50 protein-coding genes (1 of these 50 running past the window's edge) are annotated in these 57,671 nt (G+C 44.2%); 23 read left to right on the top strand and 27 right to left on the bottom strand.

The window, feature by feature from the left end; all coding sequences use genetic code 11:
• From ABD036_RS03840 to ABD036_RS03830, 3 genes are all read right to left on the bottom strand, one after another.
• Positions 1-269 carry the 5' portion of a hypothetical protein gene (locus ABD036_RS03840; RefSeq protein WP_343856671.1) on the bottom strand. 106 nt of this gene lie to the left of the window's left edge, so the window shows 269 of its 375 coding nt (coding positions 1-269); its start codon is at positions 267-269; its stop codon lies beyond the left edge, outside the window.
• A 116-nt stretch (positions 270-385) separates the two neighbouring features.
• Positions 386-625 carry a hypothetical protein gene (locus ABD036_RS03835; protein WP_343856668.1) on the bottom strand — a complete coding sequence of 80 codons (240 nt, stop codon included), beginning with the start codon at positions 623-625 and terminating at the stop codon, positions 386-388.
• A gap of 123 nt (positions 626-748) precedes the next feature.
• A complete protein-coding gene (locus tag ABD036_RS03830; protein WP_343856665.1) occupies positions 749-1,030 on the bottom strand; it encodes a hypothetical protein in 282 nt (93 codons plus the stop codon).
• A 764-nt stretch (positions 1,031-1,794) separates the two neighbouring features.
• Here ABD036_RS03830 and ABD036_RS03825 point away from each other — a divergent pair.
• Complete coding sequence (locus ABD036_RS03825; RefSeq protein ID WP_343856663.1) at positions 1,795-2,748, top strand: integron integrase; 954 nt, start codon at positions 1,795-1,797, stop codon at positions 2,746-2,748.
• A 222-nt stretch (positions 2,749-2,970) separates the two neighbouring features.
• On the opposite strand, the gene ABD036_RS03820 is transcribed toward ABD036_RS03825, so the two are convergent.
• Positions 2,971-3,591 (bottom strand): TIGR02466 family protein, encoded by a 621-nt coding sequence (locus ABD036_RS03820; RefSeq protein ID WP_343856661.1) that lies wholly within the window; start codon positions 3,589-3,591, stop codon positions 2,971-2,973.
• Positions 3,592-3,794: 203 nt separating this feature from the next.
• The gene (locus ABD036_RS03815) at positions 3,795-4,367 is read right to left on the bottom strand and encodes a paraquat-inducible protein A (RefSeq protein ID WP_343856659.1); all 573 of its coding nucleotides are present in this window, start codon (positions 4,365-4,367) and stop codon (positions 3,795-3,797) included.
• A gap of 166 nt (positions 4,368-4,533) precedes the next feature.
• Between ABD036_RS03815 and ABD036_RS03810 the strand changes: the two genes are divergently transcribed.
• On the top strand, positions 4,534-5,064 hold the full coding sequence (locus ABD036_RS03810; protein ID WP_343856656.1) for a sigma-70 family RNA polymerase sigma factor: 531 nt from the start codon (positions 4,534-4,536) through the stop codon (positions 5,062-5,064).
• Positions 5,061-5,765, top strand: coding sequence for an anti-sigma factor (locus tag ABD036_RS03805; RefSeq protein WP_343856654.1), 705 nt, complete (start codon positions 5,061-5,063; stop codon positions 5,763-5,765). The genes ABD036_RS03810 and ABD036_RS03805 overlap by 4 nt, the downstream gene beginning before the upstream one ends.
• A 105-nt stretch (positions 5,766-5,870) precedes the next feature.
• Here the strand turns inward: ABD036_RS03805 and ABD036_RS03800 are convergent, their stop codons facing one another.
• The gene (locus ABD036_RS03800; RefSeq protein ID WP_343856652.1) at positions 5,871-6,269 is read right to left on the bottom strand and encodes an energy transducer TonB; all 399 of its coding nucleotides are present in this window, start codon (positions 6,267-6,269) and stop codon (positions 5,871-5,873) included.
• A 266-nt stretch (positions 6,270-6,535) separates the two neighbouring features.
• Between ABD036_RS03800 and ABD036_RS03795 the strand changes: the two genes are divergently transcribed.
• The 4 genes from ABD036_RS03795 (at position 6,536) to ABD036_RS03780 (ending at position 11,007) form a co-directional block, all read left to right on the top strand.
• Positions 6,536-8,128, top strand: coding sequence for a DUF4331 domain-containing protein (locus tag ABD036_RS03795; protein ID WP_343856650.1), 1,593 nt, complete (start codon positions 6,536-6,538; stop codon positions 8,126-8,128).
• A gap of 10 nt (positions 8,129-8,138) precedes the next feature.
• Positions 8,139-8,648, top strand: coding sequence for an Ig-like domain-containing protein (locus ABD036_RS03790; RefSeq protein WP_343856648.1), 510 nt, complete (start codon positions 8,139-8,141; stop codon positions 8,646-8,648).
• 194 nt (positions 8,649-8,842) lie between these two features.
• Positions 8,843-9,868: a hypothetical protein gene (locus ABD036_RS03785; protein ID WP_343856646.1), complete on the top strand. Its 1,026-nt coding sequence runs from the start codon at positions 8,843-8,845 to the stop codon at positions 9,866-9,868.
• Positions 9,869-9,870: 2 nt separating this feature from the next.
• The gene (locus ABD036_RS03780; protein ID WP_343856644.1) at positions 9,871-11,007 is read left to right on the top strand and encodes a HupE/UreJ family protein; all 1,137 of its coding nucleotides are present in this window, start codon (positions 9,871-9,873) and stop codon (positions 11,005-11,007) included.
• 89 nt (positions 11,008-11,096) lie between these two features.
• Here the strand turns inward: ABD036_RS03780 and ABD036_RS03775 are convergent, their stop codons facing one another.
• The 3 genes from ABD036_RS03775 to ABD036_RS03765 form a co-directional block, all read right to left on the bottom strand.
• On the bottom strand, positions 11,097-13,265 hold the full coding sequence (locus ABD036_RS03775; RefSeq protein WP_343856642.1) for a M3 family metallopeptidase: 2,169 nt from the start codon (positions 13,263-13,265) through the stop codon (positions 11,097-11,099).
• A gap of 210 nt (positions 13,266-13,475) precedes the next feature.
• On the bottom strand, positions 13,476-14,201 hold the full coding sequence (locus ABD036_RS03770; protein ID WP_343856640.1) for a sulfotransferase-like domain-containing protein: 726 nt from the start codon (positions 14,199-14,201) through the stop codon (positions 13,476-13,478).
• Positions 14,202-14,208: 7 nt separating this feature from the next.
• The gene (locus tag ABD036_RS03765; protein WP_343856639.1) at positions 14,209-15,105 is read right to left on the bottom strand and encodes an aminotransferase class IV; all 897 of its coding nucleotides are present in this window, start codon (positions 15,103-15,105) and stop codon (positions 14,209-14,211) included.
• 194 nt (positions 15,106-15,299) lie between these two features.
• On the opposite strand from ABD036_RS03765, the gene ABD036_RS03760 reads away from it, so the two are divergent.
• A complete protein-coding gene (locus ABD036_RS03760; RefSeq protein ID WP_343856637.1) occupies positions 15,300-16,115 on the top strand; it encodes a DUF6065 family protein in 816 nt (271 codons plus the stop codon).
• Between the two features lie 173 nt (positions 16,116-16,288).
• A complete protein-coding gene (locus ABD036_RS03755) occupies positions 16,289-16,858 on the top strand; it encodes a hypothetical protein (protein ID WP_343856635.1) in 570 nt (189 codons plus the stop codon).
• Positions 16,859-16,885: 27 nt separating this feature from the next.
• Here the strand turns inward: ABD036_RS03755 and ABD036_RS03750 are convergent, their stop codons facing one another.
• From ABD036_RS03750 to thpR, 3 genes are all read right to left on the bottom strand, one after another.
• A complete protein-coding gene (locus ABD036_RS03750) occupies positions 16,886-17,491 on the bottom strand; it encodes a histidine phosphatase family protein (RefSeq protein WP_343856633.1) in 606 nt (201 codons plus the stop codon).
• A gap of 51 nt (positions 17,492-17,542) precedes the next feature.
• Positions 17,543-18,397 carry a formyltetrahydrofolate deformylase gene (purU, locus tag ABD036_RS03745; protein ID WP_343856631.1) on the bottom strand — a complete coding sequence of 285 codons (855 nt, stop codon included), beginning with the start codon at positions 18,395-18,397 and terminating at the stop codon, positions 17,543-17,545.
• Positions 18,398-18,477: 80 nt separating this feature from the next.
• Entirely contained in the window at positions 18,478-19,017 is a 540-nt protein-coding gene (thpR, locus tag ABD036_RS03740) for an RNA 2',3'-cyclic phosphodiesterase (RefSeq protein WP_343856629.1), read from the bottom strand.
• A gap of 56 nt (positions 19,018-19,073) precedes the next feature.
• On the opposite strand from thpR, the gene hrpB reads away from it, so the two are divergent.
• The 3 genes from hrpB to mrcB all read left to right on the top strand — a co-directional run bounded on the left by hrpB (position 19,074) and on the right by mrcB (position 26,418).
• Positions 19,074-21,527: an ATP-dependent helicase HrpB gene (gene hrpB / locus ABD036_RS03735; RefSeq protein ID WP_343856627.1), complete on the top strand. Its 2,454-nt coding sequence runs from the start codon at positions 19,074-19,076 to the stop codon at positions 21,525-21,527.
• A gap of 154 nt (positions 21,528-21,681) precedes the next feature.
• Entirely contained in the window at positions 21,682-24,006 is a 2,325-nt protein-coding gene (locus ABD036_RS03730) for a M12 family metallo-peptidase (protein WP_343856624.1), read from the top strand.
• Between the two features lie 111 nt (positions 24,007-24,117).
• Positions 24,118-26,418: a penicillin-binding protein 1B gene (mrcB, locus tag ABD036_RS03725; protein WP_343856621.1), complete on the top strand. Its 2,301-nt coding sequence runs from the start codon at positions 24,118-24,120 to the stop codon at positions 26,416-26,418.
• Between the two features lie 72 nt (positions 26,419-26,490).
• On the opposite strand, the gene ABD036_RS03720 is transcribed toward mrcB, so the two are convergent.
• A complete protein-coding gene (locus tag ABD036_RS03720; RefSeq protein ID WP_343856619.1) occupies positions 26,491-27,222 on the bottom strand; it encodes a hypothetical protein in 732 nt (243 codons plus the stop codon).
• A gap of 286 nt (positions 27,223-27,508) precedes the next feature.
• Between ABD036_RS03720 and ABD036_RS03715 the strand changes: the two genes are divergently transcribed.
• From ABD036_RS03715 to ABD036_RS03700, 4 genes are all read left to right on the top strand, one after another.
• Positions 27,509-27,847, top strand: a complete 339-nt coding sequence (locus ABD036_RS03715; protein ID WP_286285229.1) for a P-II family nitrogen regulator — start codon at positions 27,509-27,511, stop codon at positions 27,845-27,847.
• An 18-nt stretch (positions 27,848-27,865) separates the two neighbouring features.
• Positions 27,866-29,128 carry an ammonium transporter gene (locus ABD036_RS03710; protein WP_343856616.1) on the top strand — a complete coding sequence of 421 codons (1,263 nt, stop codon included), beginning with the start codon at positions 27,866-27,868 and terminating at the stop codon, positions 29,126-29,128.
• 169 nt (positions 29,129-29,297) lie between these two features.
• Positions 29,298-30,983, top strand: coding sequence for a gamma-glutamyltransferase (gene ggt, locus ABD036_RS03705; RefSeq protein WP_343857971.1), 1,686 nt, complete (start codon positions 29,298-29,300; stop codon positions 30,981-30,983).
• Between the two features lie 39 nt (positions 30,984-31,022).
• On the top strand, positions 31,023-31,946 hold the full coding sequence (locus ABD036_RS03700; RefSeq protein ID WP_343856614.1) for a Dyp-type peroxidase: 924 nt from the start codon (positions 31,023-31,025) through the stop codon (positions 31,944-31,946).
• A 51-nt stretch (positions 31,947-31,997) separates the two neighbouring features.
• Here the strand turns inward: ABD036_RS03700 and ABD036_RS03695 are convergent, their stop codons facing one another.
• The 6 genes from ABD036_RS03695 to ABD036_RS03670 all read right to left on the bottom strand — a co-directional run bounded on the left by ABD036_RS03695 (position 31,998) and on the right by ABD036_RS03670 (position 39,573).
• Positions 31,998-33,089: an adenylate/guanylate cyclase domain-containing protein gene (locus ABD036_RS03695; RefSeq protein WP_343856611.1), complete on the bottom strand. Its 1,092-nt coding sequence runs from the start codon at positions 33,087-33,089 to the stop codon at positions 31,998-32,000.
• 110 nt (positions 33,090-33,199) lie between these two features.
• A complete protein-coding gene (hemL, locus tag ABD036_RS03690) occupies positions 33,200-34,486 on the bottom strand; it encodes a glutamate-1-semialdehyde 2,1-aminomutase (RefSeq protein ID WP_343856608.1) in 1,287 nt (428 codons plus the stop codon).
• 8 nt (positions 34,487-34,494) lie between these two features.
• Positions 34,495-35,502 (bottom strand): aspartate carbamoyltransferase, encoded by a 1,008-nt coding sequence (locus ABD036_RS03685; protein ID WP_343856607.1) that lies wholly within the window; start codon positions 35,500-35,502, stop codon positions 34,495-34,497.
• A 118-nt stretch (positions 35,503-35,620) separates the two neighbouring features.
• Positions 35,621-36,076: a hypothetical protein gene (locus ABD036_RS03680; RefSeq protein WP_343856605.1), complete on the bottom strand. Its 456-nt coding sequence runs from the start codon at positions 36,074-36,076 to the stop codon at positions 35,621-35,623.
• Positions 36,073-38,724: a reprolysin-like metallopeptidase gene (locus tag ABD036_RS03675; RefSeq protein ID WP_343856603.1), complete on the bottom strand. Its 2,652-nt coding sequence runs from the start codon at positions 38,722-38,724 to the stop codon at positions 36,073-36,075. Before ABD036_RS03675 ends, ABD036_RS03680 begins: the two co-directional genes overlap by 4 nt.
• A gap of 192 nt (positions 38,725-38,916) precedes the next feature.
• Positions 38,917-39,573: a TetR/AcrR family transcriptional regulator gene (locus tag ABD036_RS03670; RefSeq protein WP_343856600.1), complete on the bottom strand. Its 657-nt coding sequence runs from the start codon at positions 39,571-39,573 to the stop codon at positions 38,917-38,919.
• A gap of 147 nt (positions 39,574-39,720) precedes the next feature.
• Here ABD036_RS03670 and ABD036_RS03665 point away from each other — a divergent pair, with 147 nt between their 5' ends.
• From ABD036_RS03665 to ABD036_RS03655, 3 genes are all read left to right on the top strand, one after another.
• A complete protein-coding gene (locus ABD036_RS03665) occupies positions 39,721-40,884 on the top strand; it encodes an efflux RND transporter periplasmic adaptor subunit (protein WP_343856597.1) in 1,164 nt (387 codons plus the stop codon).
• Positions 40,884-44,039: an efflux RND transporter permease subunit gene (locus ABD036_RS03660; RefSeq protein ID WP_343856595.1), complete on the top strand. Its 3,156-nt coding sequence runs from the start codon at positions 40,884-40,886 to the stop codon at positions 44,037-44,039. Before ABD036_RS03665 ends, ABD036_RS03660 begins: the two co-directional genes overlap by 1 nt.
• 160 nt (positions 44,040-44,199) lie before the next feature.
• Complete coding sequence (locus tag ABD036_RS03655) at positions 44,200-44,916, top strand: DUF2982 domain-containing protein (RefSeq protein ID WP_343856593.1); 717 nt, start codon at positions 44,200-44,202, stop codon at positions 44,914-44,916.
• A gap of 43 nt (positions 44,917-44,959) precedes the next feature.
• Here ABD036_RS03655 and ABD036_RS03650 read toward each other — a convergent pair whose 3' ends face one another.
• Positions 44,960-48,073 (bottom strand): hybrid sensor histidine kinase/response regulator, encoded by a 3,114-nt coding sequence (locus ABD036_RS03650; protein ID WP_343856591.1) that lies wholly within the window; start codon positions 48,071-48,073, stop codon positions 44,960-44,962.
• Positions 48,074-48,344: 271 nt separating this feature from the next.
• On the opposite strand from ABD036_RS03650, the gene ABD036_RS03645 reads away from it, so the two are divergent.
• Both ABD036_RS03645 and parC read left to right on the top strand, forming a co-directional pair.
• Positions 48,345-49,466, top strand: a complete 1,122-nt coding sequence (locus ABD036_RS03645) for a PQQ-dependent sugar dehydrogenase (RefSeq protein ID WP_343856588.1) — start codon at positions 48,345-48,347, stop codon at positions 49,464-49,466.
• A gap of 81 nt (positions 49,467-49,547) precedes the next feature.
• Positions 49,548-51,866 carry a DNA topoisomerase IV subunit A gene (parC, locus tag ABD036_RS03640; RefSeq protein ID WP_343856587.1) on the top strand — a complete coding sequence of 773 codons (2,319 nt, stop codon included), beginning with the start codon at positions 49,548-49,550 and terminating at the stop codon, positions 51,864-51,866.
• Between the two features lie 204 nt (positions 51,867-52,070).
• Here the strand turns inward: parC and ABD036_RS03635 are convergent, their stop codons facing one another.
• Both ABD036_RS03635 and ABD036_RS03630 read right to left on the bottom strand, forming a co-directional pair.
• Positions 52,071-53,624, bottom strand: a complete 1,554-nt coding sequence (locus ABD036_RS03635; RefSeq protein ID WP_343856586.1) for an amidohydrolase family protein — start codon at positions 53,622-53,624, stop codon at positions 52,071-52,073.
• 303 nt (positions 53,625-53,927) lie between these two features.
• Positions 53,928-54,404, bottom strand: coding sequence for a hypothetical protein (locus ABD036_RS03630; protein WP_343856585.1), 477 nt, complete (start codon positions 54,402-54,404; stop codon positions 53,928-53,930).
• 176 nt (positions 54,405-54,580) lie between these two features.
• Between ABD036_RS03630 and ABD036_RS03625 the strand changes: the two genes are divergently transcribed.
• Complete coding sequence (locus tag ABD036_RS03625) at positions 54,581-54,853, top strand: type II toxin-antitoxin system RelB/DinJ family antitoxin (protein ID WP_343856584.1); 273 nt, start codon at positions 54,581-54,583, stop codon at positions 54,851-54,853.
• Complete coding sequence (locus tag ABD036_RS03620) at positions 54,853-55,125, top strand: type II toxin-antitoxin system YafQ family toxin (RefSeq protein WP_343856582.1); 273 nt, start codon at positions 54,853-54,855, stop codon at positions 55,123-55,125. Before ABD036_RS03625 ends, ABD036_RS03620 begins: the two co-directional genes overlap by 1 nt.
• Before the next feature lie 76 nt (positions 55,126-55,201).
• Here ABD036_RS03620 and ABD036_RS03615 read toward each other — a convergent pair whose 3' ends face one another.
• From ABD036_RS03615 to ABD036_RS03595, 5 genes are all read right to left on the bottom strand, one after another.
• On the bottom strand, positions 55,202-55,465 hold the full coding sequence (locus ABD036_RS03615; RefSeq protein ID WP_343856581.1) for a hypothetical protein: 264 nt from the start codon (positions 55,463-55,465) through the stop codon (positions 55,202-55,204).
• 35 nt (positions 55,466-55,500) lie between these two features.
• The gene (locus tag ABD036_RS03610; RefSeq protein ID WP_343856579.1) at positions 55,501-56,079 is read right to left on the bottom strand and encodes a hypothetical protein; all 579 of its coding nucleotides are present in this window, start codon (positions 56,077-56,079) and stop codon (positions 55,501-55,503) included.
• Between the two features lie 64 nt (positions 56,080-56,143).
• Positions 56,144-56,512: a hypothetical protein gene (locus ABD036_RS03605; protein WP_343856577.1), complete on the bottom strand. Its 369-nt coding sequence runs from the start codon at positions 56,510-56,512 to the stop codon at positions 56,144-56,146.
• A 116-nt stretch (positions 56,513-56,628) separates the two neighbouring features.
• Positions 56,629-57,015: a hypothetical protein gene (locus ABD036_RS03600; protein WP_343856576.1), complete on the bottom strand. Its 387-nt coding sequence runs from the start codon at positions 57,013-57,015 to the stop codon at positions 56,629-56,631.
• 38 nt (positions 57,016-57,053) lie between these two features.
• The gene (locus ABD036_RS03595; protein WP_343856574.1) at positions 57,054-57,488 is read right to left on the bottom strand and encodes a hypothetical protein; all 435 of its coding nucleotides are present in this window, start codon (positions 57,486-57,488) and stop codon (positions 57,054-57,056) included.
• Between the last annotated feature and the right edge of the window lie 183 nt (positions 57,489-57,671).

Genomic DNA, 57,671 nt, shown 5'->3' with positions numbered 1-57,671 from the left:
TCTGGAAGATACTGCATTCGAAGCTCGCCATTACCAAAGCTAAGAAACGGATACCAACTACCGTTAACAAGAACCTCAGTTGCCCCTTCAGGAGCTGACATTTCTATTGTTTCACCAGTTGCTGGATTTTTTAAGACAATTGGCTCTGAATTAAAACGCAAATTATCCTGTGACTCGACAAACTCGTCCCACTCATCTTCGTGAATTTCCTCACCAGTTTCATTGAAATTCTCATCGTAGCTTTGCGTGACTATTAGAGTGATGCTCATTTTTCTTCCTTCGTATAACGCCTTACTAATAGGCGCATAAATGCTTGGCTAAAATTAGCGACGAAGGAGCGCAAGCCAAGCGTTTTGCGTCCTTTTGAGTAACTTGTTAGGTAACCTTATTCACCAAGCTCTTTTAAGATAACCTCAAAATGACCAGATTTAATAAGTGCTTCTACTTGCTCTTTTGCAGAAGGTGCAATCTTTGGGTACTCAGTCTCAAGGTAAACGACAATTTCTTCGGCAGTCCAAGGTCCAAGTGAAGTAACGTAATCAAAGAAGTCGTTTTGAATTTCCCGAAACGATTGGTATTCCTGTTTAGTAAGAACCACTTCCTTCTCAGTTATGACAATATGCACCTGTATTTCCTTGGTTACCTAACGCCCCACTAAGAGGCAAATGATAGTTGGTTAAAATAAGCGACGAAGGAGCAAAAGCCAACTGTTATTTGTCCTACTTGAGTGACTTGTTATATGCCCAAACTACACTGTGAACTTTGTAAATATTGATTTCGCAACCCAAAGTAAAATGGAATAAATAAGCACTAAAGCAACAAGTATTCCCAAGAAACCTATAATGACAATATGAGTAGGAATTTCCCGCAATGGTTTATTAACATCGATGGCCAATGCATCTCCCGTATAGTGAACTAAATATACGAATGAAAAAGTGGCTAAAACAACTAAAAACGTATAAACGAAATAGCGAATTATTTTAGTTTTTCCATTGGGTGCCGCATCAAATTTATAGTCAAACTTATTCAAGTTTTCCGAACCCCTCTAGGGCATATAACGCCTCATTAAGAGGCTAAAAATAGTTGGTTAAAATAAGCGACGAAGGAGCAAAAGCCAACTGTTTTTTGTCCTGCTTTAATGACTTGTTAGTTTACTTTACCTGAACTTGGAACCACATTTATGACAGGATTTAGGTCTGATTTCTACGCCTTCGCTGCCTAATGCAAATGGAACCGAATTACATTTTGGACACCTGTAATACAACCAGATACCAACATTAAAGATTAACACTCCGATTAATGCACCATAAAAAGGATTTAGAAACTCAATGCCAAAATATTGAAGGATAAAACCACTCGAAAAGAACACAGCGGTTAATAACAATATGACATAAAACCGCTTCTGGATTGGTTTAAATTGCTCAGACACATCATCCATAATTGAGTGTTACTCCAAGTAAACTAACAGTGTATTACTACGAATTCGCGGTATGCCCAAAATCGAAACACTGTGAACCCACATGTTATTAATTATTTTTTTCAATAATAGCAATGGCTTAAGTGCTTTTACCAGCATTTAAATGATTATGACTCATGGGGAAAGTACGAATTTCAGTTTATAGGGGTCCCTGTAAACTTTTTCGAATAAAACGATCTATTTTAAAATTAATGACTTAGCCCACTCTTATCCGTCGAAAGTGAGAATTTCATTGCGTAAAAGTGAGAACTTTATTGGCAGATTCTGAATATCTCAATTATAACTGTATATTAATACAGTTATAATTGGGGGGCTTTATGTCAGAATTTATTGAGTCAGTTCGTATTGAAATTAGAACCAGACAATATAGTTTGCAAACCGAAAAGTCGTACCTTAATTGGATCCGAAGCTTTATACGGTTCAATAATTTTAAACATCCATTGGATTTAGGTAATTTGGACATTGAGCGCTTTTTAAATCACTTGGCAATGAACCGTCAAGTCAGCGCCGCAACTCAAAATCAAGCACTATGTGCATTAATCTTCATGTATCGACATGTTATCAAACGTGACATTGTAGGTTTGAGTTACTCGTTCACTAAAAAGCCTCGCAGAATGCCGACAGTGTTAGATGCCGATGAAGTCTCTACTGTGGTATCAAAGATGAGCGGCAAGTATAAGCTCATCACTGCGTTACTGTATGGAGCAGGGTTGAGGATCCACGAAGCGCTGGGGTTACGCATTAAAGACGTTGATTTTTCCAATCAGACAATCTTTGTATTTCGTGGTAAAGGTGGAAAAGATCGATATACGTTACTGCCTAAAAAGCTTATTGAGCCGATACGAAACCAGATTAGTTTATCCAAGGAAATGCACCTGAGAGACCTTAGCGCTGGCTATGGTTTAACCTCTCTACCCGCTAGTCTTATACGCAAATACGGTAACGCTGCAAAAGATGCCGCCTGGCAATACATTTTCACGTCCTCGACAAGGTGTGTGCATCCTCATGATGGCTATGTGTGCAGACATCACCTCCATCATTCTACCTATCGGAAACAACTGCGCGCTGCTGTAATGAAAAGTAATATAGTTAAACGAGTAACTGCGCATACATTCAGACACTCTTTTGCCACTCAATTATTATTGAATGGAGCAGACATCAGGACGGTTCAAGATTTGTTGGGTCATAGTGATGTGCGCACAACTGAAATTTATACGCATGTCATAGGCTCGCGATTTTGCAATACAACGAGTCCTGCAGATAGAATTTAATACTAATTATTGAGTGACAGCTTTCACTGCTGGAGCAGACCTTCAACTCAGACAACCCAAGATCCGCTTTTCGCGCTTTGCAGTTAGTCAGATTTGATGAAGCCCAGCTCAATCCAATTGTCAGATTGAAGCCCTTGGTAATCACATTAATTCAATTCAAGTTTGCTCATTAGGGTCGCTAGAGCTCATCAGTTGATAAGCTCAGTAGATTGTAGAGTCTGCCTACAATGTCAATTGCGAGACATCGCGAAGATCGCCTAATTTCCCTTTAACAAAACAGTTGAATGCGATCGAGTATCTTGGTTTGTCAGAAAGGTTAGGTTCCACTTGATGAGTTAGTTCAGAAGGGAATAACAAAATATCATGGGTTTGAGGTGTCACTACGTTAATTGGCGTGTTGTATATATTTTGTTTGTCGTTAGATGGATTGATCACAAGCTGGCGATAAGTAGTGTGTTTATCAAACACCATTCGTGAAACTGGCGCGGGTAATTCAGCGTAATACAGTGAACCAGAAACAATGGAATTGGAGTGTGAGTGGGTGTGCATACCGATGTTTGGATTATTGATCAAAGACCAGGATTGGGTTACGTAAAGCTTCTGCTCGATGCCCATCACTTCTTTGGCGTATATATCGAGTGCCTCTTGAACCGCTTTTTTAATACTGGCTAGCTTGGGATCTTCGAATATCGATAGGTTTTCAGAAATCATATTCTGCTGATTGGGCAGCATTTTGAATGATTTAATATATTCAATCTGCTCTTTGCTTATCGCATGACTTAAATTAGCTCGAAAATAGGGGATAGCAAACAATGGTTGCACGTCGAAATTTTGAATAGTCATTATAAATGTCCTAATTATTGTTATTTTTATGTAACATTTAGTAACAAATATATAGAAACATCGCCCCGCCTTCAACGCCAAGTGACCAGTTCGACGTGAATATTATTAGCTCACCTTAAGTAATCAAATAACTAAAGAGCAACAGGGTAAGAATTTATGGCTATTATCTGTTTTTTATTCATTGTAGATAACCTGAGTCAAGGTTAGCTAGTTGGAGGGTTTCGATGCCCCCAAAGCGCCAGTTGAGTGCCCAACAGTGACACCACACAATAAGCCGCAAAAAAGTAAAACCCAGTGCCAACATTGGAAAGAGTTTGAGTGCTAATATCTAAGCCCATTTTAAACCCAAAAACACTGAATTGGTGAGACTCTGTTGTCTCAGCATGGTTGGTCGATAATATGGCCAGAAAAATCGCTATAACAAACACATCTGCCATTGACCACTTGCCAATCTGCGCGACAAATTCATACAGTTTAGAAGCCAGCCTGGTACCCGGTTGAAAATAAGCAAGCGTCACAAGCGCGGTTTTAACCAGCGGAATGATCACTGAAAACAAAAAGATTAAAAAGGCCACGAGTAAACGTTGGTCATGCCACAGCTCATCGATGGTTGCCATGATCGAAAGCTCTTTGTCCACCAGAGCTGAACTGAGAGTTGAACCGCCAACCGACGCCGCCATTTCCATATTTAACGAAAACATCGGTAATAGAATTCCAGGAAAAAATAAGCCCAATGCGAGAACATTAAAGGCAAACCCCAAATGCCGTTTTATCAAGGTAACTCCTACTGATTACTTTATAACAGAAAACCAAGTCAACTAATTTAACTGTTTACAAAGACTTAGTTTTAATTTTATTTGCAATTAATTGCATCTAATTGTGACTGTCGAACGTTATGTTATATAGGGTATCAAGATTTGTGGCTAGTTACTTGGGTGAACAATGGAACACGAACAACATTTTAAGCTACTCAAAAAAGTAGCTGTAGGCGATAGAAAGGCGTTTGAACAGCTGTATCAAGCCACCTGTAATCAGCTTTATGCAGTGAGTTTAAAAATATTGCAAAACAAAGAACAGGCGGATGATGCTTTGCAAGATGCGTTTATTCGTATCTGGCACAACGCCGGTGACTATTCCGCTTCAAAAGGTAAGGTTCTGACTTGGATGGTGAGTATTGTGCGTTATCGAGCATTTGATGCAATACGCTTTCGTAAAGTACGCCAAGGCAACGGCTTGGAAGAAAACTACGAGGTTGTGGTGGAAGATAGCATTCCGCTGTCTGCACACGAAAAGCAACAATTGGATTATTGCTTGGAAGAGCTCGAAGAAACACAGCGGCAGGCAATACATTTGGCTTATTTTGGTGGTCTTACTCATCAAGAAGTGTCGGACCATATCAAACGTCCGCTAGGCTCAAGCAAAAGTTTAATCAGGCGCGGTATGCAGTCATTGAAAAGGTGTTTAGGATTATGAATTACGTTAATCAGCAAACCACACATGCGCTTGCCGCAGAATATGTATTGGGCACACTTCGCGGCGGCGCAAGAAAAAGATTTAAACAATTACTGCTTGAGCACGACAGTATTAATGATGCGGTAGTGCAATGGGAGTCCTATTTCAACGGGCTGGCCCTTAAACTTGAACCCGTTGTTCCCGATCCGATTGTGTGGCAAAAAATACAGGCCCGCTTAGACAATGCAGACGATAACCAATCTGTTGGTGACAATGTGGTCAGTTTATCTTCGACCAAAACACGATTCTGGCAAGGGCTTTCGGGTTTGGCAACTGCCGCCGCTATTGTTTTGGCCGTGCTATTAATACAACCTAAGGTCATTGAACCTCAGCAAGTACAACAGTTTACCGTAGTGCAAAATGAACAAGCACAACCCTTGTGGTTAGTCGAAGTATTGCAGCAAACCATTGAGGCGCAAGCCACTCAAAATGTTGAACAACGAGCATCTAATGATTATGAGTTGTGGATGGTACCAGAAGACGGCACGGCACCTGTTTCATTAGGGCTACTACCAAAACGAGATAAAGTTGTGTTGGCGAAAAACGAACTATTTGAGCAAATCGATATTGCTGCATTGGCCGTAAGCCTAGAGCCGCTTGGTGGTTCGCCTACCGGCTCTCCAACTGAAGTATTGTTTATTGCCAAATTGGCCGTTTTGTAACGAGGCGAACATTCCTCAGGTTCATACCTTCGACATCGCTGAGGCAGCATATGAGAGTGCTGCTTCAGCAATTCAATGACTAATTTCGATACAAAAGCATTCGGTTTATTCGATTTTAAACTCTATGGATACTTGATGACATGGACTACGAACCGGCTTGCTGTCTTTTTCGGCCGGTTTATAGATCCACTGTGATAGAGAGCGTTTTGCTTCGTTCTCAAAAATATCTGATGGATAGGATTCAATCACCTCAATATTATCCGTTTTGCCTTGCTCGGTAATATCATACACCATGACCACATAACCCTCTATTCGCTTTCTAGAAGCCTCTGCGGGATATTGTGGTGCAACTCTATGTACATTATTGTCAAAATCTTCAAATCCAGCTAGGGGGGATGTCTCGCGCTCAAAGTTTTCACATCTATTGTTGTAATTAAGCACTTCAGAATCCGTATTTGCACAACCTATTAACGCCAAGCTAGCCAATATCAAAATGTTTTTCATTGTTTTTTCCCTGTTGTATGTATTTATCTTCCAACGGCACTTTATCACCTAAATTAAACAGATAACCTTGGTAATTAATTTGTTTTTCAATGCCTTACGATTCATTCGTTTGAATTTACTCTAATTAAAGTATCCCATGGTTGCGCTCATTTCAATCTCGCCTCAAGAGCTATCTCAAAAATAGTGACATTTTTTTGCATCCAATACTCATGGTGAGTCGTTAGTTCTAATGCGAGTTAAATAAATCAATTAAAAGAAGGTAAATTATGCAACATTCTAACGTATCCAAATTGGCATCTGTGATTTGCGGAGTGCTTGTCGCTGGCGCAGCGACTGCCTCTAGCCACAGAGAAGCGCCAAATATTACGCGACTTCCTACTGTCGACTCGACAGATTTTTACGCTTTCAATAGCTACGAAGAAGGGCGAGAAGATTACGTCACTTTGATTGCGAACTATATTCCTTTGCAAGACGCTTATGGCGGACCAAATTATTTTGCGATGGATCCTGCGGCGGTTTACAGCATTCATGTAGACAATGACGGTGATGCAGTGGAAGACATGACTTTCCAATTTCGCTTTACCTCGTCATTACTTAACGACAATCAAGGTGCAGCGCTGATGGTAGGTCCTGAGGGCGCACAAAAATCCGTTGGCGTGCCACTTAAAAATATCGGCCCCATTACTGCTACCAACCAAGCTTCAGCGAATTTTAGTGAAACTTATAGCTTAACTATGGTGTCGGGCTCTCAGCGCACGGGTACGTCTGTTGCAATTCAAAATAGTGCTGAAGGTACGGCTAATTTTTCCAAGCCCCTTGATTACATTGGTAATAAAACCTTTAGCGATGGTGCCACTTACGCACAATATGCCAATAGCTTTATCTACGATGCCAGTATTCCGGGTTGTGAACAAATGGCTCGCGTCTTTGTAGGTCAACGAAAAGACCCGTTTGTGGTAAACCTAGGCAAGACGTTTGACTTAGTAAACTATGTACCAGTAGAAGGGGACAGTGCACCTGGTGCTGACGACGGCCAAGGGTTTCCCGGTGGTATCACTCAAGATGCGACCAACGATGATTTGAATGACAAAAATGTAACCTCGATTGCTTTAGAAGTCCCTAAGTCCTGTTTAACGGGAAGTGGAAATGGCACCATCGGTGCTTGGACAACCGCTAGCTTGCCTCAAGCGAGAATTCTCAACCCTGATGCTGACTTTGCCAACACTGAAGTGAATGGCGGGGCATTGACGCAAGTTTCACGCTTAGGTAATCCGTTGGTAAATGAGCTCGTCATTGGATTGGGCGATAAAGATAAATTTTCTTCTGCACATCCAATGAATGATGGTCAGTTTATTGATTATGTCACTCATCCAACGTTGCCAGAATTGCTCAATATTTTATTTAAAGATGCGGTCAATACGACTTTAGGTACCAACCTTGAAACTCTGGCACCTACTAACTTCCCTCGAAACGATCTGGTTACTGCATTTCTAACTGGATTTGTAGGCGTAAACCAAATGGCCACAGTAACCCCATCTGAAATGCTTAGGCTAAACACGGGGATTGCAGCAACAGCCGCTGCTGATCAATCTGCATTTGGCGTGGCAGGTAACGACTTAGCCGGTTTTCCAAATGGCCGCCGTCCAGGTGATGACGTGGTAGATATTGCCTTGCGCGTGGTGATGGGACGTTTATGTCATCCGATACCTGTCGCTGGTGTTGATACCGATCTAGGTTTATGTGCTCCAGAAGATGCAAACGTGGGTACGGTTCCTTTCACTGACGGTGCACCGGTGAATGCACAAATGATGATGAATTCATTCCCTTACTTAGCAATGCCAATTCCTGGTTCAGAATAAGGAGGACATTATGAAATATCAATTTATCAACCTTGCCGTGATTATGTCCTTGGGCATGTTAGTTAGTGGCTGTAACTGGGGAGACGATGATGACGAAACGCCAATCCCCAACCGCGCACCCAACGCATTGTCAGAAGATCTGACGACTCAAGCTGATGTGGTCATCGTGGGGCAGGTTACTGCCACCGACGAAGACGGTGATATGTTGACTTACTCACTGACCTCCGAACCTCAATTGGGCTCGATTACATTGGCGGCTGACGGTGCTTTTACCTATACACCTAACTCCACGGTAACTGGTCAAGATAGCTTTGCCTTTACGGCTTCAGATGGTTCATTGGTCAGTAATGCCGGCACTATTGGCATCACAATAGAAAACCAAGTAGTCAGTTTTGCAAGCTATAGTCGAGACGCGTTTTCACAAGATGAGCAAGACACGCCATTACCAATAAACGGTAGAGAGTTTACTCAGGATGTGTCCGATCCTAACGCGTACGATGATTTGATAATTAACCCTTAACAGCTAAACAAGGATGTCATTAACTTCCATTTAAAAAATGACCATGGCTAAGGACGGCCTTTTTATCGCAAGCCGGAGACAATATGAAAGGTAAATTTTTTACACTATTGCGCCAAGATGTGTCAAATATTGCTGCTCGGTGGGCTCTGTTACGGGCTTTATTTTGCTATTTATTTCTTGTGACTGGTGTCAGCATGGCAAAACCAGTTACGCCAACACCTAATACGGTCGTAGCCAATTGGCCTGCACAATTAAATGATGCGAATTCAACCGCAAGTCTGAGCAACGTCATGTGGCATATCAAACAAGGCCAATATCCTGGCAATGCCAATTTGCACTACTCTTTAGCCCAAAGCATGATGGCGCGCGTTCCTCAGGAGCAGCTCGACCCCATGTTGAGCCACTACTTGCAAGCGCGCTTGTTACAATATCAACATCGCTTTGCAGAAGCACAAGATCACCTAGATCGCCTATTATCAATCTCGCCTAGGCACATCAATGGCTTGCTACTAAAAGCCAATTTGCACTTGGTGAAAAATCAAATCGAACAGGCTTTAGATACCTGCAAACAATTGGTTGGGGTTGCCGACCTGATGTTAGCGACGGCATGTAATTTAGAGGCAGCCAGTTATCAACCTCAAAAACTGCAAGCCAGTTACCAAGTGCTCAGTAGTTTACTGAAAACGCGGGGTTTAGCCTCCAATGGTAAAAGTTCAAACGACGATATCGAAACCCAAGCATGGCTAAAACAAATTGCTGCTGATATGGCAATTCGACTAGATAGGATTGACGAAGCCGAAACGTGGATAAGCGCTGAAAATTTAGCACAGCAACCACTTAGCTACGTGGTGTTATGGGCCGATATTCAACAGCGACTTGGTAACTATAACGCCATCCTTGAGCAGCTCGGTAGCATAGTTGAACAATCTGAATTTAAAGACGACAGCTTATTGATCCGCTTGGCGATGGCTGAAAAAGCCCATTATAAACCTCAATCTTCTGGTAAATGGCAGTCATTAGCGCAGCAAAGAATCCAATTACGAGTTGCACGCAATGATGACTTTCACGCAGCCGACATTGCCAGATACTACTTGTATGTTGATTTACAACCAGAGCAAGCACTGTTTTGGGCCAGAAATAACTTTGCCCACGCCAAATTATTTGATGATAAGCAATTACTTGAATACGCCCAATCGTTTCTAGTGCAGCAGGAGATCTAGTCATGCATAAAGGTTACGCATTGTTGGTTGTATTATATTGTTGTGTCTTTTCAGCACCCAGCGTTGCTCATCAGTTGAGTACCGCCTATCTTCAGTTATCAAGCCAAACAAATCACTCTAATTCCTTTGATGGCCAATTACAGTTGCGCCTATACGACTTGGAACGCAGTGTTGGCTTAGACACAAGCGGAGATGGTGAATTGCGTTGGCATGAGGTGCTTGAGAGGCAAAGCGCTATTGTCAGTTATATTGATCAACATCTAAAGATTGACTCACAGGCGACACCTTGTGAGATACAGCCCCAGTACCCGTTGCAGTTTGATAGCCATTTTGACCAAGGATTCTTGGTAATCAATTTTAGTGCTATCTGTGTGGGTGACATCAAAGAACAGAGCCTGACGGTGACATACCAAGGTATTTTTCCGCAAGACCCAGACCATAAACTGCTACTGAATATTGACGGCTATAGCCAACACAGTGCACAGAACCTGAGTGCAGTGATTGACCAACAACAGCAGAGTAAAACCTTTGATCCTCAGCAATCCTATGTATGGCAAACCTTTAGCACTTATCTATATCAAGGTGTGGTACATATCTTAATCGGTACCGACCACATCTTGTTTCTAGTGGTTTTGTTGATGAGCTGTGTGCTGTACCGAGAAGGGGGCACATGGTATGCCCAGCACAGATTAGTACCAGTACTAAAATCGGCAGCTTGGATAGTCACCGCGTTTACGTTTGCTCACTCTATCACCTTGACCGCGACTGCACTGAATTGGATTTCATTTAATACCCGTTGGGTTGAAGTGGGTATTGCCCTATCCGTATTGTTAACCGCGTTGAATAACCTGTGGCCGGTTTTACTGCGATTGGGATGGATTACCTTTGCTTTTGGCTTATTACATGGAATGGGCTTTGCTAGCGTTTTAGGAGAGCTGGGCTTGTCATCGCAGCACCAAATAGTGTCTATCTTAGCTTTCAATCTAGGGGTGGAGTTGGGTCAGCTATTAATACTACTTGTTGCTTTACCGCTCTTTTATCTATGTCGAAATTTTCATTTCTATCGCTGGTTGATACTCAAAATGGGATCTTTGGTTATTGGTCTTATTGCATTAAATTGGGCCATTCAGCGCCTATAAAAAAAGCGCCAACGGTATTGGCGCTTTCATCGTATTAATCACATAACAGGAGCAACAAAGTCACTTTGCTCCTGTTAACCATGATTTACCTATTCTACTGGGAAGCCACGGTCACGCATTAAGGCTTCTACCTTAGCGTCACGACCACGGAACAAGCGGTAAGCTTCTGCTGGGTCCATTGCATTACGAATTGCAAACAAGTGCTTGACTAGCTTAGCGCCCACTTCTTTGTCGTAAAAGCCACCCGGTGCTTCGGCAAAGGCTTCTGCCGCATCAGAGGTGAGTACTTCAGCCCACATGTATCCGTAGTAGCTTGAAGCATAGCCTTCGCTGCTAAAGATATGACCAAAGTGGGTGCTGCGATGGCGCATCACCACTTCCGCTGGCATGCCTAACTTAGCAAGTTGTTCTTTCTCGAAGTTTTGCGGATCAATCTTGGCAGGATCTGTGGTGTGGTAAAGCAGATCCATGATCGCAGACGCCATGTACTCAGTGGTTTTGAAGCCTTCGTTAAAGGTTGCCGCTTCTTTGATTTTAGCCACTAGCTCTTGCGGAATAGGCTCGCCCGTTTTGTAATGGACCAAGTAATTGTTGATCACTTCATCAGTAGTCAACCATCTTTCTAAAAGTTGTGATTGGAATTCAGTGTAGTCTCTTACGCCTGAATGCGAAGTGGGGTACGCCACATCGGCAGCAAGGAAGTGCAATGCATGACCAAACTCGTGGAAGTAGGTCTCGGCATCATCAAAAGAAATCAAGGTGGGCTCACCTTCAGGCCCTTTGACAAAGTTAGAGTTATTCGATGACAGCACAGTTTTCTTACCATCGAAGGTGGTGTAACTGCGGTAAGTCGTCGCCCAAGCGCCAGAACGTTTACCTTGACGCGCAAACGGATCTAAATACCACAAACCGATGTGTTCACCACTGGTTAGATCGGTTACTTCCCAGACTTTTACGTCTTCATGGAAAACCGGCACTTTGCCTTCTTCGACAGGAGTAAACTTAAAGTTAAACAAACGACCGGCTACATAAAACATGGCTTCACGTAACTTATCTAACTGTAAGTATTGTTTTACTTCATCTGAATCTAAGTCGTATTTTTGTTTACGTACTTTTTCCGCGTAAAAACGGTAATCCCACGGCATGATTTTGATATCCGCGCCTTCAGCATCGGCAACCGCTTGCATATCAGCAACTTCTTCCTCAACCCGCGCAATGGCTGCTGGCCAGACTTTTTGCATTAAATCCATGGCGTTTTCCGGATTTTTCGCCATGCGATCTTCTAAACGCCATTGTGAATAATTGTCATACCCTAATAATTTGATGCGCTCGTGACGCAACGTCAAGATTTGCTTGATGAGCTCATTATTATCAAATTGGTCGCCATTGTTACCGCGACTGTAGTAGGTTTCCCATACTTCTTTGCGCAGCTCACGTTCGGTCGAATAGGTTAAGAATGGGTCCATCGAAGAGCGTGTGTTGGTGATGGCATACTTGCCTTCTTGACCACGCTGAGCAGCCGCAGATGCCGCCGCTGTGACAAACGACTCTGGTAAGCCAGAGAGTTGGTCTTTTTCAATGAACAAGACGTAATTTTCTTCGTCGGCCAATACATTGTTGGCAAACTGTGTTTGCAAGCTAGCCACTTCTTGATTGATATCAGCGTAGCGCTTTTTGGCTTCACCTTTGAGCGTTGCACCATTACGAGCAAACCCATTGTAATTTAACCATGTGACGCGCTGTTGCTCAGAGGTTAACGTTTTATACTCGTCGCTTTCGTAAACCGCGCTTACTCTGGCAAATAATTTTTCGTTTTGGTTTATCTTTGAGCTAAATGCCGAAATCTTTGGCACCATTTCTTTTTGAATTTCACGAAACTCTGGACTGTTTTTATTCGCGCTCCAAATGCCCCAGTAGGTGAATACGCGACCTAATTCTGCGCCCGCTTTCTCTAACGGTACTATAGTATTATCAAATGTTGGCGCTTCTGGGTTATTAATAATAGCTTCGATTTCAGCCAAATTAAGCTCCATGCCTTTCTCAAGAGCTGGCTTAAGATCCGCAAGTTTCATCTTATCGAAAGCAGGAACACCGCCATATGGACCACTATATTCAGCAAGTAATGGGTTGGTAATGGTTTCACTCTTTTCAGTGTGGGCCTTTTCAGACATCGTCTGCTGAGTAGTATTACTTTCTGAGCATCCAGCAAGTGCAGTGACCAGCATGGCGCTAGTAAGCGTCAGGGCAAATTTTTTCATAGGTTTCCTAATTATGTAGGCAGATTTGTGCTGTTGTATTTTTATTTTTCATTTTTCATGCCTTGTGACGGCACGTTCCCCCACATACTAAAGAATAGGTAGAAAACTACAAGTGAGGACGGTTACAAAGTTGTTAGTAAGCGTTGCTTAAATTTTACATTTCAGCAAAGCTTGGTCGCACTTTTTCAAAGAGTCTGTTGTTTTTGACCATTAAAGTGAAATTGAATGGGCTTTGAGGTGAGTGTAATAAGGCATCACCTGATCAACGACTCGCTGTTGTGCCGAGTTCAGAGTAAAGGTTTTTTTAGCCACGGTGGCAAAGCCGGTTGACGCTTCGACTGAGTGGTACCAATGTTTCGCCCATACACCGTCACTGCATCGTCTGCCAGATGGCCAACTGAGCATGTTAGCGCTAAATTCAACCTGCAAGGCATCACATAATTTGGGGATCAACCGATCAGCATGCTGAAGGACATCGTTAGAATTGATCACTGGAATATTTTGACCAGTCACTTGGCTGATTTCATCGAATAGTTGGGATTGGCGTATAATCCCGATATCTTCGGCACTGCAAACGCCGCGACTCTGAGTGTAAGAATTAACGATCTCACTTGGCTCTCGGATCAAAAAACAGTGTCTTATATTCTTTGTCCAGCTAAGGTCAACATTGGCCAACATGTGGTGCGTCATGTGCTTTTGATATTGTATTTTAGCGTTGACGGGACCTTGCGATAATTGTGTTGCTACCGTGTCATAGTTGCTGCTTTGCGCTTGTATTACTTCATCAAAGTACGGGTGGGGACTTTGGGTCTGCTGCAAGTAAAAAGCATAGAAAGGCTCATCGACCACGTCGCAATCTGGTCGATTTTCCCAACTGCGCATCATTGCAGTGGAGATATTGCGTGGCCCAGACCACATGGCGATTCTGATTGTCATTTATTGGCTATCCCTGCTGTTCGATCAGGTTTATATAATGCTGCTGCAAGATCTTGGTTTTAGAATTGTCCCCAGTGCCTATTTTCCTTCCGTCAATTTCAGATACGGGTGTTAGACCGGCGAACGTGCCGGTAATAAAGGCCTCATCTGCAGCGTATACATCAGATAACGTAAAGTTTTTCTCGCGGACCACTATGCCATGCTGTTTACATAGATTGATCACATTGCGGCGCGTAATGCCATCTAAACAATAGTCACCACTGGACGTCCAAACCTCATCTTGAGTAACAATAAAAAAGTGAGTCGAATTACAGGTGGCAACAAATCCGTGTGGATCTAACATCAGCGCTTCATCCACGCCGGCTTTTGCCGCTTGGATACAAGCAAAGATACAGTTTAATTTAGAGTGGGTATTGAGCTTGGGGTCCTGCACATCGGGATAGCCGCGCCTCACATGCGTGGTGAACAAGGTAACCCCTGCCTCTGACGGAGCCAATGGCGTTTTAAACTCTGCAATGATCACAATGGTTGCCGCTGAAATTGTCACACGAGGATCTTGATACGGCGTTGCTTTCACACCGCGAGTGACCATCAGTCGAATATGTACGCCATCATGCATCTGGTTTGCCTGACAGGTTGCCATTATGCGCTCGATTAATTCAGTTTTGGCTAAGCCAATATCTAAATCCAGTGCCTTAGCCCCGTCATACAAGCGTTTCATGTGTTGCTCAACAAAGGCGAGTTTACCGTGATGCAATCGTAGTCCTTCCCAGACTCCGTCACCGAGAATAAAACCGCTGTCAAATACCGAAATCTTGGCTTCGTTACGAGGGAATAATTCGCCGTTGATATTGATCAATATACTGTCATTGCGCGGATCTTGCTGGTACACGTGCGTAGCCATTGGATCGATTACTCTTTAAAAACAGGAGCATAGAACATAAACAAAAACCAAAGCGATGAAAACCTTAATTAGGTTCAAAATTATCAATTAAATTGCAATTGTGTGTTAAGGCGTTGGTAACATGAGGTTTTTTTTTGCATTTAGGTCATAGATACCGCGATAATTGTGTGAATGAGTTTAGTTTGGAAATTAGCATGAACCACAACAGCGAAACCGCATCTCCCTTGTCGATACCTGAGAATCGTATTCACGCCTATGTTATTCCTGGGGTAAAACGCGATGTCTCAAAGATGATCCGGCCTTGCACTGCAACCCGCGATTGGATGGACGCCACACCGGCACGTTATGCTTATCGTTGTATTCCGCTTACCGCAGCTAATACCATGGGCTGGGAGTTGCTAAATCCGGTTGATGTCGAAATAAGTTGGAGTGGATTGGAAAACGGCGACCGCTTGAATATTAAGCCTGCCAAACATGATCCCTTCGCGCCCGTACCCCATTTTGGTTCCGGCACAGTGACTTGGTATTTACCTTTTTTATTTCGCACACCGCCTGAATATGGATTGTTAATTTCTGGCCCTGCCAATCATGATAAACAATCCATTACCCCTCTTGATGCCTTCGTGCGCACAGACTGGGTGCCTTTTCCTTTCACTATGAATTGGCGTATTACTCAAGCCGATACACCTATCACGTTTGCCGCTGGTGAGCCTATTTGTCGGATAATGCCTTTTCCATTGACCTTGCTCAATGAGATGCAAATGGAGTTTCATGATCTAGGTGAAGATCCGGTATTTATGCAAAAGGTCAAAGAGTGGGAAAGCAATCGTCAGCGTAATTACCAAAAACAAAAAGAAGCCGAAGCCAGTTGGGCTGCGCAGGGTAAAAAGCCCGAATTAAAAGAGCTGTGGAATTCACAATATGCCAAAGGTCAAGGCAGTGAAATTGGTAAAATTAAGCATCAAAATGTGTATAAGTGCCATGAACCTGATGATATGCGAAAAAAATAGAGATCGCCTAATAAATATAACATAAACCTAAGTGATTGAATTAAAGTCGTTATAATTACTAAATCTGATATTAGCGTATATTTAAGTATACCTAATGTATTTCCACGTACCTTACACCGGCCATTTGTTGCGTATTATTTAATCAAGTTAAACGTACCAGTGAGTCAGCCATCATGTTCAAGTATCTATGTTTGTCTATGGCACTAATCGGCGGAGCGTGCCAAGCAGAAGAAAACTTCGTAGCGCAAAGTGTAAACTGGCTTAAATCGGGCTTACCGGAATCGGTTAACGTTGAATTTCAAAAATCGCGTATCAAGTTTAATGGTTGCAAGCATCGTGAATATGTCCTTGCACTTACGCAACCACTAAGCAAAAATTTCTCCCTTGAAGGCGGTGTGACCTATGCCAAAGGCCAGCTAAACTGGGGGATCAACAATCAGAAAATCAGCCTTAAGCGCTATTCATTCCTACCTAGGTATCAAATAAGTCAAACCATCAGTGTGAGTGCCGGTATGGTGTTGCAATCTGCGCCAGAGTTTAAAACCTCACAAGGGTTTGAATTGAACTTACCGAAAAGCAAAATCTATATGTTCAGTAGTCGCTTTGAAGGGGTAAGAGACGAGCATCAAGTTGAAATAGCGCTAAGTAGTCATAAGTGGGATGCTACAAATGAATTTGGTACGCTGTTTGCCAATGGGCTGGTGGACAACAAATTGAATGTCAGCTATTCGGCATTTTTCTAACCGCAAAGGTACCTAAATACCCAACGGCTAAACCACACCAGCGGAAGCTAAGGGTCTCTCCTGTAGATGACTCACATCACATAACATCGGCACCTTGGATAAGTCCTGTTTGTTGATCTGAGTGACACAAGTATTTTCAAATCTCACGCCAGCCAGTTGTTTTTGCGGAATCGAAACTATTTCCGATAATATAAATCTGAGTACTAAGCCGTGGGTCATCACCACTAAATTCCCGTCAACTCGTTGAGCGTTATCATGTATGTGTTGCCAAGCTAGCGACATGCGCTGGGCAAATTGCTGATGACTTTCGCCATTAGGGGGATGGTAATCTGGCGCAAAAAAGTCCGCTTGGATATCGTCATAATGGCGGCCTCGCAATTCGCCAAAACTGCGTTCTTGCAACAGATCACTAAGGATAACAGGGCATTGCAACTGAGAGCCCAAAGGTGCGGCAGTTTGTTGAGTTCGAACATGACTACTACACAATATGGCGGACGCAGATGTGTTTTTAAATGAAGCCGCAAGCTGACTCGCCTGCTGCTGCCCACGCGCCGATAAAGGGGTTTGTGGGGTCTGCAAGATACGATCTTTATTGCCGTTTGTTTCGCCGTGACGGATCAGATATATCCACATTGTTGTCTATCCAAATTAGCAATATTGAAGCAGTAATGGGGTGTAAAGCAATTATGCAAATACCACAGTTTTATTCTTATGAATAATCACCCGGTCTTGAAGGTGATAACGCACACCATTAGCCAACGCCGTTTTCTCACAACTTTTACCTTTGCGCACCATGTCTGCAGCTGAGTCACTATGGCTTATGCGGATCACCTCTTGTTCTATGATCGGTCCTTCATCGAGATCTTTCGTCACATAATGACAGGTGGCGCCGATCAGTTTTACACCTCTATCATAGGCTTGCTGGTAGGGTTTCGCGCCAGCAAACGAAGGTAGGAAACTATGATGGATATTGATCGCTTTGCCAGCCAATTTTTGGCACAGGTTATCCGGCACAATTTGCATAAAACGCGCTAACACCGTCAAGTCTGCCTGATACTCGTCTAATAAAGCTTCGACCTGTGCGAAAGCAACGGCTTTATCTTGGTTTTTAAAATCTACCCAATGGAAGGGCACTTTGTACCAATCAGCAAATTGCTTCATTTGTGGGTGATTAGCAATGATGCAAGGAATATCGCAATCTAACTCGCCACTGTGCCAGCGATGTAAAATATCGATTAGACAATGAGACTCGTGACTGGCCAACAAGGCAACCTTCTGCTTTTGATGAGAATCTGAGACTTTCCAATTCATTGAAAATGATTCGGCAATAGGCGCAAAGGCACTTCTGAGATTTTCTAAGCTGAGGTTCAAGGTATCTGCTTTAATTTCGTGGCGCATAAAAAAGCGACCTAATTGAGAGTCGGTATGATGACTGGCCTCTACGATCGTTGCTTGGTTATCCGCTAGAAATTGACTGACAGCGGCGACCAGTCCTACTTGATCTGGGCAGTCAATAACTAACCTAAAGGTTTGTTGCATATCCTATTCTCAACATTGTTGTCGGTTTAATAAAGCTATTGTGCGGTGGGCTGACCGCATAGGTAAAGCACTAATTGCCATTAGCTATAACCTTTCGGACGAATGGGTTTGCGCATTTCCCATGATTGTCTAATAGGGTAATGCACTCCTTGCTTCCCCGACACTGACTCAAATAAATGCAATTTATCTACATTAATTACAAAATTGGGCGCAAGTAACGCAGCGGGCGGATTAGCTGAGACTTTTCTGACTAAGGTGACATGGGGTTTATAGTCTCGATTAGGCAACTCGATGGTGGATTTTTTGCACACCTCAATGAGGGAGGTGTATAGCTGATACACCGAATCGTTGACGTTAGTGCAGCCTAACCACAGAATTTTGGGCTTTGACCAATAGCCCATCATGTCCAGTGAAAACTGCTGAGGTTGCATCGTTAACTCGTCTAATCCCAAACTTAGCATTTCAAGTTGCCGATCGGTGATTTGACCTAAAAACACCGCCGTAATGTGAAAATTACTGGCGGGTACGGCTGCCTCAAAGCTCGGCAAGCTTTTGTGTCGCCATGCGTCAATATCGAGCTTAGATTTAACGGCTAGATCAAAGCCTAAAAAATAGCGCATTATCACTCCTTGAACGGTAAACTCTGCATATTATAAAGCATTTTCGGTGTACTAACGTGTTACCTGTAGAAAGTTGTTGGCCAAGACTGGCGGAGTTGATGGTCGAGAAAGACGTGATCTTAGTCGCACCACCAGGGGCCGGGAAGTCGACTTATTTACCGCTGAAGCTATTGCAACTGGCATGCTTTGAACAGCAAAAAATCATTATGCTCCAGCCAAGACAAATTGCGGTCAGAGCGATTGCTAACTATTTGGCCGAGCAATTAGGTGAGCAGGTTGGCAATACCGTCGGTTATCGGATGCGAGGTGAGGTTCAGGTAAGTGCCAATACACGCCTAGAAATTGTTACTGAGGGCTTGCTCACGCGTATGCTGCAAAGTGATCCTGAGCTGCAAGGAATTGGCCTGATTATTTTTGATGAATTCCACGAGCGCAATGCCCATGCCGATTTTTCATTGGCACTGTGTTTGGAAGCTCAGCAAGCACTGCGGCCAGATTTACGCTTGCTACTGATGTCAGCTACGCTGGAGGTTGAACCGGTTAATGCGCTTATGAGCGAAGCTGAAGTCGTTCAAACCCAAGGGCGGAGCTATCCGGTTAGCGTGCATTACTGCCCTGTGAATCCGAAACTGAAGCTGGAACCTCAACTGTTCTCGCTGATCAAAAACGCGTTAATTGAGCACACAGGAGACATACTGGTATTTTTACCTGGTGCCGCAGAAATCCGTCGGCTTGAATCTTTGTGTCAGACTCTTGATGGAGCGCAATTTGATGTAATGCCACTTTATGGTGCTCTAAACAAAGAGCAACAGATTGCCGCGATAAAGCCGTCGTCTGCGGGCCATCGTAAAATTGTGTTAGCAACCAATATTGCCGAGACCAGTTTGACCATCGATGGCATTTCGGTGGTGATTGATTCAGGCAAAGAAAAGGTCGCGAGTTTTAATTGGCAACGAAAACTACCGCAACTCAGCACTCAACACATCTCCAAAGCCTCAGCAACGCAAAGAGCGGGGCGGGCAGGTCGGCAATCTGCGGGACATTGTTATCGACTTTGGTCACAAGAGCAGCAACAGCGACGGAGCGAGCAGCACACTGCGGAAATTTTATTACTCGATGTCACCGGCTTTTATCTTGAAGCCAAAGTATGGGGCAACGAATTAAGCGAATTGGCGTTGCTGGATAAGCCCAAATCGTCACAAATTCAATATGCTAAAGACACCTTGAGTTGGCTGGGGGCGCTGGACAAAGACGGCAAACTCACAGCTAAAGGTAGGGCATTAAACCAATTTGGAACGCACCCAAGGTTGGCCAACTTATTGCTGGAAGCACAACAGATGGAAAACGCTATCACGCAATTGGGTTGTCTGGTGTGTGCCCTAATTGATCATAAACCGATCAAGGAGCTTAGTCATACCGTATGGATAAGTGATCACCTGCAGTTTTTATTGTCTTCTTTACACCACCCTATTTGGCAACAGGCAAAGCGCTGGGCCAAACGTTTAGGCGTGTCGTTGCACTCTGCGGACATTAATAAAGCGCTGCCTCATTTGGGCAACATTCTGTGTGCCGCATATCCTGACTATATTGGTAAACGCCGATCTGCCGAAGCATATTCTTTGGTCAATGGCACTGGCGTTAGCTTTCCACCTCAACATCAACCTCATAATAGCCAGTGGCTTATCGCTCCTAATTTAAGTTTACAACACCATGCTGACGCTCGCATTCGATTGGCTGCGCCCTTAGATGAACAGCAACTACTGACTGACTTTGCTGATCATATTAGTCACCAGCAAGAGGTGTTTTGGTCAACCGAATTACAGCGCGTGATTGCCCGAGAATACACCAAACTGGGTGCCATTACGGTATCTGAAAAGACGCTGAAATCGCCTGATAGTGCCGCAAGCGCAGTTGCCATCATGTCAGAGATAACGAAGCAAGGTTTGGCGTGGTTAAATTGGTCCGATTCAGTCAATCAGTTCATCTATAGAGTGCGCAGAGCTCGGGAATTATTAGGGCAAGATTGGCCTGACTTTACCGACGCCACCTTATTAAACCAATTGTATAAATGGTTATTCCCCTTTCTGGATGGCGTGAGAAGTGCGCAACAACTGAAACAACTAGATTGGCTGCAAATATTAAAAAATAGACTGAGTTGGCAACAACAACAGGCGCTAGAGACATTGCTTCCGGCCAGGACCGAAGTGGCAACCGGTCACACAGTCGCCTTACGATATTTAGACAACGGCGAGGTAGAACTTCATACCAAACTCCAACAACTTTATGGCTGGCAATCTGCTCCTACTATCGCCAATGGTAAATTGGTGCTGACGTTAGTGCTGCTCTCACCGGCAGGCAGGCCACTGCAAAAAACCAAAGACTTAAACAGTTTTTGGCAAGGCAGTTACCAAGAAGTTAAAAAAGAAATGAAAGGTCGCTACCCCAAACATTTTTGGCCTGACGATCCCGCCACAGCAAAAGCGACCAGTAAAACCAAAAAGCGTATGTGATATACAAAAACATGGAAATTATTTTACCCAAAGATTCATAAACTTACTGTTTTTGCGTGCGTAGGCACTAGAGAAAATGCGTAAAACACCGATACTGTGCTTTATGCTTAAATGCAATCACCCATCCACTCGAGCATGCTCGGAGGTAGTTAGAATGCGAATTTCTTTAGTCTTAATCATGTTGTTGCAGTTTTCTATTTTTGTAACACTCGGCGCAGGTTTATTACCCAGTGCCTATGCCAATGTTTTACACGATACTCTGATCGAGTCATCCCAAGAAGCCAGATTTACTCTCTCACCAAGTAACATGCGCAACCCTGTTACGCGTCTGGAGCTGACCACAACAGCTGGGAAACAAACATTTGAATTAACTGAAAATGAGACGCTACTCGATTCGATATCCGAATTTACCTCAAGAAGCGAGTTAACCGTATATAAAGGAAAAATATCTGGAAATCTAAATTCTTGGGCTCGTTTTACCGATAATAACGGCAAAATATCAGGTGCCTATTTTGACGGTACTAGTTTGTTTTTCGTGAGTCAGCAAACTCAGATCGATGCTGAACTTGGGGAAGTTCAGCGGTTCCAAGAGCAAGGCGCGGAGTTACTGGTGTATAACGCCAATCAAATTCGACACAGTGGTACTTGTGCGCTGCACGACGAAGCCTCAACAGAAGCCTTTTCCTATCAGGGATTTGTAGAGCAACTAACGCAGATGATGGCAAACGCTGCGTCAAAAGAGCTCAAAGTTTCATTAACTGCAGACACCGAATTCGAAGCTGCGAGTCCCGAAGACGCAGCGATCGAAATGATTGCCGAAATGAATGTTGTCGATGGTATTTTTGCAGAGCAGTTAGGCGTTACTATTTCCATTAATGAGATCCGAGTCTTGACCAACAATGGTAATTTAACTGTGACTGATGCGGTGGATTTGATCATTGCTTATCGTACTTATGTGTCAACCCAATACAACAACCCTGGCGCAAGTCACCTGTTTACCGGTAAAAATCTCGATGGAAGCACGATCGGCATCGCCTATGTTGGTGCTTTGTGTAATAGCTACGCCGTCGGTGTGACTCAGCGTTTTGGCAACAATACGGCCTTGGTAACCGCTCATGAGTTTGGTCATAATTTTGGTGCGCCACATGACAACCAGAATGGCTCAGCCTGTGCTTCAACTCCGGGAATTTATTTAATGAATCCGGGTATCAATGGCAGCGATCAATTTTCAGATTGCAGCATTGCTAATATGCAACCCTATGTCGACCAAGCGCAATGCTTAGTGGATGTGTCCCCACCAACAATTAACTCTTCGGCTAATACTAATGCTGAGGTTGCCGTGCCCTATCAATATGATGCCGATGGATTTGTCGAAGCCGACGGCTCGGGTGATATTGCATTTACGCTGGATTTTGGACCCGATGGCATGACAGTCTCAGTTGAGGGTGAAGTTTTATGGATTCCTTCTGAGCAACAGGTTGGCGTGCATTCGGTTCAGATCACCGCGACCAGTCAATATGGATCCGATAGTCAATTGTTTGATGTGGAAGTGGATGCGCCAGCGGAGGCTGAATATTTTGATTTTACCGGCAAACCGATTACGTCGTTTGGTGGCAAACAAGATGTTAAAGGCACTTATGCGATTACGAATTCTGGTGCCGGGATTCGTTTAGTTGGAAATCGGTGGAAAAAAGTAGACTTTGATTATCAAATCACACCTAACACTGTCTTGGAATTCGATTTCAAAAGCACTAAAAAAGGAGAAGTGCATGCCATTGGATTTGATACTGATGATGCGTTTGAACAAGCGCGATCTTTTATGTTGTTTGGCACTCAACCATGGGGTATTCAAGACTTTACATATAATTCCTTGAATCAAACACAACACTTTGTAATTCCTGTTGGAGAGTATTATCAAGGTATAGTTTCTAATATGTATTTTATTATGGATAACGATATTTTTTATCCTAGGTCTGATGCTGAATTTAGCTACATTCAAGTTTACGAAGCCGAAGAAGAGGACGATCAAGCATCACAATTGGAAATAAATTTCAATCAGGTTGAGATAACTAGCTACGGAACGAATCAAAAAATTAAAGGCTCCCATCAAGTTTTAGATGATGGACTAACGTTAAAATTAGACGGTAATGTATGGCGTAAGATCCCCCTGAGTATTGAAATTACAAGAGATACGATAATAGAGTTTGACTACAAATCTGATTTACTGGGAGAGGTTCATGGATTAGGGTTTTCGGTAAACAATGACCTCAGTAGATCCACTACCTTTGCCTTGATGGGGACGCAAATCTGGGGGATCACTGATTTTAATTATACTGGTAACGGAGAGTACCAACATTTTGAAATCCCAGTTGGAGACTATTATACAGGGGCGTTTCAGTATCTAATTTTTTCGATGGATAATGATGTGTTTTATCCAAGGTCAAATAGTTACTTTAAAAACATAGTAATTCGAGAGTAAAAAATTGATTTAGGCAGAGTCAGATTAGTTTTTTGTTTTAGATGCTATTAAATTGAGCCATGTATTTGAGACTGGTACACTGCGTTGTATTCAGTCTCAATTTTCTTATTCATGTCATTTGTTCAAAAACTTAACCCTATCACGTGGTTTCGCAAGTATTTCTGGAAACTATTATTACTGGCAACCGTCTGTTTTGCGGCTTACATGTTGTATTTGGACGCGGTTATTGCCCAACAGTTTTCTGGAAACAAGTGGCAGGTGCCAGCACAGATCTATGCCCGTCCATTAGAGATCACCTTAAAAGAAGAAATTACCGCTAAAGAGATCATTGAAGAGCTGGAATTGCTCGGTTATCGCCGGGTCAATCGAGCTATCAGTACGGGCGAATATCAATACGCCAATAATCAATTTATTGTGCATCGGCGGGCGTTTCATTTTGCTGATGGATTTCAGGGACAGACCAGCTTGTCACTTACCCTCAAACGCGGCCGAGTAGATAAGATCATCAATCTGAATAGCCAACAACCGATTTCAAGTTTTCGTTTAGAGCCTTGGCTGGTAACGCGTTTAGTCAGTGACGGTAAAGAAGATCGGATGCTAGTATCCCTTGGACAAGTGCCTAAGGAGTTAGTCGATGCCTTAGTGCTGGTGGAAGATAAAGACTTTTATCAACATCATGGCATTGCCCCGCTTTCCATATTGCGCGCTCTGATCGCCAATATATCAGCCGGGCGCGCTGTACAAGGAGGCAGTACGCTTACCCAGCAATTGATTAAAAACCTCTATCTGACCAATGAAAAGTCCATTTCGCGCAAAGTGAAAGAAGCCTTAATGTCGGTGTTAATTGACGCGCGATACAGCAAGCAACAAATATTAGAGGCCTATCTAAACGAGGTGTTTCTTGGGCAAAACGGCGATACCGGTGTGCATGGTTTTGGGCTAGCCAGCTACTTTTATTTTGATCGACCGTTAAACGAACTCAACTTAATTGAGATGACTACGCTGGTAGGCATGATCAAAGGCCCTTCTTACTATAATCCCCGTCGTTATCCTGAGCGGGTTGTCGAGCGCCGTAATCTGGTACTGCGACTGCTTTTCGAAAATGGCAATATCTCACAAAAGACCTTTGAAGAATCGTTAGATCAACCGGTTAAAGTGGCAACCGGTGCTTCGTTGGTGAAGGGCAAGCATCCAGCCTTTATGGATAAAGTACAGCGTGAACTGCGCACCATTCTCGATAATCCTAATATTCGTGAGTCTGGGGTGAAAGTGTTTACTACCCTTGACTCCAATGCACAGCGAAAGGCTGAAAAAGCCTTGTCTCAAGGCTTGCTGAGTATTGAAAAAGACCGCAAGCTAGCAGGGTTGCAAGCCGCAATGTTAGTCACTGACATAGATTCGGGTGAGATCCGCGCCATAGTGGGGGACAGGAACACGCAATATCAAGGTTTCAATCGTGCATTGGATGCAAGGCGTTCAATTGGCTCGCTAGTCAAACCCGCGATCTACCTGACAGCACTCGAACAGCCTGAAACTTATAATCTGGCCACGCCTTTACTCGACGAACCTATTGAGTTACCTGGATTACGCGGCGAGCCGTGGAAACCGCAAAACGCCGATAAAGAATTTCGTGGTCAAGTGCCTTTGTATACCGCACTTACTCAATCTTTAAATGTACCCACGGTCAGTTTAGGTATGGAAGTGGGGCTAGACAATATTGCGCATACGCTGCAACGATTAGGGGTTGAGTCGCCCGTGACTCAGTATCCTGCTTTAACACTGGGTGCGTTAGATCTGTCCCCTGTCGAGGTCAACCAAATGTATCAGACCATCGCCAATAGTGGCCTGCGCATACGCTTACATACCGTCAATGCAATATTGGCCCCTGACGATCAATTGATCTGGGAGATTCAGCCCGAGACTACTCAAGCTTTCGATCCAAACGTAACTTATTTAATGAATTACGCACTGCATAAAGTGACATTAGAAGGTACCGCGAAGCGGATACGCCGAAAGTTCCCATCCATTAACATGGGCGGCAAAACTGGCACCACTGATGATTATCGCGATAGTTGGTTTACCGGTTTTGATAAGAATGTATTAGTCACCAGTTGGATCGGAACTGATGACAACAAGAGTACCGGTTTAACCGGCGCAAATGGCGCGTTGAGGTTGTTTATCGATTATCAGTCCTTGCAAGAGCCTAAGTCGTTAGTGCGCCGTTTTCCGAAAGGTTTGGGGATTGCGCACTTTAATCCTGCTAGTGGTAGAGCCACGCAAGCGGGTTGTCAAACCAGCATGAGCTTGCCAGCCATTCTGGCTGCATTGCCGAAAAAACTGGATAAATGCGATACTAAAAACCCCAAGATCCAAGAACGTAAGAGTATCTGGGAGAGACTATTCGGTAATTAGCTGCCAAGCCTGTACTTTTTAGTAAGTCAGTTGTCTATCGTGGTTGAGTGCGTCCGCGTTTAAAAAAGCCGTTTACTGCTCGCCCGTTAAAGCCGTTTTATTCAAGCGATAATCAATAAACTGATTTAGTTGTGGCATCTGGGTGCATTTCACATTGCCACCTAATGCACCAGAGATATTAGCAATCGCCTTATTTAGTCCTGAGCTACAATTCACTTGCACGGTATTTTGCTGCATGATTTTTTCATCCTCAGTAATAAAAGGATCGATAGTGGGTAGCTGTAAATCCGGTGATACCTTTGCTTGTTGATACTGCTTCGATTGATTCTGCGCCAAGCGCTGATTGGCTTGTTCAGAAAATACCTGTAGATGTTGTTGCGCCAACTCCCGTGAACTGAGCACCGGTAATCCACTTTTAATCTCTGCGCTGGGTTCCTCATGCTCAGCGTTATAATTGATCGCGGGTAATGCGTCCCGCCTTTGCGCTAATGTTTTAGCCGACTCAACTAGAGGCGTTGGGCTAGGTTTAGGCTGAGCCTCTATCTGGGCTTGCGCTGATTCACTGCTGTCGGACGGGTCCATCCGAGCGGCTGTATGCGAGATTTTAGGCTCAATATCGATATAAATGAGTTTTGCTTGAATACCGATGGGTTCTTTCTTGGGTGACTTTTTTTCTGGTGCTTTATTGAGAGTAAGCACTAACGCACCTAATGCCAAATGTAATCCTACAGACACCAGTATCAGCGGATACACTGTATGCTTTCGGACCGGCTTTTGCTCTACTTTTTGACGTTCAAATTCCATCTAAACACACTTTTACCCAACCGCTGCAGTCAGTAGAGTAGGGGATCAAAGCATTAGTTCCCCAGTCCCCCTTTTTTGTTAATTATCCATAAAGGCTACCTACCTCCAACCTTAAATCCAGATTGGTGCAAATGCACCGCTGTGCACACCATTGGTGCAATTATTTTGAGCGGTGCTCGGTGATTTGTGCCTAATGTATTGATAAATATATCAAAAAATTATTGGCACAAGACTTGTTCTACAACCTGTAGCGTTTTACAAAACTATAATCACCGGGAGCAACATAATGAAACTAGTCACAGCGATCGTTAAGCCGTTCAAGCTTGATGATGTTCGCGAGGCCATCTCTGAGATTGGCATAGATGGGTTGACCGTTACAGAGGTCAAAGGGTTTGGTAGACAAAAAGGTCACACCGAGTTGTATCGTGGTGCTGAATACCAAGTGGACTTTTTACCGAAAGTGAAGCTTGAGATTGCGGTGCAAAACGATCACGTAGAGCGCTTGGTTGAAGCCATTGTGGGTGCCGCGAAAACCGGCAAAATCGGCGATGGAAAAGTATTTGTCTACGACTTAGAGCACGCAGTACGCATCCGCACGGGTGAAACTGACGGCGAAGCCATTTAACCAGCACAGGAGAAGATCATGGAAATCACATTTGAACTTGGGTATGCACTAGATACCTTTTACTTTCTGATCTGTGGCGCACTTGTAATGTGGATGGCTGCAGGTTTTACAATGTTGGAAGCTGGCTTAGTGCGAGCTAAAAACACCACCGAAATACTGACTAAAAACGTCGCACTCTATGCGATTTCTTGCATCATGTATATGGTCTGCGGTTACGCCATCATGTACGGCGGAGACGACTTCACTTGGTTTCTAAGTGGGATCACCGAAGATGGTGCCACCGGTGTCGCAGAAGATGCAGCCACTTATGCCCCATCAGCTGACTTTTTCTTCCAAGTGGTGTTCGTGGCAACCGCAATGTCGATTGTTTCGGGTGCCGTTGCTGAGCGCATGAAACTTTGGGCGTTCTTAGCTTTCGCGGTTGTCCTCACGGGCTTCATCTATCCTATGGAAGGGGCTTGGACTTGGGGTGGTGAAGCTGTATTTGGTATGTACACTCTGGGTGATCTTGGTTTCTCAGACTTTGCTGGTTCAGGCATCGTACATATGGCTGGTGCCGCTGCGGCATTAGCCGGTGTGCTTGTACTAGGTGCTCGTAAAGGTAAATACACCGCCGATGGCAAAATTAATGCGATCCCCGGTGCCAACCTACCGTTGGCCACTTTGGGTACCTTTATTCTGTGGATGGGTTGGTTTGGCTTTAACGGTGGTTCAGTGCTGGCGACGGCCAGTGTAGAAAGTGCCAATGCGGTTGCAGTGGTATTTATGAACACCAATGCTGCCGCTGCGGGTGGTTTGGTCGCTGCACTTATCTTAGCCAGAGTGCTGTTCGGTAAAGCGGACCTGACGATGGCATTAAACGGTGCCTTAGCTGGTTTGGTCGCCATTACCGCTGAGCCTTCAACACCGACTCCACTGCAAGCGACGTTATTCGGTGCACTTGGTGGGTTGCTGGTGGTTGGTAGTATCATTACCTTGGATAAGTTGAAGATTGATGATCCGGTAGGCGCTATCTCGGTTCACGGTGTTGTTGGACTACTTGGCTTGTTATTAGTGCCAGTGACTAACCCGCTTACCGCTGACGGTGGCTCTTCCTTTAGTGGCCAACTCATCGGTGCCTTAACCATTTTTGTTTGGGTATTTGTGACTAGCTTAGTCGTGTGGTTAATCCTCAAAGCGATCATCGGAATTCGTGTTAGCGAAGAAGAAGAATTCGATGGCGTCGATATGAGCGAATGTGGTTTGGAAGCGTATCCCGATTTCACCGGCGGTCGTTCATAATAAACTGACGTTAATACCGACAAGGGCTAAAACAACAATAACAGCGTCCTTGTTTTGATCTCAAAAGCCTCGCGTGTCGAGGCTTTTTGTTTTTAAGCTGCATTAACTCTTTAAAGCATTGATTGTGAAGCGTATCCTTAACCCTATCATCGAATTGGAGTTAATCAGCATGCGCAAGAGTTTGTTATTTTGCCTATCCATTATCATCACATTCCCAGCTTTTACTTACGATAGAATCACCGGCGAGCCCTTCGCTTCGCGCTCTGAGGTGATTGCGTCCAATGGTATGGTGGCAACCAGTCAACCATTGGCCACTCAAGTTGGCTTGGATATTCTCAAGCAAGGTGGCAACGCTATCGATGCGGCCATAGCTGCCAATGCCATGCTAGGGCTTGTGGAGCCAACAGGTAATGGCATCGGAGGAGACCTGTTTGCCATAGTCTGGGATGCCAAGACTAAGCAATTATACGGCTTGAATGCGTCAGGGCGCTCGCCAAAATCGTTAACTCTGGCGTATTTTAAGGAACAAGGTCTCAGCAAAATTCCATCCCACGGGCCGTTGCCTGTGTCGGTGCCTGGCGCGGTGGATGGCTGGTTTAAGTTACATGAGCGCTTTGGCTCTGTGCCCATGACGACCATCCTAGCGCCGACCATCGATTATGCTAAGAAAGGCTTTCCAGTCTCTGAGCTTATCGCTTGGTATATGAATCGCAGTGTGCCTATTTTAAGTAAATATGATGGTTTTAAAGAAACCTATATGCCCAATGGGTCGACCCCGAAAAAGGGCGAGATATTTGTTAATCAACACCTAGCGGCAACGTTGGAAAAAATCGCTACAGGCGGGCGCGATGCTTTTTATAAAGGCGACATTGCGCGCACTATTGCAGCTTACATGCAAGAGCAGGGCGGTTTTCTTTCTTATGAAGATTTAGCTGAGCATGAATCTGATTGGGTTGAGCCGGTTTCCAGTAATTATCGCGGTTACGATGTGTGGGAGCTACCGCCGAACGGGCAAGGAATCGCGGCGCTACAAATTCTCAACGTGCTTGAACAATTCGATATCGAAGGTATGGGATTCGGCTCTCCTGAGTACATTCATACTTTTGTTGAAGCCAAGAAGTTAGCTTTTGAAGATCGAGCTAAATACTATGCAGATCCACAGTTCAATGAGATCCCTGTTGATTGGCTAATATCCAAGGAATACGCGCAACAGCGCGCCAAGTTAATTGATATGAAACGTGCCGCCAAGCGCATGGATGCTGGAATTAATGAGGGTGATACGATTTACCTCACCACCGCTGACAAAGACGGTAATATGGTCTCGTTGATTCAATCAAACTACCGCGGTATGGGTTCTGGAATGACACCCACTGGACTGGGCTTTATTTTGCAAGACCGAGGTGAAATGTTTTCTTTAGAAGAAGGTCATTTTAATGTCTATGCCCCAGGCAAGCGTCCATTTCATACCATTATTCCAGCCTTTGTGACACGCAACGGTAAGCCTTGGTTGAGTTTTGGTGTGATGGGCGGCGGCACACAACCGCAGATGCACGCACAAATTATCGTGAATTTGATTGATTTCGGCATGAATCTACAAGAGGCCGGGGATGCACCTAGGATCCTGCATACAGGTTCAAGCGAGCCGACAGGTGAGAAGATGACCGACGGTGGCTATATTAGTCTTGAAAGCGGTTATAGCCAAAAAACGCGCCGACAATTAGTTCAAATGGGGCACACGCTAACCGATGTGTCTGGCAGTTTTGGTGGTTACCAAGCAATCCTCCGAGACCCTAAAACCGGCGTTTTATATGGCGCTTCAGAGTCGCGTAAAGACGGTCAGGCTGCTGGCTATTAAATCAGCTGAATACATCATAACAGGACGGAATAGCAACTCATGGCACAACCGCAAAAAGGGATCTGCGCAGAACCTAATCTGCATGCCCAATACTTAATGTTCAACGTGATCGACGATGACTCACAAGTGGTGCGCGCCAAACTAGCGCACATCTTGGATGTGTTTGAGCATTACGATAATGAACATTATGAGGCCATGGTTTCTGGCGTGATCGCGATTGGCGCCAGTTATTGGACTGAGCTTTATCCTGGCTTGATCCCACAGGAATTAGCCCCTTTTCCGGATATGGAATGTGAAGATAGGCACGCTCCTGCAACGCCTTGCGATCTATTTATTCAAATTCGAGCAGACCGAGCTGACGTGTGTTTTGCCATTGGCAGTGAAGTCTGTGAATTGTTAAAAGGACATGTTGAGCTGTTTGAGGAAGTGAAAGGTTTTCGCTACCTAGATGGCCGCGACCTGATTGGTTTTGTCGATGGCACCGAAAACCCCAGAGGCATGCGTAAACTTGCTGTGGCGATAGTCGGTGATGATGATCCTGACTTTGCTGGCGGCAGCTACATTCACGTGCAGCGCTATCGCACTAACATGGATAATTGGCAGCGACTTCCACTAAAGCAACAAGAAGACATCATCGGACGCACAAAAACGGATAATATTGAATATAGCGCCGATGATAAACCTGCTTTCGCACATACCAAGCGGTCAAGTTTAAAAGATGATCAAGGCAACAGCATTGAGATCCTGAGACAAAGCATGCCCTACGGCGATATGACAGTAAAAGGCCTGTTTTTTATATCACTGGCGAAAAGCCCTAAACCTTTTACCCTGATGCTTAAAAGTATGGTGTTTGGTGACGAAGATGGCGTATACGATCGACTACTGGATTTCACTGTAGCAGAGACGGGAGCAGCGTTTTTTGCCCCTTCCATTAGCTTTATCAAGAAAGCCAAAGACATCTAATATTATTCAGGTTAATTAATTGAGTGCTGGCGTTTCAGAAGTTATTTGAGGTTATTGAAGAGTTAGCGCGCCATCCCAATCTTTAGCCAAATCGGAATGTTTTGCCCGCTGGCATTGCTCGATATGATGCGTGATCAAAGGATCTTTGGGTGAAATCTCTAGTGCTTGCCCAAAGCATTGCAAGGCGCCATTCCAATCTTTATTGATCCGCGCTTTAATGCCTTTTTCAATGTGCTCAGCGGTGGCCAACTTTAATTCTTGTTCGTCTTCGGGAAGGTGGCTGAGTATTTCGTATATTTCCACCGGTGTTTTGCGTCCTTTTACTCTTACCCAGTCAAGTATTCGATAGGTGTACTTTTCCGAAGCGTTGGCAGTCTTAAGTACCTGAGCGCTCACCACAATGTCTGCCCCTAAGATAGGCGCGAGTGTTTCTAAACGAAAAGCAATGTTGACGCTATCCCCGATCACAGTGGTGTCCATTCTATCGTCAGACCCTACGGTGCCAATGATCACGGGACCAAAATGCACGCCAACACCGATATTCACCGGTGGATAGCCACTGTTGCTTCTGTGCTGATTATAAATGTTTAATGCGTAACGTAAGTCCACCGCAGCATTTAAGGCATCAACGGCTTTATCTTGATTAGAGCCGTTGGGGTGGTCAAATAAAGCCATAATGGCATCACCGATAAACTTATCGATAAAGCCACCGTTTTGATGAATAGGATCGTTCATCCGTAAAAAATAGGAGTTCAGGAATTTCATCAACTCCTGGGGTGTCATTCTTTCTGATAAACCAGTAAATCCACGAATGTCACAAAACAAAATAGCCACTTCATCTTCATCAGCTCGGCCTAGCTCCAAGGTATTGGAGCCATGTTTAGCAAAGTGTTCAACAAACTGGCGAGGCACAAACTTCTGAAATGTTTGGGTCAGACGCAGCGCCTCGTCGGCTTTGTTTAGAAAACGTTGCTCGGTCTCGGCATCTTGCTCAGAGCGTTGGATCTGACTGTGAGACAGCTGCGAGCTGTGTTCTTGTTGACGCGTTTCCAGTCTATTGCGCATGCGCAACAATATCACCACTAATACCGCGATTATGGTTAGCAATAATATGGTCAATGGCTGCATGAGTTGTTCAATCATTAATCGGAATAATCTTTAGTTTATCAACGCTTATGCGCTAAAGCTTAGCAAGGTATGGCAACAAATCATATGTTGTTTAATTACCTTTGTTAAGCTGTAGCAAAAATGCGTTAACGGGTCAGTTCACTGAACACAGATTCGGTAACTTCGAGTGTTTTATCGACAATAGCCTGATCATGCATTGCCGAAACGAATCCTGCTTCATAAGATGCCGGGGCCATGTAAACACCGCCTTTTAACATACCATGGAAGAACTTATTGAAGGTCTTGGTATCACAGTTTATCGCTTGTTGATAATTGGTTACCCGTTCGATATCGGTGAAAAATACGCCAAACATGCTACCGGCGTAGTTAACTGACATGGGGACGCCATGCTTATTGGCAATGGATTTTATACCTTGGGCAATTTGTTGGGTTGTTTTGCTCAGCTGCTCATATAAGCCTGGCGCGCTTATCTGCTTTAAAGCAGCAAGGCCCGCAGCCATGGCGACTGGATTACCAGACAAGGTTCCCGCCTGATAAATAGGTCCGGTGGGTGCAATTTGTTGCATGATCTCGGCTTTACCGCCAAAGGCGCCTACAGGCATGCCGCCGCCAATCACTTTACCTAAACAGGTCAAATCTGGCGTTACGCCATAAAACGCTTGCGCGCCGCCGCGTGCTACCCGAAAGCCTGTCATCACTTCATCGAAGATCAATACGCTGTTATATTGATCACAGATATCGCGTAATCCTTGTAAAAAACCTTCTACTGGAGGAATACAGTTCATGTTTCCGGCTACAGGTTCAACGATGATACAGGCGATGTCATCGCCATATTCTTCAAATGCTTGAACCACGCTGTCTAGGTTATTGAATTCCATGGTCAGTGTGTGTTTGGCAAAATCCTCTGGAATACCAGGCGAGCTGGGCACGCCAAGGGTGAGCGCACCAGAACCGGCTTTTACCAATAAGGAGTCAGCGTGGCCGTGATAACAGCCTTCAAATTTCAGTATTTTATCTTTACCCGTCACGCCGCGCGCTAGTCGTATGGCACTCATGGTCGCTTCGGTACCAGAATTGACCATGCGTAACATTTCCATCGACGGAACCAAAGAATTCACTAACTCTGCCATGGTCACTTCTGATTCTGTCGGTGCACCAAAACTGAGGCCATTTTCAGCTGCCGCTATCACCGCTTGGCGAATGAGCGCGTTATTGTGTCCCAAGACCATGGGTCCCCAAGATTGCACATAATCGATATATTGCTTTCCATCCGCGTCGTAAATATAGGGACCGTCTGCTTTGACGATAAACGGCGGAGTACCGCCGACGGCTTTGAATGCGCGAACCGGTGAATTAACCCCACCCGGGATATGTTTTTGTGCCTGTAAAAATAACGCTTCTGATTTTTGCATATCTTCTCTTATCGTTTTGAACTGTACCAATGTACGTCGGTATCGTATTTTGAGACTAACTTTTCGACGCCCAATGTGAGCGCAAACAAGGCCATTCGCACTAATACCCCATTGTCGGTTTGACGAAAAATAGCCAGATTCGGGTGCATGTTTAGGTCGTTATCAAGTTCGTTTGCGTCTGCACGAGAATCCCGCGGTAACGGATGCATGATCACCGTTTTTGATTTGAAATGTTTGGTGTAAATTGATTGATTTAATCTGAATTTACCTCGGTATTTATTGGCTTCTTGTTGAGACTCAAATCGCTCTTCTTGAATTCGCGTCTGATAACATATGTCAACATCCAAACTGCCTTCCAACTGCTCGGTAATGGTAACTTGGTGACCCGCAGCGTCAAGGTCCTTTAAAATAGCGTCTGGCATGGCCAGCTCTTTGGGTGAAATTAACGTAAATTTCACATTGTTAAATAAACTTAATAGTCTTGATAATGAATGTACGGTGCGCCCGTATTTGAGATCACCGATCATGGCAATGTGGATCCCATCAATGCTGCCACCGCCATATTGTTGCTCTTTGTTAATGGTGTACAGATCTAATAACGCTTGAGTCGGATGCTCATTTGCACCGTCGCCGCCGTTTATCACTGGCACACGACTGCCTTGAGCAAATTCAGCCACCGACCCACTATCAGGATGGCGCATGGCAATAATATCGGAGTAGCCACTTAGCACCCGTGCCGTATCAAACAGCGATTCACCTTTTGCCAATGCTGAGCTACTCATGCCAACGGTTTCTCGGACTTCGCCGCCTAGCAGATTGAATGCAGTGCCAAAGCTGACGCGGGTGCGGGTACTAGCTTCAAAAAATAAGTTTCCTAAAATTGCGCCGTCCAGGACCTTTGTGCGCTTACGCCGCATGGCATAAGGTGTCATCTGGTCAGCAACATTGAAAATAGTTTGAATTGAATCGCGATCGAATTGCGCCACCGATAATATATGTTGGCCTTCAAATTTCATTGCACACCCTTACTCGTCTGATAGCAAAGAAGGTGGTCCCACTCGCCTTTTACTGGCGCATGAGTCTATCAAAAAAAAACATCAGAGGAACGTATTATTACTGTGTTTAGGGGGAATTTTATGGCTCAGAATAATTTTTCTGAAAAACCAAACAACCTTCCAATACCCGCTTATTGTATCGCGAAGCGTAGTGCTTTAAAGCCGAACGTCTGCTGGTGTCCTGGCCAATCTGCACGGTATCACCTGCACCTTGTAGGTAACGAATACCACAGTGTTTTTCTACCCATTCCACCGAATATGTTTGTCCATCAATACCGGGAAAACTTATCACTTTGTTGGCAAATGCTAAAAGGCGAAAGTCCAAAGCGGTAATGGCTTGTTCAGCATCAGCCTCAGGATCTGCCTGCTCCAATATTGCGTCAGGTAATTGTTTTGATACCGGCAAAGCAGCGGAATCATCTGCACCTTGGGCATCTATTTGGGCATCCTTTTGAACACAAGCACTCATGAACAACGCCATGATTATTGCAAGCACACTTTTATTGCCGCGAAAGTGGATAGGCATTTGTCTCATCGCACAGCACCTTGCCTGAAGATGGCTATTTTGATAAGTGCTAACAATATGAAAATCATACCTAAGCTACCCCCACCGGAATCATCTGGAGAGGTAGGTTCAGGCGCTGGGGTTGGCGGCGCGGATGTATCCGTTGGGCGCACTTCAATGGTAATCATTGCAGTATCACTGGCAAACGAAGGGTCTTGGATTGTGTATCGGATGGTGTCAGTACCAAAATAGCTTTTGGCTGCCGTGTAATTGATCTTGCCATCCACAACACTGACTTGTGCCGCCCCTAGATAGGTCACTTCCACTAAGGATATTTCATCTTCATCTACGTCGAAATCATTACTCAAAACGTCAAACACGTTTAAACCTGAGCCTTGTACAATTGACTCGCTATCATCGACCGCACTAGGTGCATCATTGAGTGGTGACACACTAACATTGAATACAAATACATTGCTGTCGTTGATCCCATCGTTAACCGTTAAGTTAACTCGCAATGTACCAAAGAAATTGTTGGACGGCGTTACTGTGATCCCGCTAGACGTATAATTTGCGCCCGGTAAAATCGTTAAGCTGAAATTGGATGGATAGTCTGAGTCTGGGTCATCAACCACCAAATCAGAAAACTCAATCGTCAAAGAGGTGTCTTCGTTTATCTCTTGAGCAACTTGCGCCGTTATCAAAGGGGCAACCGGATCTTCGCCAGGAACAATATCAAAGCGCCCCGGATTGACAGCAAAGAACACATTGTCGCTGCATTTCACCATTAGCCGTGCATTGGTGGTATTGGTATTGGGCACGACTACGTCCTCTTGCCCGTCATTCGTTGTGCTAGCTAACAACGTCGACTCAAAAATACGATCACCGTCTGCGTCCAATAAAATATCGACATTGGCGCAATTGATTGGGGCTGAGGCTGTACCTGCCACATTCCAACTCACCGTGTGATTTTGGCCTCCAATCCAACGTACTTGTGCTAAGGGACGGTTGACCGAAAATGCCTCTGTCGTTGGCTCAACATCTAGGGTGGCATTCAAAGTGTTCACGCCGCCTTTACCATCGCGCACTAATAACTCGAAATTAAGCTGCCTTTGGGTCGCAGGATATACCTCACCGAAACTGATCGTGTCGTTGAGCACATCGGCTAATCGTGGAAAATATCGGGTCGGCGAATCGGTCGGAGGGTACGAACGAAACAACGGGTTTGCTCCGTTATCTACAATCAACTCATCATCTGAGGAGGTGCTTCCTGAAAAGTTGCCCGGATCAATTTGATCCCAGATAAAAGTCAAAGAATCGTTGTCAGCGTCGGTTACCTCAGCCGTCAACATGAAGGGGGTATTCGCTGGGATACTATGGTTTATTGGTGCGCTCGATATGTTGGGTATAGTGTTGCCGTTTGCAACTGAGGTACCGCAACTCATGCTATCGAGGTTATCTCTAATTTGCTCAATCGAAAAGCTATGGAAATAGCTGTCAGCGTCATCTTGTAAGTTTTGTTTAGCGCACAATCCTGCGTATGACATAAGGGTGGAGCCACTGCCAGGCTCGACGGCAGCTAGTCTAGATCGTTGATCATCAGTACACGCACCTGTGCTGCTCGCATTAAAGGTGTGATCGGCGGCCAATTGGTGACCAAATTCATGGATCACTAATTGAATATAGAAACTCTCGTCGGTTGGCCGACTGCTGCCAGATTGACCTCTGGCTTTGAACCCATTAACACAAATACTTTGTATGGTTGCTAAGCCTCCTGGGTCGGTGTTGACAACATGACCCATGTCATAGTTTGCTGAGCCAATCAGATCATCAATGGTGCGTTGATTGGCATCCAGATCTTCACTCGCGTCATTCACAAAGGGGTCAGATTCACCATCTGTAAAAATGAGTCTGTCGTTATTGGCAACCAGTTCAAATTGAATGGCTAAATCGGTGAGAAATATTTGATTAATCCGGTTCACCAATCTTCCTAGCTCCGCCAACGTACCAGCTTCACCGCCATTGATTCTTGTGTATTCCGCCGCCGCACTAATAGCCAAACGGTAAGTGGTTACCGAATTACCATTGGGACGCGCAGCTTGTTTGGCAGCCAGTTCAGTTAACGTTGATTTGCGGGCTTCGTTTGGCAGGCGCAGATAATCGGGTCTGTCAAGGTTGATATGGGTTGCTTGATTGATCTCATCTTTGGCAAAATAACTTAAATAATGGTGTTTATCTTCGCCTTTTTCAAAGTTTAACAGTGTCCAATTACCCTGATACTTAAACATCCCGGAAAAGCCTTGCGGGGAAAGGTCAAAACGGCCGGTGTTAGCGGGGTCCGTGATGTCCACGCCTTTAAATGATCGGATCTCAGGGAATTTTGCCGCCAGCTGTGGCGCCATCACCTGTATTTCGGTAAGTGCAAAGGTTGTTTCGCTGCCATCTGGTAAAGGCACAATAACATCGAATTGCGGCTCATCATTAGCCTGCAACTTGGCTAATCCTTGCGGATTAATCACGACTCGATTGCCTGCAGAAACCTGGGTTTGATAATCGCTTAAAGACTGAGACTTTGCCGATTCTTTGAGCCAAAGAGGTTGCTCATGGGGGGATGCTAAAGACCAACTGCTGACACAAAGCAGCATGGTGGCCAGACTCACTCGGTAACCTAATCTCATAATCTGTCCCAAAGTAACCTTTCGTTTGGTTGAAATCGCCATGCTAACCGATAAAACCGAAACCTAGCTAATTAATTTCGGTATAGCGAATAACATTTCATACGTATGAGTCTTAGATTTGGTCTCTAAGTACCGCATATTATTTTTCTGTTAGGCCTAAAACTTTGATTAAAGGCAGTTAAAAAAACATCACTAGCTTGATTTTTCGCCGCTGATCATTGCCAGTATGTGATCGGTTGCCTTAGTGACCTCAACGAGTTGCTGTTGTTGCGACATGCTATAGGGAAGGCCCAACAAACTGCGCAAATGGAAATCCCCTTTAAGCATATTAAAAAACGCACAGGCCCAATATTTAGCTGACTCAGTGGTTAATTGTAAATGGGTATTTTTGTGTAAGTAATTACTGAGTATTTGCATGCCGTTTTGTGGCCCGGCAATGTAAAACAGCTCTGCCACATGCGGATTACTATCTAATTCACCAATCACCACTCGGTGCATGGCGACCGTATCCTCATCCTGCATTAGGCTCATAATTTGCACGCCGAATTTGATCAATACCTCTCTGGGTGCTTGATCGAGGGCTCCCATATGGGATTCGCTGAGTTGGTATTGAGTACATTTAAAGTCAATCACGGCAGTGAACAACGCATCTTTATTACTAAAGTGCGAGTAAACCGTTTGTTTTGAAACGCCGGCTCGAGTCGCCACCATGTCCATTGAGGTAGAAGACACGCCTTGGCTAAGAAATAATTCACTGGCTGCCAGTAGAATGTTTCGGCGTTTCTCTTCGCTTTTTGGTCTACCCGCTTTAGGCAGTGCCTTGGCGACTGACTTTATTTTATTACACACTGATCTTTGCACTTTACCAACTCGTTCTAATGGTTCATTCTATTATCATACTGGACGGTCCAGTATTTATATATTATTCTAAGTCTTAATTCAACTTTGTAACTATCCAGGGGCAGTTTACCTGTTTTGTTCTGAACGGAAATGTTAATGAAATCGAGTCCATCCAAATCACTATTGCTTGCAATTACCATCATTATACCTTTTCTTGCGATTGTTGGGTTAATGCTTGCTGCTGGCTCAGGTCAAGTGTCTGCGCCGCCAAGTGAGGCCAAGTTACACACAGTCGAAGTGATTCAAGTCGTGCCAGAGAAAGGCTATCAGCAACAACAATTAGCCTATGGCCGCATTGAGTCGGCCAATCTCGCCAATCTCGGATTCGAACTGGCAGGCAAAATTGATCAAATCTTTGTCGATGAAGGGGACTGGATTAAATCAGGCCAGCGTATTGCTGTGTTGGATACTCAACGGCTCGATGCAAGCATGAAGGAGTTAGATGCGGCATTGCAGCGAGCCAAAGCGGATCAACGTTTGGCTTTGCAATCAAAAGAGAGAGTAGCGGAACTGGTGAGACGCAAATTAGAGTCGAGTCAGCGTTTGGATGAAGTCGAAGAATCGGCAACGGTCGCCAGCGCGCTGGTGGAGCAAACACAAGCTCGCATTAACACTTTGCAAGTGGAGTTACAAAAGTCAATTTTACGTGCTTCTTTTGATGGCACCGTGGTTTCTCGTCCAGTAGATCCCGGCACCGTCGTTAGCGCGGGGCAACCAGTACTACTAGTGCAACAAACCTCAGATTATGACGCTCGTATCGCACTTTCTAGTGAACAAGCCCAGCACCTGCAAGTTGGTCAGCAACATACATTGATGGCAAATGGGCAAGCATTGACTGGTGTGGTGAAATCCATCGCCAATACCCGGCAGCTAAACACGCGCACTATCGATGTGATTTTTACCCTGCTACCAACACATGCGGCGTTACTGCCAGGTGATTTGATTGCATTAACTTACAGTACGCATGTTGAAGAGCAGGGCGCTTGGGTGCCAAAACAAGCATTAAGTAATGGCATTCGCGGGCTTTGGACCTTATTTACCGTGACAGATAAAGGTCGACAAGAGGTGACATCACGCTCCGTCGAAGTACTTTACTCAGGAGAAACGCACAGTTATGTCAGAGGAGCATTAAGTGCAAACGATTGGATGATAGTCCGAGGTGCACAACGATTGGTGCCCGGCCAAATTGTGCACGCGGTGGGATCAGACATTACCGCCAGTGTGCTATTAAGTGACGCATCGAATCAAAGGGTGCAGTAATGACATTGCCGAATCCGCAAAAGCGGCAAAAAGCGCCTTGGTTTAGTGCCTTCTTTACTAACGGTCACTTGCTGGCGCTAACCATTATTATTTTTCTTGTTGCCGGAATTTCTGCCATATCGTCTTTACCTCGATTGGAAGATCCGCGCATCGATACCCGTAATGTCTTGGTATTAACGTCTTATCCGGGGGCATCAGCTGAGCGAGTTGAAGCCTTGGTCAGTGATGTCATTGAAGATGAACTGAGACAGCTTTATGAAATTAAAGAGATCAAATCAACATCCCGAGCGGGCATTTCGGTCATCAGTGTCGAGCTGCAAGCCTATATAGATAGCAACTCTAACGAACAGGTTTTTTCAAAAATTCGCGACCGTTTAGCTGCGGCTAAACAACAATTTCCAGCCGGTGCCGGTGAACCTGAACTAGATGAAAAACGCGGAGCTACATCGTTTACATTACTGGTTTCTTTAGGCTCCCCAGAAGGATATCAAACGCCTTTATCCATTGTGACTCGCATGAGCGAAGAAGTTGCGGATAGATTACGAAACGTACCTGGCACTGAAATAGTGCGCACCTATGGCGAATTAAAAGAAGAGATTATCGTTGAAGTTGACCCGCACAAATTATCCAGTGTTGGATTGAGTGTCGCACAGGTAAGTCAGCTCATCGCTGATGCCGATCCGAAGCTTCCAGCGGGAGTCATGCGCAGCGATAGCCAAAACATACGGATTCAAGTCGCCCAAGAACTCGCCAGTTTAGATGTGATCCGCAATATTCCATTAGTGGTATCAAACACCAGCCAATTCCTGCGCATTCAAGATGTCGCTAAGGTCTATCGCGGTTGGCAAGACCCTCCCAAAGACATTGCTCTGGTCAATGGTCAGCAAAAAATCCTTGTAGCAGCGCGGATGCAGCCAACAGTGCGTGTCGATAAATGGACAGAGTCAGCCAACCAAGCATTGGCCGATTTCAATGCGCTCTATCAAGGCACCGTCAGTGCTGAAGTCATATTTGAACAAAATCAATATACCGAATCGAGACTACTCGAACTTACCCAAAACCTACTGATGGGGTGTTTGGTGGTGATGATAGTGGTGTTTTTATTCATGGGCTTTAGGAGCGCATGGATTGTCGGGATCTCTTTACCACTGAGCGCCGCATTCACGCTATTTTCATTGAGTTTTTTCGATGAACAAATCCATCAAATGTCAATTTTTGGGATCATCATTGCGATTGGATTATTGATTGATAATGCCATTGTGATCACCGACGAAATTCGTAGTCATTTGCTCGAACCTGAGAATACCCGACTCGATGCGTTAGTTAAAAGTATACGCCATTTGTTTAGCCCGTTGTTGGCCTCGACCTTAACCACCATTTTAGGCTTTATGCCGATATTCTTGCTGCCCGGCAATATCGGGGACTTCATCAGCTCCATCGCGGTCAGTGTGGTAATGGCGTTGGTCGGTTCGTTATTTATTTCACTGACGGTTATCGCAGCATTAGCTGCACGATACTTGCCCCGGCGTGACTCCAAACAGCAAATTCAGCCGTGGTATCAAGGTGGGCTGCAGTTTAAATTACTTAGCGATTGGTATAAGACAACCATCACCAGTGGCATCCAACGACCGCTTTTATTGCTGGTGTTGAGTATAGGTTTGCCACTGAGCGGATTTGTATTGTCGGGACAGTTAGGCAATGTGTTTTTCCCCAGTGCCGACCGAGATCAATTTGAAGTTTACGTCTGGATGCCAGAAGGCACAGCCTTGTCGAGAACTCGCGAGCTGGTTGAAGATATTAATCACCACATTGGTGACCAAGAGGCAGTCGAACAGGTAACTTGGTTGATTGGTGGATCTGCGCCATCGGTGTATTACAACCAAGTGATGACACGTGACAACACAGCGCATTTTGCAAATGCCGTGGTTAAAACACATACTGTCAGTGGCGCAGCCAAGCTTATCCCAGCATTGCAACATAGCTTGGACAGTCGGTTTCCGCAGGCCAAAGTTGTGGTCAGAGCCTTTGGCCAAGGGCCGCCAATTTCAGCCCCCATAGGGGTTGAAATTTATGGCCCAGACTTATCAATTATCGATAGCTTAGGGCAACAAGTGCGACTCGCCATGTCGCAAATACCAGGTGTGACCAATACCATTGCATCAATCACCGTGGGTGAGCCTGAATTGATCCTTGATGTCACTCGCAACGAGTCTTCATTGGCCGGCATGTCATTGAATGACATCGCGGCCCAATTGCAATCGTCTTTAGATGGGCGACTGGGAGGGTCGATACTTGAAGGAACCGAAGAGATCCCGATCCGTATTCGATTGCCAGAATCGCAACGAAATAGTATCGATAGCCTCAATGCCATACCGTTGTTGAGTGCTACCTTGGCCAAGCAGCAAACCTGGGTTCCGGTATCAGCACTTGGGCAATTTGAATTGCGTTCTAGTATTGCCGGTATCACTCGGAAAAATGGCGAACGAGTCAATATTGTCGAAGGATTCTTGCTGCCTAATGCTAAGGCCGTGGATGTTAGCAATGCGCTGCAAAGCAAATTGTCAGGACCAGATTTTGACTTGCCCAAAGGCTACCGTATAAAAATGGCAGGCGATGCCGATGAGCAGCAAGAAGCGCTTGGCTTGTTGGCGACTTATGCGCCGGTATTGTTAGTACTGATGATCACCACCCTGATTTTAACCTTTAGGAGTGTCAAGCTAGCCGCGTTGATTGCGTCTGTAGCTTTGCTGTCAGTGGGGTTGGGGATGTTCAGTTTATGGCTGTCCGGGTTACCGATTGGCTTTAACCCATTATTAGGCTGTGCAGGATTAATAGGTGTTGCTATCAATGGCTCCATTGTGGTGATTGCATCAATCAACGCAAACCCTAAAGCCAAAATCGGGGATCTGGATGAAATCGTGAGAGAGACCATGAGTTGCAGCCGCCATATTCTATCCACTACCTTTACAACCGTTGGCGGCTTTATCCCTTTATTGCTGTTTAGTGAAGGCACTTTCTGGCCGCCATTAGCGGTAGTTTTAGCCGGTGGCGTCGGTTTGTCTATTATACTAAGCCTAGTGTTTACGCCCATTGTTGCTGGACGACTTGCGATTCGTCGTGGTAAACAATCAGCACAAGCAGTGGCTTATGCATGAACTTAGTAAAAACCAAATTAGTGGTATAGTGTGAACTAGAGTAAATAAACGGCCGTATAAACCATGGATTTAAAACGCTGGTTAAAAACAGACTGCGCTCACTGTCAGCGGATGAGGTTGATCGTTATTTGGTGTTTAATTATGTTGGTAGTGTATTTCTATGTCTGGCATTGAAACAAAAAACAACAATCAGGCTGCCCAAGACGCTAGTATAAAAATCAAAGCGGCGGCCAAACGAAACGGGCTAACCACCTTGTTAATTGGTCTTATGGTGTTGGTTTTGGCCATCATTTTGATCAATGTATTGCCTCCGTTTCTTTATCTTGCCAGTGTGTTTGCTTTGAGTGGAGCAATTGTCACCATTCTTATTGGCTGGTTCAAAATGCGCGAGCCAGAGCACAGCATAGAACTGACTAAAACCCATATTTACTACCAACATCGACACGGTAAGTGGGAACTGACCTGGGATAACATTCAACGGATTGATATTCCCAAAGTATCCTCAGGTCTTGAACAAAAAACGCTGGGTATGGTGGGGATCAAAATCAAGCAATATGAACCCTTGCTCACAACAATCTCGCCGCGTCTGGCAACCAATCTATTGTTAGAGCAACGCCACTTGTTATTACAAAATGCGCACTGTGCAACGGGCGGTTGTTATAGTAATGATCTTATTGAGAACGACCGTTATAAGGCGCAAAGCGGTCAATTGATCACGGGTATTCCTGCCATGTTGGCCAATAGGATGACCAAGCTAAGAGCCAGTTTGGGATATGATATTTTTATTTCTGTGACTGAACTGGACCGCTCTACAGAGGAGTTTGTTGCTTTGCTCAAACAGTGCCAGTTGAAAGTAAATCAAGAGCACGTTCACTGAGCGAATTTAAATTCTAGGCCATAGTCACATTGGTAATCGTGGTTTAGAGATAATCAACACTTTGCTCTAGGATCAGATCACATTCGTGCAGAAAATCCGTTAAACGTGACTCTACAACCTGATAGTCATGTTGCTTTAATGCGGTTTCCAATTCATCACACAAGTCGCGCAAAATGGGCACACCGGTATAACAGCAAGCGCCGTGTAACTTGTGAATTAACGCCTGGGTATTTTGGGTATCTTGTTTTTCCCAACTTTGAGCTATTTGTAGTTTCAGCTCAGGTAACTGATTAACGAATCCGGTAAACACTTCTTTTGCTGCATCCTTGTTATGATTGGCTCGCTCTAAGGCTAAATCCCAATCAATTGAAGCGGCCTGCTCTTCGACTAAATCGATGTCATTACACCAACGCTGAATAAGTGCAACAAGATCTGATAAATCTAAGGGTTTGGGTAGATAATCGTCCATTCCGGAAGCCAAGAGTCGCTCTTGCTCTTCTTTCAATGCGTGTGCTGTGACCGCAATGATAGGCGTTCCTATGTTCAATTGTGTTTTGCGGATCAGCTTGGATGCCTGTAAACCATCCATATTTGGCATTTGCACGTCCATTAGGATCAGGTCGAATTCCTGCTCTTTGCATAGCTTAACGGCATCTTCACCAGTGTAACTGAGCCTAAGATCAATTTTAGAGGGCTTTAACCATGTACTCAGTAAGCGTAGATTCATTTCCATGTCATCTACGGCCAATACTTTAATCGGCGGTAACTTAAGTAAATCGTGATGCAATTGATCGTATTTAGTTTCTTCTGGTGTATCGGTCAAACTGGCTAATTTATTCACAGTCATCGGCAGGCGCAGTTTGACAATGTGTGCTAAGTCTTGATGCTTATCTTCTAGCATCAACTCGGGACCTGAATAGAGAAACACTAAGTTATCTATTTTTGTATTGATAATGTCATTGAACAGTTTTTCGTTTTGCTGCAAATAATGATGAGGCAAGCAAACAAAAATAATGCTGTATTTGTGTTTAAGTCGTTTAAGATCGGCCACTTCATCGACTAAAGTGACTTCTGCACCCACGTGTTCAAGCATTTTTATTGTCGACATAGTTGCCGTACTATCGGTATTTAGTATTAATATTGGCTTTTTATTCCAGCCAATATTTTGCACGTTTTCATCATTTATATTTAGCACATTGGTCAGCACAGTTACCGTGAAACAACTGCCTTTGCCGGGCTTACTATTTAAGGTGATTTTACCGCCCATTAAGCGCACCAGCTTTTGGCAAATCATTAACCCAAGTCCTGTACCTTGATATGAGCGGCTGGTGGCATCATCGATTTGAGAGAACGCACTGAAAAGCTTCTTTCTATCCTGTTGGCTAATACCAATGCCGGTGTCTTCGATACTGAATTTCAACTCAAACAAACCGTGATTGAGCTCCTTTCCCTGTGCGTGCAAACTGATGTGCCCAGAGGGCGTAAACTTAAGCGCATTGCCGAGTAAATTGGTCAAAACCTGCTTAATTCGTTGGGCGTCACCGATTAATTTTTGCGGTAATTTTGCCAGCTCAAAATGGAATTCAAGGTTCTTCTGATGAGCTGATTTGGCCATCACGCTGACCATTTCTTCTAACAACTCGTTAGGACTGAAGGGTTGGCTATTGATCTGTAGCTTACCGGCTTCAATTTTGGATACATCCAATACGTCATTCACAATATTCAGCAAGGTATCTGCTGCACTATTAATGATCCGTACATGCTCTTGTTTGTCGACTGGTAACGGCGTGTGGATCAATTCTTTACTAAAACCGAGAATGGCATTCAGTGGTGTGCGTATCTCGTGGCTCATATTAGCCAGAAACTGCGATTTAATGGTACTGGCGTTGATCGCATCTTTACGCGCAATATCCAATCGCACATTTTGCTCTTCAATGAATTCCATATTGTTGCGAATATCATTTGTCGCTTGTTGAATGTCACTTTCTAACTGGCTGTGACTTTTATCCATGATTGCTAACGAAAACAAGCCCGCTTCAACAAACACGCCTATTTGAAAGCAATAAGCCGTAACTTCATTAGTCGGTAAGATGCCAGTTAAACTTAACATACCAGCAATCGCCGTGAGAAACAGAATGCTCCATGCAAAAATGAAATACCGAGCCGGCCGGAAATTGTTTGCATAACTCTCGAAGCCTGCCACGAGATAACTTGTGATAGCCACAAGACTGCTGATATAGACCAATGCATTTTGCCATAGCACGGGAAATAGGTTGATAAGCGAACAAAACCCCATTACTGCTAATAGGCCAATGTTTACCTTGATGTAAGAGGCCGTCTTGGGCGCAGTATGTTTAGCGTCAAGAAAGCTATAAGTGAAAACACCTGAAGCAATGCCGATAAACACAAAAATCAAATCCATATGATTGGATAGCCAAAGCGTCACTCCATAGGGCAATAGCATTACCGAGTGGCCCCCCCAAACAAACTGCCATACCACGGCTGATACTATGTAGCCTACGTAGGCAAGTAGACTGACTTCCCGGTTACTTACATACAACACTAAATTGTAGATGGCTAATATCAGTAGACCGCCATAGAAAAATCCCCACAACAAACTATCCCAAAACGAAGAACGCAGGTATTTCTCAAAGGGTTGGATATCTAAAGGCGCAATAATATTTTTATCAATAGACTCAAGGCGCACAAATAAATCAATTGGTGTAGCCAGCGGTATATTGACTTTAATCGATGGGTATCGACTGTTTTGCGAGCGTGATAACTTTCCCTGTTGACTGAAGGCAATAATCTGATTGCCATTAAGCAGGTAAAAGTCGACATGATCCACTTGCGCAAAACCAATATCAATCACCCATTCTTGAATATCGATAACTCGACTGAATCGGGTATGCAGCCAGATGCCACCGTCATGCAATCCATAGTTTGGGTTAGACGAAGGTAGCCAGCGAAAGTCTTGCTTACGCTGGCGCACTTGGTCGATGGTCAGTTGCGTTCCTTGCTCTGGAAGTATTTTGACCTTTTCAGAGAGTCGGATTGTTTGTTCTTTATTAATTAATTGCAGCGTCGATTGTGCAAAGGCACCGTGACCAATAATCATTAGTAAAAAGCCAAACACTATCCTGTTAAGCAAGGCCATGTTAATTCATGTCATCCCATTCATGTGAGTACGTCAGTGCACATTAAACCTGTTGAAGTTGGCTTTTTCAATTGCAATTTAAATAACTTCAAAACAACGGGTCAATTATTGGGTGTTTTTAAGGTTGAACCGACCATTTTTACAGCGATATCAACAAATTTATAAGTGCTGCTCTCGCACCCTGTGGATAAAGAGTTTAGTATAAACAGCGTATTTACAATCTTGTTATCAACGCCATTAATCCTGTATCAACACAGTAAGGACTTATTCTATGTCTACCTTGCTCAAAATTAGCTTTGTCAGCCTCTCTTTACTAATAAGCTCTAATATCTTTGCCTTACCTCTAGATAAACTGTCGCTGCCAGAGGGATTTAAGATAGAGGTATATGCCGAAGGCGTCACCAACGCTCGGCAGATGGCTTTGGGTAAAACCGGCATTATTTATGTTGGTAGCAGAGGTGAAGGAAAGGTTCACGCGGTGGTTGACGAAAACCAAGATGGCAGCGCTGACAAAGTGGTGCTGATCGCAGAAGGGCTCACCATGCCTTCGGGTTTAACCTATAGAAATGGTGACTTGTATGTGGCAGAAGTCAGTAAGATCCACAAATTTTCCAATATAGACCAGACCTATGCCTCGTCACCAAAATCTGAGATTGTTATCGATGGCCTGCCGGAAGAGAAACATCACGGTTGGAAAAATATCGATTTTGGTCCTGACGGCTGGTTGTATGTTCCAATTGGTGCGCCTTGCAACATTTGCGAAACGATTGACGATGGTAAATTTAATGATCCGCGCTTTGCCAGTATTTTGAAATTTGATTTAGCGAATGATAAGCATGAATGGGTGGCCAAAGGCGTGCGTAACAGTGTTGGATTCGATTGGCATCCAGTAACTAAAGAACTGTGGTTTAGTGACAATGGACGAGATTGGATGGGGGATGATATTCCGCCGTGCGAGATCAATCATGTTAGTGAACCCGGTCAACATTTTGGTTATCCTTATTTCCATGGTGGCGACATTCCAGATCCTGAATTTGGGGGTGATAAAAAACCGCAAGACTATCGTTTTCCTGCATATAATCTTGGTGCCCACGTAGCGCCACTAGGCATTCACTTTTATCAAGGGAAGCAGTTCCCCGCCGAATTCAAACATCGTCTTTTTGTTGCCGAACACGGCTCGTGGAATCGCAGTACAAAATCAGGCTATCGCGTCATGATGGCAACCATCGAAAACGATAAAGTCACCGATTATCAACCTTTCATCGAAGGATTCTTAAATGAACAAGATGATGCATGGGGCCGACCAGTGGCGATGCTGACACTGCCCGATGGAAGCTTGCTAGTATCTGATGATTTCGCAAATGTGATTTATAAGGTAACCTACAAGAAATAACTGGGGGCTGCTGTTTTTGCAGAATCAATAACAGCATAACGATAGCCAGATAATAAAAATAAATGGTAAAGCAAACTAACTATGAGTGACGAAATCATCATCAACAAAGACGGCATTGAGCAGCTTTCGCTTGGCCGTTTTACCGAAGACGCCTACCTAAATTATTCGATGTACGTGATCATGGATCGCGCGCTTCCTCATATTGGTGATGGCTTGAAGCCGGTGCAAAGGCGCATCGTATATGCCATGTCCGAGCTGGGATTAAGTGCTACTGCGAAATACAAAAAATCGGCACGTACAGTGGGTGATGTGTTAGGTAAATTTCATCCTCATGGTGACTCAGCCTGTTACGAAGCTATGGTATTGATGGCCCAGCCATTCAGTTACCGCTATCCGCTAGTTGATGGCCAAGGTAACTGGGGTGCGCCTGATGATCCTAAGTCGTTTGCTGCCATGCGTTACACTGAATCTCGATTATCGAAGTTTAGTGAAGTGCTGCTCAATGAATTGGGTCAAGGCACAGTAGATTGGCAGCCTAACTTTGATGGCACCATGAACGAGCCCAAAGTATTACCGGCCCGTTTACCGCATATTTTGCTCAATGGTGTGACCGGCATCGCGGTGGGAATGGCCACTGATATCCCACCTCATAACGCCAGAGAAGTAGCCAAAGCCTGTGCGGCTTTATTGGACAATAGTAAGGCCGAATTGGCCGAGTTACTGACTCATATTCAGGCGCCAGATTACCCAACTGAAGCGGAAATCATCACACCCAAAGAAGACATTGTTAAGTTATATGAAACCGGGCGCGGCTCAATAAAGATGCGCGCGGTTTATCATGAAGACAGTGGTGATGTGGTGATCACAGCGCTGCCACATCAAGCCTCGGGTGGAAAAATACTCGAGCAAATCGCCGCCCAAATGCAAGCCAAAAAGCTGCCTATGGTCAGCGATCTTCGCGATGAATCAGATCACGAAAACCCAACTAGGCTGGTGATTACGCCGCGTTCCAACCGAGTAGATGTGGAACAGCTAATGCAGCACTTGTTTGCCACCACGGATCTCGAGAAAAACTATCGGGTCAACATCAACATGATTGGCCTCGACGGTAGGCCCAAAGTCAAAGACCTGCGCACAATTTTGAGTGAATGGTTGGTCTTTAGAAAAGATACCGTCGTTAGACGATTACAATATAGACTAGACAAAGTGCTGGCCCGTTTGCACATTTTGGAAGGTTTACTCATCGCGTTCTTAAACATCGATGAAGTGATCCGAATTATCCGTTATGAAGATGAGCCTAAACAAGAATTGATGCAACGGTTCAGTCTATCGGACAAACAAGCTGAAGCCATTCTTGAGTTAAAACTACGTCACCTAGCCAAACTAGAAGAATTTAAAATTAAAGGCGAGCAAGAAGAGCTCGCTAAAGAAAGAGACGAGCTGCAAACATTACTTGGCTCAGATCGTCGACTTAAGACACTGATTAAGAAAGAAATTCTTGCCGATGCTGAAAAGTATGGCGATGACAGACGTTCGCCTCTGGTGCAACGCAGCGAAGCAAAAGCGTTGTCTGAAAATGAACTGATCCCATCTGAACCAGTGACAGTGGTGCTATCTAAAATGGGCTGGGCGCGTTGTGCCAAAGGCCATGATGTTGATGTAGAGGGACTGAGTTACAAATCAGGTGACAGCTATCTCTCCAGTGCCAAAGGACGCAGCAACCAACAAGCCGTGTTCCTTGACAGCTCAGGCCGAACATTTTCCACGGACGCACATAGCCTCCCTTCAGCCAGAAGCCAAGGTGAACCCTTAACCGGTAAATTTAATATTGTCGGTGGTGAAACCGTCGAACACGCCATTATGGGATTGGATGAGCAACGTTATCTGGTTGCGTCTGACGCAGGATATGGTTTTGTTGGTAAATTCTCTGACATGGTCAGTAAAAATAAAGCGGGTAAGGCCTACTTATCTTTGCCAACCAGTGCCAAGGTCATTAAGCCACAACCAGTAACTAATATTGAAAGTGACTGGTGTATGGCCATTTCCAATGAAGGGCGAATGCTGATGTTCCCATTGCGTGACCTACCCAGTTTAGGTAAGGGCAAGGGCAATAAAATCATTAATATCCCTTCGGCAAAAGCTAAGAGTCGGGAAGAGTATGTCACCGTGCTCGCCGTTGTCCCTGATGGTGCACAAGTGAAAGTGCTTGCTGGTAAACGCGGTATGACCTTGACTGCCGCTGACCTCAGTCACTATCAAGGTGAAAGAGGGCGCCGAGGCAACAAACTCCCAAGAGGACTGCAACGGGTTGATGGTGTGGAAGTGATATTGCCATCTAAGCCTAATGCTGACACCTCACCCACAGAAGCGCCCGGCGAAGATCAGCCACAGGGAGATTGAAATAAGGTGAGTGTCTAGCGAGCTTTGTTTGCTAGATACTCACATCCAACTCTGGCGCTGTGATTACTAAGCCATACAGTCGGTCTACTTAATTGTGCGATGCAGTTGAAAATGACCTTCCATTGTCGTGTTGAGTTGTTAGTGGACATGAAGCGTCGCAGCAATGCTTACATACTGATTAAAAACGAGCGCCAGCAAAGTGCGCTAATCCGCTAATTGAACACGCATCAGCGGGCTTGTTAAAAGGTCATATAAAAATCTCAAGTTTACCTGAAGGCTCTGAGCCGATTCTGCAGCATATTGCTCAAGGGTTTCTAACGCCGCGTGATCAAAATATTGCCCTGCGAAGATGACGCCGTATATATCAGCAATGTGCTTTATGTCAGATAACGGGTTTTCATTGAGTAGTAGCAGGTCTGCCTGCTTATTTATCTCGACACTGCCGAAGTCTTTCCCTAAGCCTGCAAATTCGGCAGGATTAATGGTTGCAGCCTGGATAGCTTGTAAATGAGTCAATCCCGCTGCCACTAACATCAAAAGTTCATCGTGCAGGCTTGAACCGGTAAAGACATAGCTGTCGATATTATCGGTACCTGCTAACACTTTGACGCCGAGGTGCTGAGCTCGTCCGACTTGCGCGCTTGCAGCGGCGTAATAATCACCATGGACGAAGTTGCCGTTGCGGTCATTTCCCTGCTCAGATGCGCGCCTTATATCAGGCTCCCATAATAATTTTCGAACAATATAGGGAATATACTCAAGCCGTCCATCGAGTCGAAAAGATGGCTCATTGGCCATGGCGCTCATTTTAATTGTGGTTAATGTGGGCACCCATCGGGTATTGGTGTTCGCCATAGACACCATTAAATTATCGCAGCTATCGGTATCTTGATTATTCAGTATTTCACGAATAAATGGTGCGTTATACAAAGAGATAGGATCCTCATGTTGCCGAAAAGACGCAATGCCCGTGAAACATTCAAACATAAATAACCTGCCGTGCTCAATACTGGCGACGTTGGCATCTAGCACCTGTTCTAAAGAAACAGCAAGGGGTTTATGACCGGCTATGGCCAGATGATGTTGTTGTGTCGCGACGACTAAATGGTTGAATTGTTTCAGAGTTAATTCGGTGTATGTTTTAACAAAATCAACATTTTGTTTGGCATAAAATGCAGCTAACTGCTGTGCATCTTCAAGGTTATTGAGACGAAAATAATCAGCAAATCCTTCAGGGACTTCATTGCCTCCATTGGTTTGATAGCTACTCTGTAACGGATACCGAGGTGATATTCTCAAACCGCGAATTGCTTGCTGCTCCCAAATCATCTTTTCTTGCGGGCAAGCCCAATAATTGTCATCTTGAGTAAGGCAACCCGACATATCACGCACAGAAGTTACGCCATTAGCAATAAACAACGGGTGGTGCAGATAAGGCGAGAGTTTCAGACTATGGGTATGTATATCCCAAAGGCCGGGCATGAGATATTTACCAGTGCCGTCTATCTCAATATAACTGGCGTTAGGTTGATATTGATTACTGGGTATTATCTTCGCTATTTTGCCTTGTTCGATGAATACCGTTTTGTTCCTAAGAATATTGCCATTGGTTGTATTAATTACGTTGATATTTTTCAACGCAAAATCCCCTTTTTTACCAACCAGCGGCGGCGATTTGATAGGCAGTGCGATTAACAATGCCATCACGCTTACACTGCCAACAACAAGCCAAAATAAGATCCTTAAAACGTTTTTCATGAAAATCCTTTGCCCTTTAACTAAGATCTTCCCCACAACAATGAAGACCGTTCCCTATTCAATTTCTGTCAATTTAAATTCCGCTGGAGTTTTATATCCTAAACTCGAATGTAATCCTTGTCGATTGTAGAAATATCTGTGTAACAAATGGGGGGTTTACACATTCATTAAATGACCGAGAAAAGATATTAGAATATCTAAATGAGTGTAAACCATTGGCGGCTGAAGCAACCGATGAAGCAAATGAAGATATAGTGGAAAACTTATTGTTTCATCCGGACTGAGGGATTACCGTTATTTCTGTTACTGAACAACCATATCTTCTGCCTGTTTAAACTCGGTGCATCTGTTGGTAACGAGCTTTACCAGAGTGTTTATTATTTTAGACTCTTGTCCATCATGAACGATAACTATGCGCCCCCTTGCACTGTCAAACATAGTTAGTGATACTTCTGATCGCTTATATTTCCACCAAAATGCAGCGGCGACTGCCAACCACAATAAGGCAACCAAAAGGCCCGCAATTAGTTTATCAATGCTTTCTGCAATCAAGGAGGCTTTTCCAATAGCAAATATGGCCAACAGAATAAACGGAAATGAGGCAAACTTTAGAATAGGGTTTTTAGACGTCGAATATATGCTGTTGCGTACGTCTACTTCAGTGTATTTGACTTCGAATGCCAAAGAATCCTCGGAATCACTATGTTTATAAGAGAGTGAATGCTCATCAAATGAGAACTTTGTTTTGTGCCCTTTAAACTTTTGAGTGAACGAATTCAAAAACTCTCTCCGAAGATATAGCGCAGCCATTTTCGGTCGCGGTTTGATGGCGACTTTTATGCGTTTCTTTGCATAAAAGGTGACAGAAAACGAGATCCGTAAGATGGTCTTGTTACATGCACTTTGCTATACTTTGTTTTACTATGTAATACATATTAAGCAAGTAGGTATCAATTATGAAGACAGAAATGCTAAGTACACGTATAGACCATGACACCAAGCTAGCATTTACTAATGTATGTGACGATATGGGTTTAAGCACCTCGCAAGCCTTAAAGTTATTTGCCAAAGCGGTTATTAATTATGGTGGGATACCTTTTGAACTTAAAGCAAAAACACCAAATACCTTGACAGCAAATGCAATTGAAGAGCTAGAGTCTGGAAATGGCACTAAAGCTGAAACTATTGAAGAGCTTTTTACCCATTTAGACATCGGTGGCTTGAAATAGTGCTTAAACTTGAATACGCAACGCAATTTAAAAAAGATTTTAAGAAAATTGCGAAACGTCCATTACCTGATGTAGTTGAAGTTGGGCACGTGATTAAACTGTTACTGCTTGGTGAAACTTTGCCAGATAAATATGTTGATCATTTGTTGTCGGGTAATTGGCAAGGTTACCGTGATTGCCATGTTAAGCCAGATTTAGTTTTGATATATAAAGTAGATAACAACTCTTTAAAACTTGCAAGGATTGGAACTCATAGTGAGCTATTTCGCTAGCATGTAACGCTTTGCATATGAGTATTTTCGCAGTGCTTGGACCGACAGCGAGAGGTTTTCCTTGTGACGCGCCTTGTTAGGTGTTTTTACTGCCATTCTGGTTCTTTTTAAAACGCCGCTCTGCAAACCACCACATTACTGCCCCGTATAGTAAACCAGCGAGAGGCCATACTATGTAATGGACTATGGCGGCCCTTGAAGTGTAACCTTCTGCAAATGGCTTACTAATAAAGGACATTGCAACGAACATTGGCATGCCCCACATAAACAAACCGTTAAAAAGGATATAATTAAACCATCCTTTTTTTCTAGTTTCTTCCCAAGCTTCTAATTCTTGCATAGTAAAATTCCCGCTGACTTGGCTAGTTAGATAACTTACTTATCCATCCAACACGATTCATAAACTATCTCTCCATTACTTATAAATTTTATTTTATGTACTTTATTGAACTCATCAATTGGTTGTGGTTCGTCACCGACTTGAAGAGTAAATGTACTTGTCGGCACAACATCGTCATCCACTGTAACCATTGCTTTAGAAGTAAATAGGCCCGCTTGAAACCCTTTGATTATAAAACCATAAATATTAATGGCGACTTGTTGCTCTCTTCCTTTGAGAGAGCTTAAATCCGGCTGTAGAAAGCTAATATCTTCAAGAGGCTTTTCTAGGCTGAGCAATCTTGCTTTGAAGTGTTTAATGGTTTCTTCGTAGTATGGCATGTTTGTGTTTAGTTTTGACGTAGATAAATCTATTAAATCTGCCACAGACAAAATAATTTTTGAGTTTGTGTTTGCTAAAAATACTGCTGGCTGTTCAACAGTTAAAGCATGTTTAAAATTCTGTTTCTGAACTACCGGATAAAAGTCTAAAGCGCAAGGGTCGTATTCCGCTTTAGCATTGTAACTAAAAAGCCAAATAAACGTTGCGACGAGTATATTTTTTTTCATGGTCATCTAACACCGTCCTAAGACGCGCGCGCTTTTCGCGCGTCGGATCTTAAGCACCTTGTTATGAGCTTTACGGAGTGAGTAATTTTGCAATTTGTTGCTCCACGTGCTCGATCTTTATTTTCTTTTTCTCTGCTACTTCGCTTGTCCATTCGTAGGTATCAGCCCAGTACAAGGCCTTTTCATGGAGAGCTGTTGGAAATCCAGGATCTATAGCCTTTACCGACAATACGGCTACAGACGCCTGATCCCACAAGCGGGACAATTGATACTCTCTTTCTCGATCATGGCATTTTTGGCCGCCAGAAAATTCTATGTACTTCTTTGTTTCATTGAGAGCATCATTGATGGCATTTAATGCAGCTACTGTTTTTTCGTCTTGGGCGTGTCTTTCTTTTTGTAAATAGTCCAACAGTTTCTGTAGGGCATCAAGTATCACAATACTCTCCTTATTCTGTGCTCGTAACGCCTCAATAAGAGGCCGAATTATGCTTGGCTATACTTTGTGAGGAACGAACACCAGCCAAGCGTAAGGCGTCCGACTTCATTGATTTGTTAGGTGGCGTTTCTAAAATAACTACGCCCGATAAATAGCAAATGTCCTAAAACAAGGATAGGGCCAAAAGTTAAAACTTGAATTATTAAGCTATCAATTTGATTACTATAAAAGAAGGCTGCAAGCCAATTTACCGCCCAATAGACAATAAAAGCCAAAATCAATTTTGAGTGTGTAGCTGGTTTATCTCCAAAAACATAAGACATCAATTTAAAGACTGAATAAAAAACAAGTACACAAGCTATAAATAAGCTAGCCGCGAATAGCTTTACTTCAACAGGTGCACCATCCCCTTCAACCTGAGTCATAATAGCTGGAACTAACACGACGGGAACGGAAAAAAGGCAAATTTCAAATTTAAACCAAATTCGGAAAGCTTCGCTCATAGTCACCTAACTGTTAGGCGTCCATTTTAATGCGTTTGTTATATTGCATTTTTTAATACAGCCTCAGTTTTGCCAAGTGGTTCCTTTGCAATGCGCTGAAGTTGTTTACCAAAGCTATTAATTGCTTGGGGCTCGACTTTTAAATCGAAATTAACCTTATAATTTTCGTTTCTTACATTTGTGAAAGACTCAATGTGAGCAATAGTAATAGCAAGTAGCGTATGCCCAGAGTTGTCTGTGCAGAAACCGGAAACTGAAAAGTATGAGATATCCGCTTTAGACCGTGTCGTAAATTCAAAGGAATCACTTACTGATTTAGGAAATACCTCAAGCACTTTTCCTAATTCTTCAATTTCATTTCTATTGGTATAGCAATCGGCTCGCCCTGCAAAGACGCTATTGCTTCCGTTAATTCTAATCTCGAATAAACATTCATCTTCCCAAATAGATGAAATTGCTAAATGACTCTCCATGTTACTCCTGCAATATAACGCCCCTAATAAACGGCGCAAACTTGTTGGCTATAATGGCGAGGAACGTATATGGACTCCCCTTGTAAAGCAATCATGTGTTAAATTAATTCATTGGTGCAATTAACAAGTTCACGTATATTCGGTTTCATTGTGGGGAGCTACCCCGAACCTTAATGGCTTAAT

Origin of the sequence: Aliiglaciecola litoralis (genome assembly GCF_039523355.1) — a bacterium.
GTDB lineage: Bacteria > Pseudomonadota > Gammaproteobacteria > Enterobacterales > Alteromonadaceae > Aliiglaciecola > Aliiglaciecola litoralis.
Note: the sequence above shows the minus strand (reverse complement) of the source record. Positions and strands in the feature narration are given on the sequence as shown.

Excerpts from the sequence above, each read along its gene's own strand:
- ABD036_RS03770 (WP_343856640.1), bottom strand. The coding sequence starts at position 14,201 with ATGACAATCAGAATCGCCATGTGGTCTGGGCCACGCAATATCTCCACT.
- mrcB (WP_343856621.1), top strand. The coding sequence starts at position 24,118 with ATGTCATTTGTTCAAAAACTTAACCCTATCACGTGGTTTCGCAAGTAT.
- ABD036_RS03810 (WP_343856656.1), top strand. The coding sequence starts at position 4,534 with ATGGAACACGAACAACATTTTAAGCTACTCAAAAAAGTAGCTGTAGGC.
- ABD036_RS03610 (WP_343856579.1), bottom strand. The coding sequence starts at position 56,079 with ATGACCATGAAAAAAAATATACTCGTCGCAACGTTTATTTGGCTTTTT.
- ABD036_RS03825 (WP_343856663.1), top strand. The coding sequence starts at position 1,795 with ATGTCAGAATTTATTGAGTCAGTTCGTATTGAAATTAGAACCAGACAA.
- ABD036_RS03685 (WP_343856607.1), bottom strand. The coding sequence starts at position 35,502 with ATGAAATTTGAAGGCCAACATATATTATCGGTGGCGCAATTCGATCGC.
- ABD036_RS03595 (WP_343856574.1), bottom strand. The coding sequence starts at position 57,488 with ATGGAGAGTCATTTAGCAATTTCATCTATTTGGGAAGATGAATGTTTA.
- ABD036_RS03710 (WP_343856616.1), top strand. The coding sequence starts at position 27,866 with ATGGAAATCACATTTGAACTTGGGTATGCACTAGATACCTTTTACTTT.
- ABD036_RS03800 (WP_343856652.1), bottom strand. The coding sequence starts at position 6,269 with ATGAAAAACATTTTGATATTGGCTAGCTTGGCGTTAATAGGTTGTGCA.
- ABD036_RS03660 (WP_343856595.1), top strand. The coding sequence starts at position 40,884 with ATGACATTGCCGAATCCGCAAAAGCGGCAAAAAGCGCCTTGGTTTAGT.
- ABD036_RS03715 (WP_286285229.1), top strand. The coding sequence starts at position 27,509 with ATGAAACTAGTCACAGCGATCGTTAAGCCGTTCAAGCTTGATGATGTT.
- ABD036_RS03675 (WP_343856603.1), bottom strand. The coding sequence starts at position 38,724 with ATGAGATTAGGTTACCGAGTGAGTCTGGCCACCATGCTGCTTTGTGTC.
- ABD036_RS03755 (WP_343856635.1), top strand. The coding sequence starts at position 16,289 with ATGTTCAAGTATCTATGTTTGTCTATGGCACTAATCGGCGGAGCGTGC.
- ABD036_RS03780 (WP_343856644.1), top strand. The coding sequence starts at position 9,871 with ATGCATAAAGGTTACGCATTGTTGGTTGTATTATATTGTTGTGTCTTT.
- purU (WP_343856631.1), bottom strand. The coding sequence starts at position 18,397 with ATGCAACAAACCTTTAGGTTAGTTATTGACTGCCCAGATCAAGTAGGA.
- ABD036_RS03700 (WP_343856614.1), top strand. The coding sequence starts at position 31,023 with ATGGCACAACCGCAAAAAGGGATCTGCGCAGAACCTAATCTGCATGCC.
- ABD036_RS03760 (WP_343856637.1), top strand. The coding sequence starts at position 15,300 with ATGAACCACAACAGCGAAACCGCATCTCCCTTGTCGATACCTGAGAAT.
- ABD036_RS03625 (WP_343856584.1), top strand. The coding sequence starts at position 54,581 with ATGAAGACAGAAATGCTAAGTACACGTATAGACCATGACACCAAGCTA.
- ABD036_RS03655 (WP_343856593.1), top strand. The coding sequence starts at position 44,200 with ATGTCTGGCATTGAAACAAAAAACAACAATCAGGCTGCCCAAGACGCT.
- ABD036_RS03665 (WP_343856597.1), top strand. The coding sequence starts at position 39,721 with ATGAAATCGAGTCCATCCAAATCACTATTGCTTGCAATTACCATCATT.
- ABD036_RS03785 (WP_343856646.1), top strand. The coding sequence starts at position 8,843 with ATGGCAAAACCAGTTACGCCAACACCTAATACGGTCGTAGCCAATTGG.
- ABD036_RS03775 (WP_343856642.1), bottom strand. The coding sequence starts at position 13,265 with ATGAAAAAATTTGCCCTGACGCTTACTAGCGCCATGCTGGTCACTGCA.
- ABD036_RS03635 (WP_343856586.1), bottom strand. The coding sequence starts at position 53,624 with ATGAAAAACGTTTTAAGGATCTTATTTTGGCTTGTTGTTGGCAGTGTA.
- parC (WP_343856587.1), top strand. The coding sequence starts at position 49,548 with ATGAGTGACGAAATCATCATCAACAAAGACGGCATTGAGCAGCTTTCG.
- ABD036_RS03720 (WP_343856619.1), bottom strand. The coding sequence starts at position 27,222 with ATGGAATTTGAACGTCAAAAAGTAGAGCAAAAGCCGGTCCGAAAGCAT.
- ABD036_RS03765 (WP_343856639.1), bottom strand. The coding sequence starts at position 15,105 with ATGGCTACGCACGTGTACCAGCAAGATCCGCGCAATGACAGTATATTG.
- ABD036_RS03730 (WP_343856624.1), top strand. The coding sequence starts at position 21,682 with ATGCGAATTTCTTTAGTCTTAATCATGTTGTTGCAGTTTTCTATTTTT.
- ABD036_RS03820 (WP_343856661.1), bottom strand. The coding sequence starts at position 3,591 with ATGACTATTCAAAATTTCGACGTGCAACCATTGTTTGCTATCCCCTAT.
- ABD036_RS03695 (WP_343856611.1), bottom strand. The coding sequence starts at position 33,089 with ATGATTGAACAACTCATGCAGCCATTGACCATATTATTGCTAACCATA.
- ABD036_RS03795 (WP_343856650.1), top strand. The coding sequence starts at position 6,536 with ATGCAACATTCTAACGTATCCAAATTGGCATCTGTGATTTGCGGAGTG.
- ABD036_RS03790 (WP_343856648.1), top strand. The coding sequence starts at position 8,139 with ATGAAATATCAATTTATCAACCTTGCCGTGATTATGTCCTTGGGCATG.
- hemL (WP_343856608.1), bottom strand. The coding sequence starts at position 34,486 with ATGCAAAAATCAGAAGCGTTATTTTTACAGGCACAAAAACATATCCCG.
- ggt (WP_343857971.1), top strand. The coding sequence starts at position 29,298 with ATGCGCAAGAGTTTGTTATTTTGCCTATCCATTATCATCACATTCCCA.
- ABD036_RS03615 (WP_343856581.1), bottom strand. The coding sequence starts at position 55,465 with ATGCAAGAATTAGAAGCTTGGGAAGAAACTAGAAAAAAAGGATGGTTT.
- ABD036_RS03805 (WP_343856654.1), top strand. The coding sequence starts at position 5,061 with ATGAATTACGTTAATCAGCAAACCACACATGCGCTTGCCGCAGAATAT.
- ABD036_RS03680 (WP_343856605.1), bottom strand. The coding sequence starts at position 36,076 with ATGAGACAAATGCCTATCCACTTTCGCGGCAATAAAAGTGTGCTTGCA.
- ABD036_RS03750 (WP_343856633.1), bottom strand. The coding sequence starts at position 17,491 with ATGTGGATATATCTGATCCGTCACGGCGAAACAAACGGCAATAAAGAT.
- ABD036_RS03600 (WP_343856576.1), bottom strand. The coding sequence starts at position 57,015 with ATGAGCGAAGCTTTCCGAATTTGGTTTAAATTTGAAATTTGCCTTTTT.
- ABD036_RS03650 (WP_343856591.1), bottom strand. The coding sequence starts at position 48,073 with ATGGCCTTGCTTAACAGGATAGTGTTTGGCTTTTTACTAATGATTATT.
- ABD036_RS03645 (WP_343856588.1), top strand. The coding sequence starts at position 48,345 with ATGTCTACCTTGCTCAAAATTAGCTTTGTCAGCCTCTCTTTACTAATA.
- thpR (WP_343856629.1), bottom strand. The coding sequence starts at position 19,017 with ATGCGCTATTTTTTAGGCTTTGATCTAGCCGTTAAATCTAAGCTCGAT.